General features: G+C 69.3%; 55 protein-coding genes (1 of these 55 cut by a window edge). 27 read left to right on the plus strand and 28 right to left on the minus strand.

Translation table 11 applies throughout. The features are described from left to right. The 5 genes from hisB to ggt form a co-directional block, all read left to right on the plus strand. Window positions 1–419, plus strand: the 3' portion of a protein-coding gene (gene hisB / locus CNO20_RS20410; RefSeq protein WP_101298057.1) for an imidazoleglycerol-phosphate dehydratase HisB. The gene continues 172 nt to the left of window position 1, outside the view; the window shows 419 of its 591 coding nt (coding positions 173–591); the start codon falls outside the window, past its left edge; its stop codon occupies window positions 417–419. Between the two features lie 83 nt (window positions 420–502). Further along, window positions 503–1,003 (plus strand): TrpY family transcription regulator, encoded by a 501-nt coding sequence (locus tag CNO20_RS20415; protein WP_101298058.1) that lies wholly within the window; start codon window positions 503–505, stop codon window positions 1,001–1,003. A 136-nt stretch (window positions 1,004–1,139) separates the two neighbouring features. Further along, complete coding sequence (locus CNO20_RS20420) at window positions 1,140–1,691, plus strand: hypothetical protein (RefSeq protein WP_101298059.1); 552 nt, start codon at window positions 1,140–1,142, stop codon at window positions 1,689–1,691. Between the two features lie 83 nt (window positions 1,692–1,774). After that, window positions 1,775–2,404: an IMPACT family protein gene (locus tag CNO20_RS20425; RefSeq protein WP_101298060.1), complete on the plus strand. Its 630-nt coding sequence runs from the start codon at window positions 1,775–1,777 to the stop codon at window positions 2,402–2,404. A gap of 128 nt (window positions 2,405–2,532) precedes the next feature. Next, window positions 2,533–4,491, plus strand: coding sequence for a gamma-glutamyltransferase (gene ggt / locus CNO20_RS20430; RefSeq protein WP_233204269.1), 1,959 nt, complete (start codon window positions 2,533–2,535; stop codon window positions 4,489–4,491). A 23-nt stretch (window positions 4,492–4,514) separates the two neighbouring features. Here ggt and CNO20_RS20435 read toward each other — a convergent pair whose 3' ends face one another. The 3 genes from CNO20_RS20435 to CNO20_RS20445 form a co-directional block, all read right to left on the minus strand. Then, window positions 4,515–7,214 (minus strand): TRAP transporter permease, encoded by a 2,700-nt coding sequence (locus CNO20_RS20435; protein WP_101298061.1) that lies wholly within the window; start codon window positions 7,212–7,214, stop codon window positions 4,515–4,517. Next, window positions 7,211–7,699, minus strand: a complete 489-nt coding sequence (locus CNO20_RS20440; protein WP_101298062.1) for a DUF1850 domain-containing protein — start codon at window positions 7,697–7,699, stop codon at window positions 7,211–7,213. Before CNO20_RS20440 ends, CNO20_RS20435 begins: the two co-directional genes overlap by 4 nt. Window positions 7,700–7,771: 72 nt before the next feature. Beyond that, window positions 7,772–8,839, minus strand: a complete 1,068-nt coding sequence (locus tag CNO20_RS20445; protein ID WP_101298063.1) for a TAXI family TRAP transporter solute-binding subunit — start codon at window positions 8,837–8,839, stop codon at window positions 7,772–7,774. A 148-nt stretch (window positions 8,840–8,987) separates the two neighbouring features. Here CNO20_RS20445 and CNO20_RS20450 point away from each other — a divergent pair, with 148 nt between their 5' ends. Then, entirely contained in the window at window positions 8,988–11,180 is a 2,193-nt protein-coding gene (locus CNO20_RS20450) for a S9 family peptidase (protein ID WP_101298064.1), read from the plus strand. Between the two features lie 173 nt (window positions 11,181–11,353). Next, the gene (locus CNO20_RS23550) at window positions 11,354–11,524 is read left to right on the plus strand and encodes a hypothetical protein (protein WP_199174947.1); all 171 of its coding nucleotides are present in this window, start codon (window positions 11,354–11,356) and stop codon (window positions 11,522–11,524) included. A gap of 43 nt (window positions 11,525–11,567) precedes the next feature. On the opposite strand, the gene upp is transcribed toward CNO20_RS23550, so the two are convergent. Then, a complete protein-coding gene (gene upp, locus CNO20_RS20455) occupies window positions 11,568–12,245 on the minus strand; it encodes a uracil phosphoribosyltransferase (protein WP_101298065.1) in 678 nt (225 codons plus the stop codon). Window positions 12,246–12,361: 116 nt separating this feature from the next. Further along, window positions 12,362–12,541, minus strand: a complete 180-nt coding sequence (locus CNO20_RS20460; RefSeq protein ID WP_101298066.1) for a DUF8107 family protein — start codon at window positions 12,539–12,541, stop codon at window positions 12,362–12,364. 58 nt (window positions 12,542–12,599) lie between these two features. Here CNO20_RS20460 and CNO20_RS20465 point away from each other — a divergent pair, with 58 nt between their 5' ends. The 4 genes from CNO20_RS20465 to CNO20_RS20480 all read left to right on the plus strand — a co-directional run bounded on the left by CNO20_RS20465 (window position 12,600) and on the right by CNO20_RS20480 (window position 15,909). Further along, the gene (locus CNO20_RS20465) at window positions 12,600–12,914 is read left to right on the plus strand and encodes a hypothetical protein (RefSeq protein ID WP_101298067.1); all 315 of its coding nucleotides are present in this window, start codon (window positions 12,600–12,602) and stop codon (window positions 12,912–12,914) included. A gap of 258 nt (window positions 12,915–13,172) precedes the next feature. Beyond that, window positions 13,173–14,315, plus strand: a complete 1,143-nt coding sequence (locus tag CNO20_RS20470) for a GNAT family N-acetyltransferase (protein ID WP_101298068.1) — start codon at window positions 13,173–13,175, stop codon at window positions 14,313–14,315. A 187-nt stretch (window positions 14,316–14,502) separates the two neighbouring features. After that, window positions 14,503–15,402, plus strand: a complete 900-nt coding sequence (locus CNO20_RS20475) for a TylF/MycF/NovP-related O-methyltransferase (RefSeq protein ID WP_101298069.1) — start codon at window positions 14,503–14,505, stop codon at window positions 15,400–15,402. A gap of 93 nt (window positions 15,403–15,495) precedes the next feature. Further along, the gene (locus CNO20_RS20480; RefSeq protein WP_101298070.1) at window positions 15,496–15,909 is read left to right on the plus strand and encodes an SRPBCC family protein; all 414 of its coding nucleotides are present in this window, start codon (window positions 15,496–15,498) and stop codon (window positions 15,907–15,909) included. 52 nt (window positions 15,910–15,961) lie between these two features. Here CNO20_RS20480 and CNO20_RS20485 read toward each other — a convergent pair whose 3' ends face one another. Next, on the minus strand, window positions 15,962–17,365 hold the full coding sequence (locus tag CNO20_RS20485) for a CobW family GTP-binding protein (RefSeq protein ID WP_101298071.1): 1,404 nt from the start codon (window positions 17,363–17,365) through the stop codon (window positions 15,962–15,964). A gap of 92 nt (window positions 17,366–17,457) precedes the next feature. Between CNO20_RS20485 and CNO20_RS20490 the strand changes: the two genes are divergently transcribed. The 4 genes from CNO20_RS20490 (at window position 17,458) to CNO20_RS20505 (ending at window position 21,101) form a co-directional block, all read left to right on the plus strand. Further along, window positions 17,458–17,754: a DUF7990 family protein gene (locus CNO20_RS20490; protein WP_101298072.1), complete on the plus strand. Its 297-nt coding sequence runs from the start codon at window positions 17,458–17,460 to the stop codon at window positions 17,752–17,754. 2 nt (window positions 17,755–17,756) lie between these two features. Then, entirely contained in the window at window positions 17,757–18,722 is a 966-nt protein-coding gene (locus CNO20_RS20495; RefSeq protein ID WP_101298073.1) for an ArsA family ATPase, read from the plus strand. A gap of 203 nt (window positions 18,723–18,925) precedes the next feature. Continuing rightward, window positions 18,926–20,749 (plus strand): carbon starvation CstA family protein, encoded by a 1,824-nt coding sequence (locus CNO20_RS20500; RefSeq protein WP_101298074.1) that lies wholly within the window; start codon window positions 18,926–18,928, stop codon window positions 20,747–20,749. 154 nt (window positions 20,750–20,903) lie between these two features. Beyond that, on the plus strand, window positions 20,904–21,101 hold the full coding sequence (locus CNO20_RS20505) for a hypothetical protein (RefSeq protein WP_101298075.1): 198 nt from the start codon (window positions 20,904–20,906) through the stop codon (window positions 21,099–21,101). 13 nt (window positions 21,102–21,114) lie between these two features. Here CNO20_RS20505 and CNO20_RS20510 read toward each other — a convergent pair whose 3' ends face one another. Continuing rightward, entirely contained in the window at window positions 21,115–21,708 is a 594-nt protein-coding gene (locus CNO20_RS20510) for a DUF8052 family protein (protein ID WP_101298076.1), read from the minus strand. Continuing rightward, on the minus strand, window positions 21,705–22,082 hold the full coding sequence (locus tag CNO20_RS20515) for a cupin domain-containing protein (protein WP_101298077.1): 378 nt from the start codon (window positions 22,080–22,082) through the stop codon (window positions 21,705–21,707). Before CNO20_RS20515 ends, CNO20_RS20510 begins: the two co-directional genes overlap by 4 nt. Window positions 22,083–22,178: 96 nt before the next feature. Here CNO20_RS20515 and CNO20_RS20520 point away from each other — a divergent pair, with 96 nt between their 5' ends. From CNO20_RS20520 to CNO20_RS20550, 7 genes are all read left to right on the plus strand, one after another. Continuing rightward, complete coding sequence (locus CNO20_RS20520; RefSeq protein ID WP_101298078.1) at window positions 22,179–22,403, plus strand: DUF8007 family protein; 225 nt, start codon at window positions 22,179–22,181, stop codon at window positions 22,401–22,403. 73 nt (window positions 22,404–22,476) lie between these two features. Then, a complete protein-coding gene (locus CNO20_RS20525; RefSeq protein ID WP_101298079.1) occupies window positions 22,477–23,163 on the plus strand; it encodes a DUF5828 family protein in 687 nt (228 codons plus the stop codon). Between the two features lie 79 nt (window positions 23,164–23,242). Beyond that, window positions 23,243–23,482, plus strand: coding sequence for a DUF8001 family protein (locus tag CNO20_RS20530; RefSeq protein ID WP_101298080.1), 240 nt, complete (start codon window positions 23,243–23,245; stop codon window positions 23,480–23,482). A 115-nt stretch (window positions 23,483–23,597) separates the two neighbouring features. After that, entirely contained in the window at window positions 23,598–23,951 is a 354-nt protein-coding gene (locus CNO20_RS20535) for a DUF7344 domain-containing protein (protein WP_101298081.1), read from the plus strand. Window positions 23,952–24,022: 71 nt separating this feature from the next. Further along, window positions 24,023–24,394, plus strand: a complete 372-nt coding sequence (locus CNO20_RS20540; protein ID WP_101298082.1) for a helix-turn-helix domain-containing protein — start codon at window positions 24,023–24,025, stop codon at window positions 24,392–24,394. A 102-nt stretch (window positions 24,395–24,496) separates the two neighbouring features. Beyond that, a complete protein-coding gene (thrC, locus tag CNO20_RS20545; RefSeq protein WP_101298083.1) occupies window positions 24,497–25,813 on the plus strand; it encodes a threonine synthase in 1,317 nt (438 codons plus the stop codon). A 151-nt stretch (window positions 25,814–25,964) separates the two neighbouring features. Next, window positions 25,965–26,300 carry a hypothetical protein gene (locus CNO20_RS20550; RefSeq protein ID WP_101298084.1) on the plus strand — a complete coding sequence of 112 codons (336 nt, stop codon included), beginning with the start codon at window positions 25,965–25,967 and terminating at the stop codon, window positions 26,298–26,300. A gap of 178 nt (window positions 26,301–26,478) precedes the next feature. Here CNO20_RS20550 and CNO20_RS20555 read toward each other — a convergent pair whose 3' ends face one another. From CNO20_RS20555 to CNO20_RS20565, 3 genes are all read right to left on the minus strand, one after another. Further along, a complete protein-coding gene (locus CNO20_RS20555) occupies window positions 26,479–27,099 on the minus strand; it encodes a hypothetical protein (RefSeq protein WP_143423308.1) in 621 nt (206 codons plus the stop codon). A 222-nt stretch (window positions 27,100–27,321) separates the two neighbouring features. Next, the gene (serA, locus tag CNO20_RS20560) at window positions 27,322–28,911 is read right to left on the minus strand and encodes a phosphoglycerate dehydrogenase (protein WP_101298086.1); all 1,590 of its coding nucleotides are present in this window, start codon (window positions 28,909–28,911) and stop codon (window positions 27,322–27,324) included. A 64-nt stretch (window positions 28,912–28,975) separates the two neighbouring features. Then, complete coding sequence (locus tag CNO20_RS20565; protein ID WP_101298087.1) at window positions 28,976–30,022, minus strand: sensor histidine kinase; 1,047 nt, start codon at window positions 30,020–30,022, stop codon at window positions 28,976–28,978. Window positions 30,023–30,156: 134 nt separating this feature from the next. Here CNO20_RS20565 and serB point away from each other — a divergent pair, with 134 nt between their 5' ends. Continuing rightward, entirely contained in the window at window positions 30,157–30,801 is a 645-nt protein-coding gene (gene serB / locus CNO20_RS20570) for a phosphoserine phosphatase SerB (protein ID WP_101298088.1), read from the plus strand. A gap of 94 nt (window positions 30,802–30,895) precedes the next feature. After that, window positions 30,896–32,260, plus strand: a complete 1,365-nt coding sequence (gene glmM / locus CNO20_RS20575) for a phosphoglucosamine mutase (RefSeq protein WP_101298089.1) — start codon at window positions 30,896–30,898, stop codon at window positions 32,258–32,260. A gap of 10 nt (window positions 32,261–32,270) precedes the next feature. On the opposite strand, the gene CNO20_RS20580 is transcribed toward glmM, so the two are convergent. The 16 genes from CNO20_RS20580 to CNO20_RS20655 form a co-directional block, all read right to left on the minus strand. Further along, window positions 32,271–33,431: a DUF7118 family protein gene (locus CNO20_RS20580; protein ID WP_101298090.1), complete on the minus strand. Its 1,161-nt coding sequence runs from the start codon at window positions 33,429–33,431 to the stop codon at window positions 32,271–32,273. 7 nt (window positions 33,432–33,438) lie between these two features. Further along, entirely contained in the window at window positions 33,439–33,801 is a 363-nt protein-coding gene (gene hisI, locus CNO20_RS20585; protein ID WP_101298091.1) for a phosphoribosyl-AMP cyclohydrolase, read from the minus strand. Window positions 33,802–33,860: 59 nt separating this feature from the next. After that, on the minus strand, window positions 33,861–34,916 hold the full coding sequence (locus CNO20_RS20590; protein WP_101298092.1) for an A24 family peptidase: 1,056 nt from the start codon (window positions 34,914–34,916) through the stop codon (window positions 33,861–33,863). Window positions 34,917–34,984: 68 nt separating this feature from the next. Next, entirely contained in the window at window positions 34,985–36,409 is a 1,425-nt protein-coding gene (locus CNO20_RS20595) for a GntP family permease (protein ID WP_101298093.1), read from the minus strand. 177 nt (window positions 36,410–36,586) lie between these two features. Beyond that, window positions 36,587–36,976, minus strand: coding sequence for a ferredoxin Fer (gene fer / locus CNO20_RS20600; RefSeq protein WP_101298094.1), 390 nt, complete (start codon window positions 36,974–36,976; stop codon window positions 36,587–36,589). 132 nt (window positions 36,977–37,108) lie between these two features. Further along, window positions 37,109–38,245: an inorganic phosphate transporter gene (locus CNO20_RS20605; protein ID WP_101298095.1), complete on the minus strand. Its 1,137-nt coding sequence runs from the start codon at window positions 38,243–38,245 to the stop codon at window positions 37,109–37,111. Window positions 38,246–38,418: 173 nt separating this feature from the next. Beyond that, window positions 38,419–39,549, minus strand: coding sequence for an inorganic phosphate transporter (locus CNO20_RS20610; protein WP_101298096.1), 1,131 nt, complete (start codon window positions 39,547–39,549; stop codon window positions 38,419–38,421). Window positions 39,550–39,697: 148 nt separating this feature from the next. Further along, a complete protein-coding gene (lpdA, locus tag CNO20_RS20615; RefSeq protein ID WP_101298097.1) occupies window positions 39,698–41,125 on the minus strand; it encodes a dihydrolipoyl dehydrogenase in 1,428 nt (475 codons plus the stop codon). Continuing rightward, entirely contained in the window at window positions 41,125–42,789 is a 1,665-nt protein-coding gene (locus CNO20_RS20620) for a 2-oxo acid dehydrogenase subunit E2 (protein WP_101298098.1), read from the minus strand. The genes lpdA and CNO20_RS20620 overlap by 1 nt, the downstream gene beginning before the upstream one ends. A gap of 3 nt (window positions 42,790–42,792) precedes the next feature. Next, entirely contained in the window at window positions 42,793–43,791 is a 999-nt protein-coding gene (locus CNO20_RS20625; RefSeq protein WP_101298099.1) for an alpha-ketoacid dehydrogenase subunit beta, read from the minus strand. 1 nt (window position 43,792) lies between these two features. Continuing rightward, window positions 43,793–44,896 carry a pyruvate dehydrogenase (acetyl-transferring) E1 component subunit alpha gene (gene pdhA / locus CNO20_RS20630; protein ID WP_101298100.1) on the minus strand — a complete coding sequence of 368 codons (1,104 nt, stop codon included), beginning with the start codon at window positions 44,894–44,896 and terminating at the stop codon, window positions 43,793–43,795. A 331-nt stretch (window positions 44,897–45,227) separates the two neighbouring features. Next, window positions 45,228–45,419, minus strand: coding sequence for a hypothetical protein (locus tag CNO20_RS20635; protein ID WP_101298101.1), 192 nt, complete (start codon window positions 45,417–45,419; stop codon window positions 45,228–45,230). A 73-nt stretch (window positions 45,420–45,492) separates the two neighbouring features. Further along, window positions 45,493–46,425, minus strand: a complete 933-nt coding sequence (gene lipA, locus CNO20_RS20640; RefSeq protein ID WP_101298102.1) for a lipoyl synthase — start codon at window positions 46,423–46,425, stop codon at window positions 45,493–45,495. 180 nt (window positions 46,426–46,605) lie between these two features. Continuing rightward, window positions 46,606–47,502, minus strand: coding sequence for a trehalose-phosphatase (gene otsB, locus CNO20_RS20645; RefSeq protein ID WP_101298103.1), 897 nt, complete (start codon window positions 47,500–47,502; stop codon window positions 46,606–46,608). Continuing rightward, window positions 47,492–49,102, minus strand: a complete 1,611-nt coding sequence (locus CNO20_RS20650; protein ID WP_101298104.1) for an alpha,alpha-trehalose-phosphate synthase (UDP-forming) — start codon at window positions 49,100–49,102, stop codon at window positions 47,492–47,494. The genes otsB and CNO20_RS20650 overlap by 11 nt, the downstream gene beginning before the upstream one ends. 2 nt (window positions 49,103–49,104) lie before the next feature. After that, window positions 49,105–49,518 carry a hypothetical protein gene (locus CNO20_RS20655; RefSeq protein WP_101298105.1) on the minus strand — a complete coding sequence of 138 codons (414 nt, stop codon included), beginning with the start codon at window positions 49,516–49,518 and terminating at the stop codon, window positions 49,105–49,107. A gap of 408 nt (window positions 49,519–49,926) precedes the next feature. On the opposite strand from CNO20_RS20655, the gene CNO20_RS20660 reads away from it, so the two are divergent. Together CNO20_RS20660 and CNO20_RS20665 are read left to right on the plus strand one after the other, a co-directional pair. Continuing rightward, a complete protein-coding gene (locus CNO20_RS20660; protein ID WP_101298119.1) occupies window positions 49,927–51,333 on the plus strand; it encodes an MATE family efflux transporter in 1,407 nt (468 codons plus the stop codon). Between the two features lie 132 nt (window positions 51,334–51,465). Further along, entirely contained in the window at window positions 51,466–53,799 is a 2,334-nt protein-coding gene (locus CNO20_RS20665; protein WP_101298106.1) for a DEAD/DEAH box helicase, read from the plus strand. A 4-nt stretch (window positions 53,800–53,803) separates the two neighbouring features. On the opposite strand, the gene CNO20_RS20670 is transcribed toward CNO20_RS20665, so the two are convergent. Beyond that, window positions 53,804–54,442: an HAD family hydrolase gene (locus tag CNO20_RS20670; protein WP_101298107.1), complete on the minus strand. Its 639-nt coding sequence runs from the start codon at window positions 54,440–54,442 to the stop codon at window positions 53,804–53,806. A gap of 378 nt (window positions 54,443–54,820) precedes the next feature. Between CNO20_RS20670 and CNO20_RS23555 the strand changes: the two genes are divergently transcribed. Next, a complete protein-coding gene (locus CNO20_RS23555) occupies window positions 54,821–55,654 on the plus strand; it encodes a hypothetical protein (RefSeq protein ID WP_199174948.1) in 834 nt (277 codons plus the stop codon). The last annotated feature ends 8 nt before the right edge of the window (window positions 55,655–55,662 follow it).

Genomic DNA, 55,662 nt, shown 5'->3' on the forward strand with positions numbered 1-55,662 from the left:
ACGGCGACCTCCACGTCGACAATCACCACACCGTCGAGGACGTGGCGATCGTCCTCGGGGAGGCGTTCGACGAGGCGCTCTCCGACAAGCGCGGCATCGTGCGCTACGCCGACCGACGGGTGCCGCTCGACGAGGCCGTCGCGGGCGTGGTCGTCGACGTGAGCGGCCGCCCCTTCTTCGACTTCTCCGGGGCGTTCTCCCAGGAGTCGATCGGCGAGTTCACGAGCGTCATGGCCGAGCACTTCGCCATGTCGCTCGCGATGAACGCCGGCCTGACGCTGCACGTCGACGTGACCGGCGAAAACGCCCACCACGAGGTCGAGGCGCTGTTCAAGGCGCTCGCGCGCGCGCTCGACGACGCGACGCGGATCGACGAGCGCCGGGCCGGCGAGACGCCGAGCACGAAGGGCGAGTTGTGAGGCGATTCGACGACCCTCGACCCCCGTCGATCTCCCGAGACCCGCACGATTAAACCCGCCCCGGAACAATCCCCGGGAAGGAAATGTTCGACGAGATCATGGGGAAGTTCGAGGGCAGCCCGAGCCAGCAGGCCGTCATCCGCCTGCTGCTCGAACGCGGCTTCTCCGTCAGCGACGAGGGGCGGGTCGTCTCCGGCGGCATCGAGATCCCGAACACGCAGATCGCCCGGGAGATCGGCGTCGACCGCCGAGTCGTCGACTCCACGACCGACGCCATCCTCGACGACCCCGAGCTCCGACGCATCTTCCAGAACATCTCGGCCATCCCCAGCCTGATGGACCTCGCGCCGGTGCTCGACCTCACGGTGCTGACGGTCGAGGTCGACGACGCCGACCAGCCGGGCATCGTCGCAACCGTCACCTCGCTCATCGCCGACGCCGACATCAGCATCCGACAGACGATAAGCGAGGACCCCGAGTTCACGGACGATCCGAAGCTGTACGTCATCACCGACGAGCCGGTCCCCGGCGATCTGCTCGTGGAGATCCGGAACCTCCCGTTCGTCCGCAAGGTCGAGTTCTAGGCCGGCGTCCGTTCCGAACTCGCTTCCCGGTCCCCACGGAGGTTGCTTCCTCCTCGCGACTCCGGTTCGACGCGCGCACCAGACGCTCTCGCGCCGAAATGGACACGCTCTTTTCCGTCCGCCGACGAGGTCGGTCATGGACGACACCACCGAGGCGGTACTGAAGTTCCTCGGCGTGCAGGGGACGCTCGTCGCCGCGCTCATCCACCTGTGGATCGGACTGCCGCTCCTCTTCGTCTATCTCCCGCTCGGCTCCTTCGCCGACCCCCGACCGTACCTGTTCGTCCCCTCGGCGCTCCTGCTCCTCGTCGTCCTCGTGGGCATCTACCTCGACCGCGCCGTCCGGCCGCTGTACGCCCTCGGCGCGCTGATCCTGCTCGGCTACGCCGCCGGCTACGCCTGGTGGCACCTGACTGACCACGGCGGCCTCCTGCCCGCGCACCCTGAGGGATCGCCGGTCGCGCTCGTGATCGAGCACCTGTTCGAGGACGCCGTCGCGTTCGTCTCGAAGGTCGCCGAACTCGTGGGCGCGGGTGCCTTCATCGCGCTCCTCGTCGGCGGCGGTTCGGAGTCGGACGCCGCATCCGGTTCAGATTCGGCCTCGAACTCGGGCTCGCCCTCGGATTCGGCCCCGAATTCGGAACGGGACGCCGAATCGCCTCCGGAGTCGACGACCGACGCGAACTGAGAGGGCGACGACGGAACCGACGAAACGCCTTCTCGGACCCGGAGAACGGCAGGACTTACGTCCGGCCGGCCGTACGTTCGGCCATGACTGACGCCTACCGGACCGTCGCCGGCAGGGGCGAGGCGCGGTTCGAGATCAGGGGCTCGGAGTTCATCGGCCACGTCGCGCCGGCGGACACCGTCGAGGAGGCCGAGGCGTTCGTCGAGGAGATCAGCGAGCGCCACCCCGACGCGACGCACAACGTCCCCGCCTACCGGGTCCCGGCGGGCGAGGCGTCGAGTTCGCGCCCCGGCGGGAGCGCGATGCTCCGCGAGTGGGCGAGCGACGACGGGGAACCGTCCGGATCGTCGGGCAAACCCGCGCTGAACGTGCTCGTCCAGCGGGACGTCCGGAACGTCGCCGCGGTGGTCACGCGCTACTACGGCGGCACGAACCTCGGCGTCGGGGGGCTGGCCCGCGCGTACTCCCGAGGGGTAAAAGAGGCGGTCGACGACGCCGGCGTGGTCGAGGCGGTGCCCCACGAGCGGTTCACCGTCGTCGCCGAGTACGACGACTCCGGCACCGTCCGCGGGATCGTAGAGAGCGCGGGGGTGGAGTTTGACGCCGAGTACGGCGCGGACGCGCGCTTTTCGGTCCGCGTCCCCGTCGACGAGGCGGAGGCGCTCCGGGACCGCCTCCTGAGCGCGACGAGCGGCCGCGTCTCGTTCGCGTGATCCTTGCCGTTGATGTGGCGCTCGCCCCGCCTTCCTGTGCCTCCCGCGGCGATCTCTAATTTTAATTCTTTGATCGTTTAATCGATTATCGTGTCTATATCTATTATCGATCGACACCGCCGTCTGGTATGCCATCTCACGACGAGAGTCGGCGAGGCCTCGACGACGGTGCATCGGCGGGAACCGACGGTGGAACGCGGGACGGGACTGCCGGCGAAATTCCGGACGAGGCTGGCGGCGAAATGGCTGACCGGACCGACGGCGAACCGCCGCGGACGAACCGTCGCGGGTTCCTGAAGAGTTCTGCGGCCGCGTTCGGGGCCGCGGCGGTCTCCGCCGGGAGCGCCGCCGGCGACCGCGGATCGCGCTACGGGATGGAGCGGTCCCCCGGCGACCCCGAGACGGCGACCGGCGAGCGGGGGATGGTGTCGACGGTCCACCCGCGGGCGACCGAGGCGGGCGCCGAGGTCCTGAGGGCCGGCGGCAACGCGGTCGACGCGGCCGTCGCGGTCCAGTTCGCGCTGAACGTGGTGCAGCCGCACAGCTCCGGCATCGGCGGCGGCGGGTTCATGCTTGTCTACTCGGCCGCCGAGGACGAACTGTACGCGATCGACAACCGCGAACGCGCCCCGCTCGGCGCGGAGCCCGACATGTTCCTCGGCGACGACGGCGAGCCGATCCCGTTCCGCGAGCGCCACACGAACGGCAAGGCGGTCGGCGTGCCGGGGACGCTGCGAGCGGCGGACGCGGCGCTCAAGCGCTTCGGATCGATGGAGCTGGCAGACCTCATCGACCCCGCGATCGACCTGGCGGACGGCTGCCGGCGGGTCACGGTCGACGAGGCGCTCGCGGAGGCCATCGCGGAGAACGTCGAGGCGGGCGAACTCGGCGAAACCGCACGGGAGGTGTTCGCCCCCGGCGGCGACCCCCTCGAAGCGGGCGACCCCCTCGTCCAGCCGGATCTCGCGGACACGTTCCGGCTCATCCGGGAGGAGGGCATCGAGCCGTTCTACAAGGGTGAGATCGCGGAAGACATCGCCGAGACCGTCCGGAGCGCCGAGGGCTACCTCGACGAGGGCGGCAGCATGACCGTCGAGGACCTCGCGCGCTACAACGTCGAGATCACCCTGCCCGAGCACGCCACCTACGAGGGTGCCGCGGAGGAGATCACGGTCAGGACGATGTCGCTGCCGAGTTCGGGCGGGCTCACGATCGGGCAGATCCTGCGGCTCCTCGAACCGTTCGACCTGGCCGACGCGGGCCGGCGGTCGGTCGAGACGTACCACCGGCTGATCGAGGCGTTCCGTCTCGCTTTCGCCGACCGCGGCAAGTACATGGGCGACGACGCGTTCGTCGACGTGCCGTGGCAGGGGCTGTTCGACGCCGAGTACCTCGACGGGCGGCGGGCGACGATCGACCCGAACCGCGCCGCGGAGACGCCGGTCGAACCCGGCGACCCCTGGTCGTACCAGCCCGGTGAGCCCTACCGTGTCAGCCCCTACGGGGCCGGGGCGGGCGAGAACGACCGGACGGTCCACAACCGCGGGCAGACGACCCACTTCACGGTCGCCGACGTGGAGGGGAACCTCGTCTCGTGGACGACCACCATCGAGCAGCTGTTCGGCTCCGGGATCATGGTGCCCGGGCGGGGGTTCATGCTGAACAACGAGCTCACCGACTTCGACGCCGTCCCGGGCGGCCCCAACGAGGTGCAGCCGGAGAAGCGACCGCTCAGCAGCACCAGCCCGACGATCGTCTTCCGCGACGGCGAGCCGTTCCTGACGGTCGGCTCCCCCGGCGGCCCGACGATCATCACGACCGTGACGCAGGTGCTCCTCGGCGTCGCCGAGTTCGGCATGCCGCTGGACGCCGCCGTCGCCGAACCGCGGCTCTACGCCGACGCCGAATCCGACGTGATCTACGAGGAGACGGTCCCCGAGGGAATCCGCCGCGCGCTTCGAGCGCGCGGTCACGCCCTGAGCGGTGAGCCGATGTCCCTCGGCAGCGTGCAGGCACTCGAAGTGACCGACGACGGCTACTTCGGCGTCGGCGACTTCAGGCGTGACAGCTCGGTGATCGGCCTGTAAAGATCGAGAGGGGCGCGCCGCGCTCAGGCGACGTCGGGCGTCACGTCCGCCTCGGCGTCCGTCTCGGCCGCGCGGCGGTTTTTGACCACGAGACCGGCGAAGAGGACGACGCCGGCGAAGCGGAGCGCGAGGTCGAGCAGCAGCGTCTCGACGCCCACGTTCACCCCGACGAGGGACAGGAGCCCGAACAGCGGGTCGGTCAGCATCCGCGGTGCCATGAGCAGTATGGACGAGAGGGCGAACAGCGCGCGCTCGGCGCGGCCGACCGTCGTGTAGAGGTAGCCGATGATCGTCGGTCCGAGCGCGACGACCCCCACGAACACCCCGGCGATGGGGACGAGCACCTCGGGGACGAAGTAGCCGAAGTCCATCACGTCCGAGAGTCCGATGATGTGGTACTGTTCGGTGCTCTCGCCGCGGATGAGCAGGATGCCCGGCGCGAGCACGAACGCGAACGGGACGATCGCCTTGTTCAGAGAGAGCGAGAACGCCTCGATCCCCGTCTGGAACGGATCGGACTTCGCCACCCCGGACGCCGCGTACGCCGCGACCGCCACCGGCGGCGTGATGTCGGCGATGACGCCGAAGTAGAGGATGAACAGGTGCGCGGCGAGCAGCGGAATGTTCGCGAGATCGGCGATCGCGCCGCCGAGGAGCGCGACGAGGATGATGTACGTCACCGTCGTCGGCATCCCCATCCCGAGGATGATCGAGGAGATGGCGGTAACGACGAGCAGGATCATGAGCGATCCGCCGGAGACTTCCCGCATGAGGTTGACGAGGTTCGGCCCGAGGCCGGTCACGCTGATGACGCCGGGGATGATCCCCGCGGCGGCCACGGCGATGACGACGACGGTCGCCGTTCGGGCCCCGGCGTCCATCGATCGCAGCACGAACGTGCCGAACCGGTACGCGCCGTTGTCCGCGAGCCGCGGGCGGCCGAGCGCGCTCGCGGTCCGCTCCGCCGCCTCGTCGACCGCCCCGTCGTAATCCAGAAGCGGCGTGCGGAGGAACGGGCGGGCGAGCAGAGTGGCGACGCTCACGAAGATGATGATAGTGCCGAGCTTCCCCGCGGCCGCGCTCAGGGCGGCCGAGAGCGGGACGCCGGCCCCGCTCGCGCCTGTCAGCGCCCCGACGATGCCCGCGCCGGTGGCGATGCGGGCGGCGACTTCGAGGGCGAACAGCCCGGCGATGGCCCCCAAGAGGGGGAGCCGCGTCCGCTCGTTGTACGCCGCGACGAGCGCGATGAGCGCCACGATGGCGACGATGGTGTACCACGCCGACCGCGCGACCGAGTAGCGCACTATGATGAGGTAGAACAGGAGCAGCGCGATCGGGGCGAGGTAGAACCACCCGCGCTTCAGGTGCGCCCCGGTCGGGACGAGCTCGGACGGATCGACGCCGCCGATCCCCTGCCGCGACGCTTCGAGGTGGACCATCACCCACACGCCGAAGAAGAAGACGACGGCCGGAACCGCGGCGGCGATGATGACGTCGCTGTACGGGACGCCGACGAACTCGACGATGAGGAACGCCGCCGCGCCCATGACCGGCGGGAGGATCTGCCCGCCGGAGGAGGCCGACGCCTCGACCGCGCCCGCGAACTCGGAGCGGTAGCCCGAGCGCTTCATCAGCGGGATGGTGAACGCCCCCGTCGTCACGGTGTTGGCGATCGAGGAGCCGCTGATGGTGCCCATGAAGCCGCTCGACAGGATGCTCGCCTTCGCGGGGCCGCCCTTCCGCGAGCCGGTCATCGAGTAGGCGAGGTCGATGAACCACCGGCCGGCCCCGCTCATCTCCAGGAACGCCCCGAAGAGGATGAAGATGTAGATGAACTGGACGCTCACTCCGACCGGGATGCCGAACACGCCGTTCGCGGTGTTGTACCAGAGGTTCTGGACGACCGAGTCCCACCCGGCCGAACTCGTAGAGAGGATCCGGAGGAACGGCACGTCGTTCGGGATCCGCGCCGCGTAACGGGCGTAGAGGATGAACATCGAGACGATCAGCATCAGCACGACGCCGAGCGTCCGCCGGGTCGCCTCCAGCACGAGCAGGACGCCGATGGCCCCGAGGACGAACGCGTAGGACACCTCGTCGAGCGGGATTCCGAGCGCCGAGACCAGATCGACTACCGGGGAGAGGAACGGGAACACTTCGCCGACGGTTCGGCCGGCGCTCAACCCGAGCGCCCGCAGCGTCTGGATCTCGTCGTAGTCGGTGATCATGTACGCCGCGGTGGCCACGGAGAGCCCGACGAGCGCGAGGTCGACCGGCGTGATCCGGTCGCGGTCCGGGTCGGCGACGGCCCAGCGGACGCCCGAGCGGACGCCGCGCCCGGCTCTCGTCGCCGGGTGTTCGGGCCCGAATCGCCGTTCGAGCTCGGGGACGATCCGCGCCAGCCGCCGCGAGAACAGCCCGTCCCCGCCGGTGGCGGGGTACAGGAGGAACGCGAGGACGAGCCCGAAGGTGACGTGGATAGCTCTGACCTGTAGCTGCTGGAGCGCAGCGAGCCTGACCGTGCCGATCGCCGGCAGCGTCACCTCGAAGATGAACCCCTCGGCGGCGAGCCACAGCTGGTACGCCGAAAAGAGGATTCCGACGATCGAGACGACGACCGCGCCGACGCCGCGGAGGCTCCGCTTCCGCTCCAGTTCGTCGAGCAGTTCCTGTTTCTCCTCCTCGGAGAGCTCCTCCTCTTCGGGTCTATCGTCGACTGTCATGGCGTGATCCTCTCGAGTATCGTTCGTCGTTCGAGGTGAATGCGGACCGACTCGGCGTTCGAACGTTCGATCAGGTCGTACGTCCGATCCCCGACGTGGAGACGGTGGCCGGCGATCCGGCCGGGCGAGACGTACAGCTCCTCCGTGGTCACGTCGGGGTCGTAGACGAAGCTCCCGTTCTCGCGCGTGACGTTCGCCCGCGCCGGGAAGCCCCAGCCGTACGATTTGAACTCCGTCCGCGTCATGTCCAGGCGGTCGCCGCGGACGGCGTACGCGTCGAGGACGCGGCTCCCCTCGACGCTGTGGGTGTACTCCAGCGCGACCGCTGTTCCGTTCTCGACCGGGACCGCGAGCAGCTCCTCGCCCGTGTCCGCGTCTTCGACGACCAGCACGCGCTCCGCGGGGACGGTCGCCGCCGCGACGCCGGCGACGACGAGTACGACCGCGAGGACACCGACCGCGACCCGCCCGAGACGGCCGCTCATGGCCGCGCGGAGCGACGCGTTACCGGTCGGGAACTCATCGATGCGGGTGGACGAATAGCGGTCGAGGACCGCCTAGTTGTCGCTCTGGTTGCCGCCGGACTCGTTTCCGGCGCTCTCGTTGCCGCCGGAACCGGACGAGCCGAAGTACGCCTCCGCGCCGGGGTGGAGCTGGATGGACATCCCGTCCCGGGCGGACTCCTTGGTGATGAACTCCTGTTTGATGCTGAGCTGGTCGGTGTTGTCGAAGATGGCCGCCGTGACCTCCTCGACGGTCTCCTCCGGCTGTTCGGCGTTCGTCGCGATCATCGCCTGCACGGCGACCGTCTGCACCGGCTGGTCGATGCCGCTGTACGTCCCCGCCGGGATCTCGTCGTCCGCGAAGTACGAACCGGCCTGCTTGACCTGCTCGCGCGCCTGGCCGGAGATCTCGACGAGGCGGATGTCGCTCGTGTTCGCCAGGTCCTCGATCGCGCCGACCGGCCACCCGCCGACGACGAACGCCGCGTCCACGTCGCCGTTCTGGATCTGCTCTGCGGCCTGCGAGAAGTCCGTGTTCTGCTCCGTGTAGTCCTCGATGCCGACCGCCTGGAGGATCTGCTTCGCGTCGACCTGCGTCCCGCTGCCGAGGTCGCCGGTGTTGATCGTCTTACCCTGGAGGTCCTGGATGGTCTCGATGCCCGAGTTCGCCTGCGTCACGACGTGGATGGTTTCCGGGTACAGCGTCGCCACGCCGCGGATGTTCGGGATGGCGTTCCCCTGGAACGCTTCGATGCCCTCGCCGTTGACGGCGAAGTAGGCGACGTCGTTCTGCAGGAGGGCGAAGTCGGCGTTGCCGTTGCCGAGGCTGCCGGCGTTCTCGACGCTCGCCCCCGTCGACTGCACCTGGAGCCTGTAGTCGGTGTTGTTCTCGACGATCTGCTTGAACTGGTTCGACAGCGGGTAGTACGTGCCGCCGGTCCCGCCCGCGTGCCACGTGAGCTGGTTTCCGCCGTTTCCACCGCCGCCGTTTCCGCCGTCGCCGCCGTCTCCTCCGTTTCCGTCCCCGCCGTTCCCGCCGCCGTCGGTGCACCCGGCGAGTCCGACGATGCCCGCCGCACCCGTCGCTGCGATAAAGTCACGGCGTTTGAGATTTCGAGCCATACGACCTTGTACTTTACAACCGGATATATATCTGTCCATAGGCGGTGGTCAGTACGCTTATCTTGCACGTCGGTAGGCAAGTGTGCACTTTTCATTCGCCGCCGTGACATCTAGAAAGCTATTCGTTATCGAGCCGCAGCGACGGTGTATGGAGCGGATAGCGGCCACCGACTACCACGGCATTGCGAAGCCGAGCGACCCCCAGCTTTCGCCCGACGGCGACGCCGTCGCCTTCGTCCGGAGCGTCCCGAAGGACGACGAGTCCTACGAGGCGACGATCTATCTCGTCCCCGCGGACGGCGGCGAGGCCCGTCGATTCACCGTCAGCGAAGGGGTTGACAGCAGCCCCAGATTCAGCTCCGACGGCGACCGCCTCGCGTTCGTCTCGACGCGCGGCGGCGGCGACGACCGGCCCCAGCTGTGGGTCGCGCCGACCGACGGCGGCGAGGCCCGGCGGGTGACGAATGTCCCCGGCGGCGTCGAAAACCCGGTGTGGGGCCCCGACGGGACGCGGATCGCGTTCGTCGGCGCGACGACCGAGCGCGAGCGCGAGGAGGGACTCGACCTCGATGTCGGCGCCGAGGAGTACGAGCGCGAGACGCCCGACCCGAGGGTCGTCGATCGGCTGATCTACCGACAGCTCGCCCGGTACAAGGACGGCGCTCGGAGCCACGTGTACGTGGTCGACCTCTCCGGCGACCGAGCCGGCTCGTCCTCCGATCTCCCCGGCGACCGTGCCGGTTCGTCCACCGATTCCGAGTCGGGGGCGGTCGAGCGGATCACCGACGGCGACTACGACTTCCACGCGCCCGAGTGGGGCGACGACGCGACCCTGTACTACGCCGTGAAGCGTACCGATGATTCGGACGGTCGTCCATCACCGTCCGATCCCGTGGACTCGGACGGCCGTCCATCACCGCCCGATCCCGTGGATCCGGACGATAGCGCCGTCATCGACGTCGTGGCCCACGATCTCGACGCGGACGAGGCGGAGACGCTCGTCCGGACGACGGCGTGGGCGGCCGCGCTCGCGGCGACCGACGACGGGCGGATCGCCTACCCCCGAACGCCCGAGGACCGCCTGTCGATGCGGCAGACCGACGTCGAGGTGTACGACCGGGGGACGGGCGAGACGACCGTCGTCACGGCGGACCTCGACCGCACCGTCGACTACGGGGCCGGCCTCGCGTGGGGACCGACCGGGGACGACGTGTACTTCGTGACGCCCGACGAGGGCGAGGTCGTGGTCCGGCGCGCCGCCGCGGACGGAAGCGGGGTCTCGGTCGTCGCCGGCGACGGCCACGCGACCGGGTTCGACGTGGTGACCGACCCCGACGGGAGCGGGGGCGCGGCCGTCGCGTTCGTCAAGAGCGAGTGGGACCACCCCGGCGACGTCTTCCTCGCCCGCGAGGGGGAGGTGACGCGGCTGACGGAGCTGAACGCCGACTACCTCGCCGACCGCCGCGTCGGCGAACCGGAGGAGGTCAGGTTCGAGTCCGACGGGCGCGAGATGCAGGGGTGGGTGCTCGCGCCGCCCGAGCTCGATCCGGACGGCTCGTACCCGCTCGCGGTCGAGATCCACGGCGGTCCGCACGCCATGTGGTCCCCGAGCGGGACGATGTGGCACGAGTTCCAGACGCTCGCGGCGCGCGGCTACGTCGTTTTCTGGTGCAACCCGCGCGGCTCGACCGGCTACGGCGAGGCGTTCGCCACCGCGATCGAGCGCGACTGGGGCGCGGTCACGATGCGGGACGTGATGGCCGGCGTCGATCTCGTGGCGGACCGCGAGTACGTCGACGAGTCGAACCTCTTCGTCACCGGCGGCTCCTTCGGCGGGTTCATGACCGGCTGGATCGTCGGCCACACGGACCGGTTCAGGGCGGCGGTCGCCCAGCGCGGCGTTTACGACCTCTCGTCGTTCTACGGCTCCACGGACGCGTTCAAACTCGTCGAGTGGGACTTCGGCGCGACGCCGTGGGAGGATCCGGCGTTCCTCTGGGAGCAATCGCCCGTCGCGCACGCGGCGAACGTCGAGACGCCCACGCTCGTGATTCACGCCGACGCCGACTTCCGCGTCCCGGTGAACAACGGCGAGATGTTCTACCTCTTCCTCAAGAAGAACGGCGTCGACACGAGGCTCGTCCGCTACCCGCGCGAGGGGCACGAACTCTCCCGGAGCGGCGAACCCGGCCACGTCGTCGACCGGATCGAGCGCATCGTCCGGTGGTTCGACGGCTACTCTGACCACCACGACGTCCCCCGCGCGCTCGACCGCGGCGACGACGGGCTCACGGCCGGCGAGGACGGGGGTCGTAGCGCTCACCCGGACGGCGGTTCGTAGCTCTCTCCCGGGGAACGGTCGGCTCCGGAGCGCTCCGTGGGTCGGTTTCGTTAGCGAACCGAACCGCGGAAATCCGCGTTCCCTGTGGCGTTTTTCGAGTCGAAAAGAGGGGGTTCGCGCCCGCGGCGCACGACCGCCGCGACCCTATCCGGATCCGCCCCCTATCGACGCGTATGTCGGACGAGTGCGTCTACTGCGGGTGCGACGTTTCGGTTCACGCCCCCGTTTACGTCGCCGAAGGGGGGGAGCGCGACCCCGTCGGGGGGTTCTGCAACTACGGGTGCCTGTGGGCGTACATCCGGGAGGAGGATCTCGCGGTCGGGACGGTCTGTCGGATCGACTGAGGGCGCGTCGGACCGACCGCAGACGCGGCGGATCGTTCGGCCGCTACGTCGTCCGGAACGCCCGGTCGCCGGCGTCGCCGAGGCCGGGGACGATGAAGCCGTTCTCGTCGAGTTCGTCGTCGATGGCGACGGTCAGGAGATCGGCCTCGGGGAACTCCCCGCCGACGCGGAGCAGTCCGGTCGGCGCGCTGACGGCCGAGAGGACGAACAGGTTCTCGTAGCCCTCCGCCTCTTCGAGGACGTGATCGAGCACCGCGCACATCGTGCTCCCGGTCGCGAGCATGGGGTCGGCGACGATGACGGTGTCCTTCTCGGTGATCTGCGGGAGCTTCACGTAGTCGATCGTGATGGGGAACTCGCCCGCCTCGTTCATCCCGGCCTCCTCGTCGCGGCCGGCGCTGATGACGCCCTGCTTGGCCCGGGGGAACGCCTTGAGAAGCCCTTCGACGAACGGCGTGGCCGCCCGGAGCACGTTGATGATCACGACGTCGTCGAGGCCCTTGACGCGCTCGCCCGTCGTCTCCGCGAGCGGCGTCGTGACGGGGACGTACTCGGTGTCCATCGCGCCGTCGATGATCTCGTAGCCGCAGATCCGCCCCAGCTTGACGAGGCCCTTGCGAAAGGCCACCTGTTCGGTCTCCACGTCGCGGAGCTTCGAGAGGGTGTCCTTCGCGAGCGCGTGGGTGATGAGATACGCGTCGTCTCGATCTTCGATGGTCATAGATGCTACCCGTAGGCGGAACGTCGAGCGACATAACGCCTGCCATCGCTCTCGGAAGCGGGCGAGGGCCCGAGTCGCTCGGTGACGACGAGGTATCGAGGGACGAAGCGCGCGGCTCACCGGGTGACGAAGTACGTGACGACGAAGAGGACGGCGGCGAGCGCGGCGACGTTCGCGGGCTCGAACGCGGCGATTCCGAGGAAGGAGAGCCCCCAGACGACGACCGCCGCGAAGGCGGTCGAGAGCGCGACGTTCATCGCGAACAGCACGCGGGGATCCCCCTTCGATCGGGCCATGGCTCCTCTGGGCCGCGGCGCGACTTAGCTTCATGTGGTTTCCCGCGATACTCGACGCATGAACCCCCGAAACCGCCGCGGGACGCCGGTTGACCCGGTGCCGTTTCTCGTCGTCACCGCGCTCGCCTTTCTGGTCTCGTTCGCGTTCGGGCCGATGTACGGGCGAGCGCTCGGGTTCCCGTTTTCGACGGCGTTCGGCGGGTCGGTCGCGGCGTTCGCGCTCCTGACGGCGGTCGCGTACTACCGCCTGATCTGGACGGCGAGGCCCGATCTCCGGGGTGAGGTGCCGGCCCAACAGCGCCTCCTCCGGCTGTTCTACGCGATGGCGCTCCTGGCGCTGCTGGTGCTCCTGCTCGCGCTCCCGCTCCTGTAATCTCTTCGCGTCCGAACTGTCCAGCCTCGAAACCGTTTCGGTGGCCGTAGGCGGCCGTTTCGGGCGAGACCCGCCGCCTGCGGGCGCTCCGTCAGAACGTCCCCCGATCGACGCCGGTCGTCGGTCAGCTTTCGCTAGACGTTCAATCGAGCTTTTACCGGGCGCGTCAGTGCCGGGACGGGGGAAACGTGGCGCTGTCCGCTGAAACGGACGCTACGCGAACGAATAACAAAACGCCGATGACCGCAAGGGTCGTCAATGACGCGCACGAAGGGCGGGTACGGCGAACGGGAGCGGAACGATTCGTACGTGATCCGGCGGTACGATCCCGGGGATCGAGACGGCGTTCTCGCCCTCGACCGGCTCGTCTGGGGTCGGCCGCGCGGCGCGGAGTGGTTCTCCTGGAAGTACGCCGAGAACCCCTACGTCGACCACGTGCCCGTCTTCGTCGCCGAGAGGGACGGGGAGATCGTCGGCGCGCGCCCGTTCCTCGCGCTGCCGATCCGCGCCGGCCGCCGGACCGCGCTCGCGTTTCAGCCCGCGGACACGATGGTCCACCCCGAGCACCGCCGCCGCGGTCTGTTCACCCGCATGACGACGAGCGCGATCGACCACTACGCCGACGGCGACCCGGACTTCTTCTTCAACTTCCCCAACGACCTTTCGCGGTCGGGGTACCTCAAGCTCGGCTGGCGCGAGGCCGGGCTCCGGACGACGTTCTACCGCATCCAGAACCCCCAAACGCTGGCCCCCGCCCGCATGGGTGCCGCCGGACGGGCGCTCGCCCGCCTCGCATCGCCCGTCTCGAACGGGTACTGTCGCGCCTGCGACCGGCTCTCGAACTCGTCCCGTCGATTTTCCGTCGAGCGCCACGTCGACGTGCCGGCAGACGTCCTCGCCTCGCTGTACGAGCGGCGGGTTCCGTACCAGCTGCACGCGCTGCGCGAACCGCGGTTCTACCGGTGGCGCTTCGCCAGCCCCGTCTGGCGGCGAACGACCTACGTCGCGAGGCGGAACGGTTCGCCCGTCGCCGCCGTCATCGCCCGGACGCGGACGACGAACGCCGGCGTCACCGTCACCCAGATCGCGGAGGTGACGCCGCTCGACGGGGATCGCGAGTGGCTGGACGCCCTCGCGCGGCTCTTCGACGTCGCACTCAAGGGCCACGCGGCGTCGGACCTGATCGCCGTCGCCGACTGCGGTCTCCCCCGCGAGTTCCTCCTGAAGCGGGGCTTTCTCGCCGACGACAGGCCGCCGCTGTCCTCGCTGAAGCGGAGCCGGTGTACGATCGTCGCGCGGCCCTTCCGCCCCGAAGACGAGTCCGCCTGGTCGGTGAACGGCCGGCAGCTCGCCGACGAGAACAGCTGGCTGGTGTCGTTCGCGGAGCGCGACACGACGTGAGCGCGGCGTCGACGGGGGGCTCTCCCGCGCGGACGACGGACGACGGACGAGGGGACGAAACGGGGGCGGGGAGAGATAACGCGAACGCGGAAACTCGGCCGTAAGCGAAAATTATTCCCCGGCAGGGCCGTCGATTTTCCGGATAATCCGCGTATAACAAAACGGAGCGGTGCCGACCCACTCCCGTATGGATTTGAGGGGACAGAAGCCGATTTCGATCCTCGCCCGACTGTACAGACTCTCCCTGCTGGCGTTGAGCGCGCCGATCGTGCTCGGCGAGTACTTCAGCGCCGACACCGGCTCCGAGTACGGCGTCGGGTTCGGCACCAAGTGCGCCCTGGCGGGCAAGATGCTCCTGAACAACATGCGGATCCCCACAGGGTCGTCGTTCGTCGAGCACCTGATCATCGCGACGAAGATCCTCAACGTCCCGAAGGAGACCGAGGGGAGCGTCGTCGAGTGCGGCTGTTACATGGGCGGGAGCACCGCGAACCTGTCGCTCGTCGCCGGGCGCTGCGACCGGCGGCTCGACGTGTTCGACTCGTTCGAGGGGATGCCGGAACCCGCGGAGGGCGACCGGTCCCACGTGCTCATCGGGTCCCGGGAGGTCCACACCTACGACGAGGGCTCCTGGCGGGGGTCGCTCGAAGCCGTCCGGCGGAACGTCGCCGCCTTCGGCGACATCTCCGCGTGCACCTTCCACGAGGGGTACTTCGAGGACACGATGGAGGACTTCGACGAGCCGGTCACGCTGGCGTTCCTCGACGTGGGCCTCCGGGCGTCGGCGGAGACGTGCCTCGAACACCTCTGGCCGCTCCTGTCGCGGGAGGGCTACCTGTTCACGCACGACGTGAAGCACATGGAGATCGCCAGCCTCTTTTTCGACAACGAGTGGTGGCGCGAGCACCTCGACCGCGACGCCCCCGGCGTGATCGGCGCGGGGAGCGGCATCGGCCTCCACCCGAAGTCGAACGGGTTCGGGAGTCTGCTCGGCTACACGGTGAAAGAGCCCCGGCTGCACGCCTTCAAGGAGGTCGCCGAGGAGGGCGCGGGGACGTACCGGCTGCGCGCCTCGACGGACGACTGAAGGTCGCTCTCCCCGCCTGGCGCCCGGGATCGCCGAACGATCGAGCGCGGCGGAACGCGAACGTTTTAGGCGGCCCGCGGAGACGGGCGAGCCGTGCGAGAGGTTCGCTCCTCGCGGTTCGTTCGGGCGACGCCGCCGGTCGTCGAGCGGGCGCTCACGCCCGCGGCGATGATCGAGTACGAGGGGAGCTTCGACGTTCGGGGGGTCGACGAGCGCGACGACGGAACCGCGCTCGTGACCGCCGGCGCCCGCGGCCTCGAACTGACGTTCCGGTTCGAGCGGCGCGACGGCGACCTCTACTACGTCCAGGAGGGGGACGGACCGTTCGACGCGATGGAGACGCGCGTGTCCGTCGAACCCGAAAACGAGGGATCGCGGGTGACGATGCGCTCGACCGTGAGCCTCGGGCTTCCCCTCCCCGCCGTATCGGACCGGCTCGCCGCCTGGAAGCGCCGGGGCGAACTGAACCGGGCGCTCGACGCGCTGGCCGACGATCTGAGCTCGTAGCTCCCGCGGCTCCCGCGCCCCGCCCGGCGATTCTCGACGACCCCGGCGCGGGCTACGGCTCCGCCAGGGCGACCTCCTCGCCCTGCTCGGCGGGGAAGGCGCTCTCGAAGTCGTCCCACCCGGCGTCCATCTCCTCGTCCGTCAGGAGACAGTCGTCGAGCGCCGCGACGAGGGCCTCCTCGTCCACGTCCCGTCCGATGAACACGAGCTCCGTCCGGCGGTCGCCCCACTCGTCGTCCCACTCCAAGTTCCGTCGGTTCGACCGGTAGAGCTGCTGGTCGAGTTCTGAGAGCGCCGCTATCCACGGCCCCGCCGCCCTGACGCGGACCGACGGGCCCGCCTGGCTGAACGACTGCTGCTGCTCGCTGCCGGCGACCCAGCAGATCCCCTTCGCCCGGATCACGGACTCCGGGAGGTCAGCCAGGAACGCTTCGAGCCGACGGGGGTGGAACGGCCGCCGTCGGCGGTAGACGAAGGACGAGACGCCGTACACCTCTTCGGGGTGTTTGTGGTCGTGGCCGTGGCGGTCGTCGTGGTCGTGGCCGTGGTGGTGATCGTGGTCGTGGTTGTGGTCGTCGTCGTCGGAATCGCGGCCGCGGTCGGAATCACGACTTTCCCCTTCCTCTTCGATCTCCGCCAGCGCCCGCTTCCAGCCGGCGGCCTCGGCGGCGGTCGCGGGATCGTACAGTCCGCGACCGAGCAGGCGGTCGGGGTCGACCTCGCTGAAGGTCGTGCGGACGATCTCGGCGTCGGGGCGGAGCGTCCGCACCAGCTCCTCGACCGCTTCGAGCTCGTCCGCGGAGACGAGATCGCACTTGTTCAGCAGGACGAGGTTCGAGAACTCGACTTGCTCGACCAGGAGATCCGAGAGGGGACGCGTCTGGTCGCTTTCGCCCGTCTCGTCGGTTCCCTCGCCGCCGCCGAGCGCGTCGGTTCCGCCGCCCGCCGCATCTCCCCCGGCGGCCTCGCCGCTCGCCGCCCCTCTCCCGGCGAGATCCGCCTCGACGCGGCGCTTCGCCGCCCCCCGCGCGCCGAACGTGTCGTAGAACAGGCGGGCGTCGACGACGGTCACGAGCGAGTCGACCTCGTACAGCGCAGCGGCCCGCGACCCGGTCGTGAACAGGCGGGCAACCGGATCCGGCTCGCTGATGCCGGACGACTCGACGACGAGGTGGTCGAAGTCGCGCTCGCGGGCGAGGTCGACGACCGCCGTTTCGAGGTCGTCCCGGAGCTCACAGCAGATACAGCCGTTCGAGAGCTCCGTGATGCCGTCGTCGACGGAGAGGTCCGACCCCTCGGCGACGAGTTCGGCGTCGACGTTGATCTCGCCCATGTCGTTGACGAGCACCGCGACGTCGAGTTCGCCGGCGTTGGCGAGCAGGTGGTTGAGGAGGGTCGTCTTGCCGGCTCCGAGGCTGCCGCTGAGAACGGTGACCGGAACGGACTCTCGGTTCATGTGGGTCGCGTCGTCGTTCCGCGGTAATGAATCTGTGCCGAGTGTAACCGAACGACACCCTTTTACCCGCGAGACGGGGAGGTTGTGAACGCATGACGCTCGAACGGCGGATCGCGGCCTACCGCGAGGTCGTAGAGGAGTGGCTGCGCGGGCTCTACCACGGGATGATCGCCCATCCGGCGTACGAGAAGATCGAAAAGGAGGCCGAGGACGTGGAGGACACGTTCATGCTCGCCTGCTTCCCGGACGCGTTCGGCATCCCGAGCCCCGTCTCCTACTACACGGCCGAACTGCTCCCCTACCTGGAGGACGAGTTCGAGGCGTGGGAGCGGCGGATGTGGGACCGCGGGTCGCTCCTCGAACGCAAGGGCCACCAGTACCACTTCTGACGATGCGCAAGTTCGTCTTCTTCGGCGGGAAGGGCGGCGTCGGCAAGACGACCGTCTCCAGCGCCTACGCGCTCAAGTGCGCCCGCGAGGGGCTCGCCACGCTCGTCGTCTCGACCGACCCGGCCCACAGCACCTCCGACGTGTTCGACCAGGCGTTCGACGACTCGCCCCGGCCCGTCGAGGGCGAGGAGAATCTGTACGCCATGGAGGTCGACCCCGACGACGAGGTCGAACGGCACCTCCTGGAGACGAAGCGCGCGCTCGGCGACCAGGTCAGCCCGGCGATGGTGAACGAGATCGACCGGCAGATCGAGATGGCCCACCAGACCCCCGGGGCGTACGAGGCGGCGCTCTTCGACCGCTTCGTCGACGTGATGCGCGACTCCGAGGAGTACGACCGGGTCGTCTTCGACACGTCGCCGACGGGCGGCACGCTCCGGCTCCTCGCGCTCCCCGACTTCCTGGAGGGGTGGATCGACCGCCTGGTCGCGAAGCGTCGACAGAGCATCCGGCTGTTCGAGCGGGCCGCCATCGGGAACAACCAGCCCCGCCGACTGATGGAGGGCGACCCGATACTCGAGCGCCTGCGGGAGCGAAAGGACTTTTTCGAGTTCGCCGGAGAGGCGCTCCGCGAGGAGGCCGCCTTCTTCCTCGTCGTCAACCCCGACGAGCTCTCGATCCGCGAGACGCGCCGGGCAGTCGACGGACTGCGGGAGCACGGCCTCGACGTGCAGGGACTCGCCGTCAACAAGCTGACTCCGGAGCCGGATCCCGACGAGAACGGCAGGGGCGCGCGGTTTCTCCGCGACCGGGTCGAAACCGAGCGCGAGCGCCTGCGGCAGATCCGCGAGAAGTTCGACGAGCCGCTCGTCGCCGCCGTCGAAACCCGCGTCTCGGAGGTCAAAGGGGGCCTCCTCGCGGACGTGGCCGCCGAACTGGAGATCGAGACGACCGTCGAGGCGGCGTGACCTCGCCGGACCGCTTTGGCGCCGTAAGCACCGCAAAGTATTCAAATCCGCCCTCTTCTACATTCTCTTACTAATTTGATGAAAATAATGACCTCGGTCCATTTTGCATACTATTTCGGACGTTAACGGAGTATCAGAACTCGCGTAGAAAGGCCGAAGCTTTAAGTCCTATTTTTTCATGGATTGTAGTGAGGTTCGCACACATGGTACAGGTTATCTGGCTGGTCGTCACGGTGTTGGCGCTGTTCAGCGTCGGGTACCTGGGATACTCCAGGTACCTCGCGCGGTTCGTCGAACTCGATGACGACCGGGAAACACCGGCACACAAGTACAGGGACGGGCAGGAGTACGTGCCCGCAAAGAAACCAGTTCTCCTCGGGCACCACTACTCGAGCATCGCGGGGGGCGCGCCGATCGTCGGTCCTATCACCGCCGGGGTGGTGTGGGGCTGGGTCCCGGCGCTCCTCTGGATCGCCATCGGTAATCCCCTGATGGGGGCGGTCCACGACTTCGTCTCCCTCTCCGGGAGCCTCCGGCACGAGGGGAAGTCGATCGGGTACATCATCGGCGAGTACGTGGGCGAGCGCGGGAAGAACATGCTCCTGTGGTTCGCGTTCCTGACGATCATCCTCGTCGTCGCGGTGTTCGCCCTCGTGGTCGGCATCGTCTTCAACGCGTACCCGCAGGCGGCGACCGCGAGCCTCGTCTACATCGCGCTCGCGTTCGTCTTCGGCGTGTACCTCTACCAGATGAACCTGCCGTTCATTCCGGGCACGGTCGTGTTCGTGCTCGCCGTGTTCGCCGGCGTGTTCATCGGCATCGAGTACCCGCTGGCGCTGTTCCAGCCGACGGCCGAGACCGCGCCCGCGAACACCATCGTGCTGTTCTCCGGCGCGGGGTCGTGGATTCCGGCGGCCGGGGAGCTCGGCGCCAACACCGCCGCGTGGGTGCCGGTCGTGATGGTCTACGGGGCGCTCGCCAGCGCGCTCCCGGTCTGGATGCTGCTCCAGCCGCGGGATTACCTGTCGTCGTTCCTGCTCTACACGGGCGTCGGCGGCGCGCTCCTGGCGATCATCGTCGGGACGATCCTCGGCAGCGCGTCCCAGCCGCTCACCATCTCGCTCGAACCCTACTACGGGTTCTGGGGCACCGCGAGCCTGCCGCTGTTCCCGCTCCTGTTCATCACGATCGCGTGCGGGACGATAAGCGGCTTCCACTCGCTCGTCTCCTCCGGGACGACCTCGAAACAGCTCAACAGGGAGTCGGACGCCCGCCTCATCGGCTACGGCGGCATGCTCGGCGAGGGGCTGCTGGCGACGACGGCGCTCGCCGCGGTCGCCATCGTCGGCTTCGCCGAGGGGAGCGGCATCGGCCTGGCGCTGCCGAACTTCGCCACCGGCGGCGGCATCATGCTCACCAGCTTCGGCATCCCGACGTCGTTCGGCGCGCCGTTCATGGCGCTCGTGCTGGTCAGCTTCCTGCTCACCAGCACCGACACCGCGGTGCGGCTCGGCCGCTACATGATGGACGAGATCGTCGGCACGCCGGAGACCACCGTCGAGAGCGCCGCCACCGACCGCTACGGTAACGCGGTCGTCCAGATCGGCGTCGCCTACGTCCTCGTGTCGAGCGGCACCTGGGCCGACCTCTGGCCGCTGTTCGGCGGTGCGAACCAGCTACTGGCGGCGCTCGCGCTCCTGACGGCGACGGTGTGGCTCGCCAACTGGGACGACAACAAACAGCTCGTCAGCACCGGCGTCCCGATGGCGCTCATGACGTTCATCACCGTCTGCGGGCTGCTGTACCTCGCGCTGTACCAGAACCTCTACGTGAAGTTCGTCCTGGGCCAGTGGGGCGGGGACGCGAGCCTCGCCACCCAGGCGTCCGTCGCGGTCCAGATCGTCCTGGCGCTGGTACTGATCGGCCTGGCGCTGTCGCTCGTGTGGCTGGGCTACAGCAATATCAGACGGGCCCGCGGCACCGCGAGGCAGGTCGCAGCCGACGGCGGCTCGGAGTCGGACGACTGATAGGGAGTAGCGTAGGAATCCATCGATTCCCTCACGTGGGAATCGATCACTCTGGTCGGTCGGGACTCGCTGTGTCCCCGATCGGCTACGCTACTCCCTATGAGCTATCCGCGAGGCAACACTTTTCTCATCCGAGATCGGACATGACTGCGTGATGAGGGTAAGCGTAGCGGTCGCGATCCCGGCGCTGACGTTCGGCGGCGCGGGACTGCTCGCGTTCGGCGGCCTCGGGGGCGTCGCGGGCGTCACGGTGGGAATCGCGCTCGGGGTGCTGGCGTACGAGCGGGGCCGACACACGCCCCGCTCGGAATCGGAGGAGGACGCCGAGCGGGGCGATCCGTCGAAGGGGTGACGACCGACGTCGCTCAGGACCGACCGAAGCGGCGGAGGACGCGCGCGAGGAGCCCCGGCGGTTCGGCGGGCACGTCGCGCCACAGCCGGAACGCGCGGACGACGTCGGCGTTGCGGCTGGCGACCGCGTCCTCGGCCTCGGGGGCGACGACGAGCAGGTTGATCTCGTAGTGGCCGTAGTAGCCGTACTTCAGGAGTGTCCGGTCGGAGAAGCCGGAGACGAACTCGCGCGCGTCCGGCGGGATCTCGGGCGCGACGAGCGCGAACGAGAAGTCCGTGCTGAAGTGTTCCTCGTCCGGTACGATCCACTCGTCGGCGAGCCGGTGGCCGAGGTCGACCAGCGCTTCGAGGTCCGCGCGGCCGACGCCGTCGACCCGGCGGGCGAACAGGTGCTCCTCGGAGCCGTGATTCGCGTAGTTCAGCGCGGGGTGGAACAGCCGTTTCTGGCTCTCGATTCGCATCCGCCCGTAGAGGTCGAACCGCTCGCCGGCGACCGCGTAATCGCGCTCCAGGTCGTAGTTGTACATCAGCCGATCGGAGACGCGATCGAGGTACGGATCGTCCCAGACCGGCACCTCCCGCTCTCCGCTCGCCCCCGCGTCGCTCATGGTTCGGGTTCGTAGGCGTGGACGTCGCCGCTCGCGGGCGGCGCACCGACCGCGATCACGTCGACCGGGGCGTCCGCCTCCTCCGGGTTGTACGCCCGCTGCGGGCTCCCGGGATCGACGGCGAACAGGTCGTTCGGCCCGAGTTCGTACGTTCCCTCCGGCGTCTCGACGTGGAGCGTCCCGGAGAGGACGTAGAACGCCTCCTCCTGGTCGTCGTGGTAGTGATACGCGAGCGGTAGCTGCTCGCCGGGCTCGGCGACGAAGCGGTTGATCGCCATCTGTTCGAGGCCGGCCGGCGCGGAGAGCCGGCGCAGCTCGCAGGGGCGGTCCGGCGCCGGTTCGACCCCGTCCGTCCGCACGACGCGGTATCCCATACGTGCTCAGACAGCAGTCCGCATAGAAAAGTCCGTCGGGGTTCCGAGGCAACGTTTAACTGTGCGGTTTCCCTACCGCCCGTGAGAGGGACACGCATGGGAAAAAAGACCGAGTACTGCGGACGGTGCGCGATGAGTTCGGTCGTGGACGCCGTCTCGTCGGAGCAGTCCGACGAGGAGCGCGAGCGTCGCGACCCGTTCCGCGGGTCGCGCATCGAGATCGACGAGGCCGAGCTGCGGGCCGTCTCGCCGGCCGCGTGGCTCGCGGGACTCAAGAGCCGGCTCGACACGCTCGCCACCAGACTCGCGTACGGCCGCTGACCGGCGGCTCCGTCGCGTGGTACCACGCGGCCGGAGACGTTTATATCGGTGCTCGGCGTACCACCGACAAGGGATGGAAGAGAGCATTTCGGGGTTCAAACAGCGCGGCTCGTGGGGCGACATCGTCGAGCACGGCGAACGCATCACCAGCGCGCTCCGGGAGGCCGGCGCCGACGGCGACGCCTTCGAAGACTGGGACGAGTGGCGACCGAAATCTCACGAGCGGCTCGGCGAGGACGTGAACGAGAAGACGGCAGAGAAGGCCAGCGTGGGCGAGGGCGAGGGCGAAAAGGCCGGGAAGGACCCGGACGACGACCTGAAGACCGCGGGCGAGAAACTGTCCGAGTCCTACGAGCGGGTCGAAGTCGGGGACAACGAGGGCGCGATCGAGAGCTGGCAGGACTCGATCGACTACGTCGCGCGGGCGGCCGACTCCGCCGGTCGGAAGGCCATCCGCGCCGTCGAGGGAACCGTCTACCGGAAGGTGATGACCCAGCTCGCGCCGTACTACTTCGACAACGAGCTGATCAGCGCCAACATCCAGAAGACGACCCGCGGCGAGGACGAGGAGACGTTCATCTTCGAGGTGAACGTCAACGACGACGACCTGAAGCGGGAAGTCAGCCGACGCCTCGGCGAGTACGAGGACGAGATCGACCGCTGGCACGTCGACACCGAAAAGGACACGGAGACCGTCGAGGCCGTCGAGGGCGTCGAACCGCCCAAGCCGCCGAGCGAGACGAGGAGCACGACGAACTGACAGGCCGTTTTCCGTCCCGGTTTCGGGCCGTCGATCCGTCGCCAAACAGTGATAACGACTGAGCGAGAGGTGACAGTCGATGCAGGAACCGCTCCGCGCGAAGTCCGGAGAACTGACCGCCGAGGAGATCCTGGCGGCGCTGCGCGAGGGCCGTCGAGTCGTCATCGAGACCGAAATGCTCGGCTCGACCCACGAGGTGACGCTGCGCAGCGACGGCGAGACGTACTACTGCGACACGCCGACGACGCTGCACAAACACGCGACCGAAGAGGAGATGCGGACGTGCATCCGCAAGATGGGGTACGGGAAGTCCCGCTGAATCGGCCGCCTGACCCGCGATCTCTGCCCCGTCGGCGTTCGTTTCACCCCGTTTCCGGATCGACCCAAATCCTTTTGGGAAATCGGCTTTACCGCGTCCGGTCGTGCCGGCGCGTATGAGCATCGACGAATCCAGACCCGTCACGACCGACGTCGAGACCGCCTCCGCGCCGTCGCTGTCCGCCGAGACGGTGAGCGGAATCTTCGCCGACGCGCGCTCGCGCACGCTCGTCCACTCGCTCGAGGCGGGCGACGCGCCGCTCGAACTCGACGAACTGGCCCGGCGAGTGGCGGCGGCCGAGTTCGGAACCGACGCAGACGCGGTCCCCGACGACCGCTACGAGCGGGTGCTCGTCTCGCTGTACGAGGAACACCTTCCGGGACTCGAATCGGCGGGGCTCGTCGACCTCTCCCGGCGGAACGGCGTTTTCGTCGCGCCGAACGAGGACGCGCTCGCGGCGCTGGTCTGAGCCGGTCTGACACCCTCCGAGCGCCCCGCGTCGAGCAGAAGCTTAATCGCCGTCATGGCCGAAGTGGGGGTATGGCCGACGCCCCCGACATGGAGGAGCTGATCGGGACGAGCGACCCGAGTTTTCAGCACGTCCTCGCCTGCGTCTTCGGCATCCAGAACCACGAGAGCCGGACGTACCTCGCGCTGCTCGACAACCCCGGAAGCACCGTCGCCGAGTTGGCGGACCGGCTCGACCGCGACCGCAGCAACGTCAACCGGTCGCTGACGACGCTCCTGGAGAAGGGGCTCGCCCGGCGCGAGCGGCGGCTGCTCGACCCCGGCGGCTACGTCTACCAGTACACCGCGACCCCGCTCCCGGAGGCGAAGGAGATGCTCCACGAGACGCTCGACGAGTGGGTCGAGAACGTCCACGAGCGCATCGACGAGTTCGGGACCGAGTAGCGAGCCTCCGGAGACGGTCGCCGCGAGCCGGTCGGGCGATCGGCTCGGCAGCATTCTCTCGGAACCGTCCAACTTTTCCCCGCGGGGGACGACCCCCGGGTGATGAGCTTAGACCTCTCCGCGTCCGCCCCGTCGGCACCCGACGCCGCCGAGGACGGCGTCTGGCTGGAGTGCATCGAGTGCGGCGAGACGTTCGCGCCCTTCGAGGCGGTTCGGTACACCTGCGACGAGTGCGAGGGCCTGCTCGAAGTCCGCTACGCCGACCTCCCGACCTGGGAGGACTTCGAGGGGCGGGGGCGCGGCGTCTGGCGCTACGCGGCCGCGCTCCCGTTCGACGAGGGGGTGAGCCTCCCCGAGGGCGACACGCCCCTCCACCGCGTCCCGCGGCTGGAGGAGTCGGTCGGCGTCCACCGCCTCCGGATCAAGCACGAGGGGATGAACCCGACGGGCAGCTTCAAGGACCGCGGGATGACCGTCGGCGTCACCGTCGCGGAACGCCTCGGCGCGGATCGCCTCGCGTGCGCGAGCACCGGCAACACGAGCGCCGCGCTCGCCGCCTACGGGTCACGGGCCGGCCTCGAAACGCTGGTGCTCCTCCCGTCGGGGAAGGTCGCGGCGGGGAAGGTCGCCCAGGCGGCGCTGCACGGCGCGCGCATCCTCGAGGTCGACGGCAACTTCGACGCCTGCCTCGACATCGTCCAGGAGCTCGCCGCCCGCGGCGAGGCGTACCTCCTCAACTCGCTCAACCCCTTCCGGCTGGAGGGGCAGAAGACGATCGGGCTCGAAATTCTGGAGGAGTTCTACGCCGACGAGGGGCGCTACCCCGACCGGATCGTCCTCCCGGTCGGCAACGCCGGCAACACCGCCGCGCTGTACAAGGCGTTCCGCGAACTCGTCCAAAGCGGCGCGCTGCACCCCCGGGACGTGCCGAAGCTGACCGGCGTGCAGGCCGAAGGGGCGGCCCCGATGGTCGAGGCGATCGAGGGCGGCGCGGACGAGGTTCGGCGCTGGGACGAGGTCGAGACGAAGGCGACGGCGATCCGCATCGGCAACCCCGTCAACGCCCCGAAGGCGCTGCCGGGCATCCGCGAGACGGGCGGCACCGCGGTCGCCGTCTCCGACGAGGCGATCACCTCGGCCCAGCGCGCGCTCGCGAGGGAGGGCGTGGGCGTCGAGCCCGCCTCCGCGGCGTCCGTGGCCGGCCTCCGGAAGCTCAGGGACGAGGGCGTCGTCGAGGCGGACGAGGACGTGGTCTGCCTCACGACCGGACACCTGCTGAAGGACCCCGACGCGGCCTTCGCGGCCGGCAACGAGCCCGAGTCCGTCCCGAACTCGACGGACGGGGTGCTCCGCCACCTCGAAGGGCGGTCGGACGGCCGGGGACGGCTCGGTAAGCTGATCGGGCTGTTCAGCCGCTGAGGCCGGTCGCCGTTCGGTCGCCGAAGTCGGCCGGGCCAGTCTGCCGCTGAAGCCGAACGGCGTTCGGCTTCGGCTCGACCCCCCGGCGCATGACGCGCGTGCGACCGGGGTCTGACGCACGTTTTTATCGCCCTCGTCCCTACGTCGACGCGTGCCACAGCAGGGCCTGTCGACCGAAGCCGCACCCGGCGGGCGCGAGCGCGGACGGCCCCTCGACTCGGCGGACTCCGCGCAGGAAGCCGCGCCCCGCGACGTCGCGACCGGCGGCACCGGTGCGCGCGAGGCGGCCGACCGAATCGCGGAGCTCGAAGCCGAGGTCCGATCGCTCGAACGCCGACTCGCCCGCAGCGAGGCCGCCCGCCGGGACGTCATCGACCAGTACGAACGCCTCATCTCCGACGCGAACCGGTCGTCGGCCCGGTCCGAACGGTCGACGGTCGGCGCGTCTCTTCTCGGCCGTCTCAAACGCCTTCTCGGGTCGATCTGATCCGTCTATCCGCCGTTTTTCTACGCTGACGAATCGGCGTGCGGGACCGTCCGATAGGAGGGTCTGGGTAGTCGATTTCGAAGGGATTCCGCCGTGGCCACGTGGCCAACACGTTTGGCCGCAATCACTCTACCAACACGTTTGGCCGCAATCACTCTACCAACACGTTTGGCCACAGTCACTCTAGCCGGAACTCGAACCCCCACGTCCCGACGTCTCCGAGTTCCTCCTCGATCCGATACGTGCTGGCCTTTGGACATCCCCCGGACAGTTCACCATCGACGCCGACCACTGCGTACTCCCGCTTGCGACGCTGGCCGGGGTCGAGGGTCGTATTTTTGATTCCGTCGGCGCCGACGAACTGGTCGACCCGGGCACACCCGCTGTCGGTCTCCATCAGTTGATTCCGGATTTCCTCGTCCAGACCGACCACGAGGGTTCCGGTTTCGGTGTGTACACCCTGTGGGAGCGGCAGGTCGCCGGTCTGTCCAGTGTACGACCAACTCACGCTCTCGTTGCCCGTGTTTTCGACCGCGATCTCAAGATTCGGTATCGCGGTGGCACCCAACCGACTGCCGGTGACGCTTACGTCGTAGTTCACTGGTCCCGGACCCGCGTCCGCGGAGACGATCGAGAACTCCATTTGTGTCGATTCGCCGGCTCCGCCCGTGCTTCCGTTTCCTCCGGCGTTGGTTCCTCCGCTATTCAGCTCCCGCTGTTTGTCGATGGTGCCGATGCAACCACCCGTACTGACAACGGCTGCGCTCCCGACGCCGAGCAGAAACGTACGGCGTTTCATACGCGACCCAATGTAGCCGAGTTAGTAGCCATTCCGTTTAAACAAAGAGCGATTTCACACATGATTGCGCCGGCTCTACGCGGTAGAACGTCGCTTTCATCCCTCGTGCGGGCCTACTCACTCGGCGATCGGAGTCGACAATTTTCCTGAAGTTGTGAACCGGGAGCGTTCACGCGCTACGAAAAGCTATCGCACGTTGAAACGAAAAAGACACAAACCGGGCTACTCGCCGGTGCCGTTCAGGACGATCGTCCGGACGCCGATGATGCGCTCGTCGGATTCGAGCGTGTCGATCACGTCCTCGGGCACCTCGGTGTCGAGGTTGTAGACGGTGAGCGCCTCGCCGCCGAAGGTCTCGCGGGCGTTGAACATCCCCGCGATGTTGATGTCGTGATCCCCGAGCACCGTCCCGATGAGGCCGATGACGCCGGGTCGGTCGTAGTTGCGCGCGACGAGCATGTGCCCGTGCGGGATGGCGTCGACGCGGTAGCCGTCGATGCGGACGATGCGGGGGTCGTCGCCGGCGAAGAGCGTCCCGCAGACCGACACCGAGTCCTCGCCGTCGCCGACCGTCACCGTGACGAGGCTCTGGAAGTCCTCGGCCTGCCTGGTCTTCGTCTCGGCCACCTCGATGCCGCGCTCCTCGGCCATCTGCGGGGCGTTGACCGCGTTGACCTGCCACTCCAGGGGGGTGAACACGCCCTTGAGCGCGCTCGCGGTCACGAGGTCGACCTCCTCCGCCGCGATATCGCCCTCGTAGCGCACGTCGATCTCCGAGATGCGGCCGTCGAACACCTGCACGGCGACCTTGCCGGCCGTCTCCGCGAGGTCGATGTACGGGCGGATGCGCGGGAAGGCGCTCTCGTCCACGGACGGGGCGTTGAGGGCGTTCATCACGGGCTCCTCGCGGAACGCCGCGACGACCTGCTCGGCGATGCTCGTGGCGACGTTCTCCTGGGCGGCCGACGTGCTCGCGCCGAGGTGCGGGGTGACGACGACGTCCTCGACCCCGAGCAGGGGGTTGTCCGTGCCGATCGGTTCCTCGGCGAACACGTCGACAGCGGCCCCGTCGAGCGTGCCGTCTTCGACGGCCGCCGCGAGCGCCCCCTCGTCGACGACGCCGCCGCGGGCGCAGTTGACGAGGTAGCCGCCGCCCATCAGTTCGAGCTCCTCGGTCGAGATGAGCCCCTCCGTCTCGGGGGTGAGCGGCGTGTGGACGGTGAGGAAGTCGGCGCGTTCGAGACACTCATCGAACCCGACGAGCTCCGCGCCGAGCTGTTCGGCGCGCTCCTCGCCGATGTAGGGGTCGTAGGCGACGAGGTCCATCCCGAGCGAGCCGAGGCGCTTTGCGACCTCCTGGCCGACGCGGCCGAGCCCGACGATGCCGAGCGTCTTGCCGTTGACCTCGGTGCCGAGGTAGTCCTTCTTCGCCCACTCGCCCGCCTTGAGCCGGACGTGCGCCTGCGGGATCGAGCGCGCGGCGGCGAACGCCATCGCGACCGTGTGCTCGGCGGCGGCGCGGACGTTCCCCTCGGGGGCGTTCGCGACGATCACGCCGTGGTCGGTGGCGGCGTCGATGTCGATGTTGTCGACGCCGATGCCCGCGCGGCCGACGATGACGAGCTCCGGCGCGGCCTCGAACACCTCCCGCGTGACCTGCGTTCCGGATCGAACGATCAACGCGTTCGCGTCGGAGACGGCGTTCAACAGCGCTTCACCCTCGGCGTCGTAGGCGGTTTCGACCTCGTGGCCCGCCTCGCGTAACGTGTCGAGGCCGGCTTCCGCGATCGGGTCCGTGACGAGTACCCGCATGTGCGTAGGGACCGTCGGCCCGCGGTTAAGGGTTTCTTCGACGGCGGATAGTGCATGCCCTTCGCTAGCGCGCTTCCCTTCGCTCGGCGGCGCGCGCCCGCGGCAGGCTGACCCTGAACACCGTGCCCGTCGGCTCGTTGTCCGAGACGCGAAGCGCCCCGCCGTACCGCCGCGCGAGCGTCGCGACGAGGTGCAGGCCGAACCCGAAGAGGTCCGAGTCCGACTCGCCGGCGTTGAGTGCGGCCGAAAGTTCCTCCGGGAGGCCGGGACCGTTGTCCGCGAGACACACCGTCGCGGTGTCGTCTGTCGTCTCGGTCCACACGTCGACGCTCGGCTCGTCGACGGCGTGCTCCGCGGCGTTCAAGAGCAGCGTCTCGAAGAGCACGCCGACGCCGTCGTCGGCCACGACGGTCAGTCGCTCCGGGAGGTCGGCCGTCACCTCGACGCCGTCCCTGTCGCCAGCCTTCGACGCCTCCTCGCGGAGCACTCCGGCGAGATCGATCGGCCGCGCGCGCTCCGTCTCCCCGGTGAGGAGTCGCATCCGGCGGACCTGCCGGGCGACGGTCCGCGCCCACCGGAGGATCGTGGCCGCGTCGTCGGGGTCCGGCCGCTCGCGCAGGCGCTCGGCCCGACCGATCACCACCTGCATCGCGTTGAGCACGTTGTGTCGGAGGATTTCGTTGAGAAAGTCGAGCCGGTCCCGCTCCTCGGCGAGCGCCCGCTCGTGCTGTTTGCGGCGGGCGTCGGTCGTCCCGAGGTAGAGTCCGGCCATCGCGCCCGCCGCGAGGTACATCCCCGTCAGGCCGGCCGGGTGAACGGCGGCACCGCCCTCCGCCACGGTGACCGTGAGCACCCACAGGTTCAGAAGCTGGACGCCGGCGACGACGGCGATCGTCCGGGACGTGACCGCGACGACGAATCCGGGGGACTCCCGTCGCGCGTACTCGTACCCGGCGTACGCCACGCCGGAGAGCAGTATCAAGGGGAGCACCGCCTCCAGAAGCAGCGACAGCAGCGCGTGCGGTTCGAGGAGGAGGTGCGCGAGCGGGACGAACGAGAGGCCGACGGCCACGATCGACAGCGACCATCGCTTCAACGCCCCGGCGATCATCGATATCGACGACTGAGTCAAGTCTTTAATAATTTCCCTTCTCTGATGAAAGCCCGGAACACCACCCGCTTCTTCCCGGCCGTAAAACGGCCGATTCAGGTGGTTTCAAACCGGCGCCCGTCTACGGTACGCGCATGAAACTGGTCGCGTTCGATTTCGACGGGACGCTGTCGGACTCGGAGATGACGGTGCTGCTCGGAAAGCGCAGGGAAGCGGCGGCCGAGATGGCCGAGATCACGGAGCGGGCGATGAACGACGAGATCGGCTACGCGGAGAGCCTCCGCGAGCGCGCGCGCCTGCTCGCCGGGCTGGAGGTGGAAGCGGCCGAGGAGGCCTACGACGAGGTCGAACTCCGCCCCGGCGCCGCCGATCTCATCGCCCGGCTGAACGACTACGGCCACCACACCGCGATCCTGACGGGCGGATTCGAGCGCGGCGTCCGGCGCGCGCTGGAGAAGGAGGGCGCGTCGGTCGACACGATCGTCGCGAACCGCCTGCCCGTCGAGGGGGGTCGACTCACCGGCGAGGTCGAGGGGCCGCTCGTCGAGGGGACGAAGGACCGCGAGCTGGAGCGACTCGCGGCCGACCTCGGCGTGAAGATGGAGCGCACGATCGCCGTCGGCGACGGCGCGAACGACCTGCCGATGCTCGAAGTCGCCGGGTTCGCCGTCGGCTTCGTCCCGAAGGACGCGGTTCGGCCGGTCTGCGACGCCGTCGTCGAGTCGATGCGCGGGCTCGGCGAACTGTTCGAGGAACGCGGCGTGCTCCGACCGAAATAATCCGCGACGGGGACGAACCGGGTACCCCTCGTACCCCTCCGATTTCGTCCCTCGTTCGGAACGGCTTTGTCGACAGAACGATCACATTCCCTCAATGAAACTATTCGGGTCAAGCGGCACTCGCGGGGTGGCGGGCGAGCAGCTCACCCCGGAGTTCGTCCTCCGCGTCGCGAAAGCCGCGGGGACGGTCTGGGACGCGGACCGGGCTGTCGTCGCGCGCGACACCCGGACCACCGGAGAGATGTTCACGAACGCGGCGGCGAGCGGGCTCGCGAGCGTCGGCGTGGACGTCGAACGGCTGGGAGTCGTCCCCACTCCCGGCGTCGTCCGGTACTGCGAGGTCGAGGGCGTTCCCGCGGTCCACATCACCGCCTCGCACAACCCTCCGGAGTACAACGGCGTCAAGCTCGTCGGCGCCGACGGCATCGAACTGCCGGTCCACAGGCTCGAACGCATCGAGGAGCGCATCCTCGCGGAGGACTTCGACATCGCGCCGTGGGACGCGGTCGGCTCGACGACCCGGATCGACTCGGCGAACCGGGACTACCTCGACGGGATGCTCGCGGCGGTCGACCGCGGGCGGATCGCCGACGCGGACCTGACCGTCGCGCTCGACCCCGGCCACGGCGCCGGCGCGCTCACGAGCCCGACGTTCTTCCGCGAACTCGGCTGCAAGGTCGTGACGATCAACGCCCAGCCCGACGGCCACTTCCCCGGCCGCGAGCCGGAGCCCGTTCCGAAGAACCTCGACGACCTCGGCCGACTCGTCCGCGCGGCCGACGCGGACGTGGGAATCGCCCACGACGGCGACGCCGACCGGGCCATCTTCTTCGACGAGCGCGGCGAGTACGTCGAGGGAGACACCTCGCTGGCCGCGCTGGCCGCGGCGGAACTCGACGCGGGCGACACGACCGTCGCGGCGGTGAACGTCTCCCAGCGGCTCGTCGACGTCGTCGACGCGGTCGGCGCCGACCTCGAACTGACGCCGATCGGCGCGACCAACATCATCACGCGGATCAAGGAGCTGTGGGCCGACGGCGCGTCCGTCCCGATCGCCGGCGAGGGCAACGGGGGCGTCTTCTTCCCGAACTACCGGCTCGTCCGTGACGGGGCGTTCATCGGCGCGAAGTTCCTCGAACTGGTCGCAGAGCGCCCCGTGAGCGAGATCGTCGCCCCGTACGCCGACTACCACAACGTCCGCGTGAACCTCACCTACCGGACGGAGCGGGAACTCGACGCGATGCTCGACGCCGCCGAGGAGTACGCCCGCTCGGCCGACGCCGAGCCGAACACGACCGACGGGTACCGGCTCGATTACGGCGACGCGTGGGTCCTCGTCCGACCCAGCGGCACCGAACCGAAGGTCCGCATCTACGCCGAGGCTCGGGAGGCCGACCGGGCGCGGGAGCTCGCGGACGCGGTTCGGGGGGCGCTCGAAGCCGGACTCGGAGGCGTCTGACCGTCGGAAGCTACCGCCCGACCGCCCGACCGCCCTCCTTCTCCAGCGCCTCGCGGAGCGCCGCCCGCTCCTCGCGGAGCACCTCCGCCTCCCGCTCGATCTCGCCCGCGGCGAGCCGCCGCCGCTCGCTCTCGTCCAGTTCCTCGCGGGCGACGGCCGTCCGACGGAGGCGGTCGTACCGGGCCGCGTCGGCGGCCAGATCCCGCACGGAGCGCGCCTTCGCGACCGTCTCGGCCCCCGCGAACCGACCGCAGACGGCGATCAGCTCCCGCGCCCGGTAGCGGAGTTCCGCCGCCGGGGGCGGCGGCCACGACACCGAGAGCGGATCAGCGTCGAGGCGTTCGAGGTACGTCCGGTTGACCGAGACGCACCGCTTGAGCGCGGCCGGGTCGTCGACGTAGTGGTCGAGCTTCGAGTTCGAGTAGTCCGCGTACGAGAGCAGCGTCGGCACCGGCCGCTCGCCCGCGGGGTTCGAGGCGACGTACTCGAGGAGGTCGGCCGGCGGCCGGTCGTACCCGACGAGCGGGTAGTCGCCGGTCGATTCGACGAATCCGAGCAGGTCGCGGGCGCTCGCCTCGCGCTTGAACGCCTCGAACTCGTCCCGGACCGCGCGGTTGTACGCTCGGATCGGCTCGCAGAGCTCCTCGACGGGCGCGTCGAAGTCGGCGTCGCCGAGCCGCCGGACCCGCTTCAGCCGGGACAGTCGGTCGTTCAGCGCGTCGACGCGCTCCTCGACGGCGTGCCGGGCTCGGTCGCGCCGATCGCGAGCCTCCGCGCGGTCGTCGAGCAGCGCCGCAATCTCGGCGGCGTCGGAGAGCGCCTCCCTCGCCCGGTCGAAGTCGCGCTCGCGCAGTCGGCGGCGGTCCACCGCCTCTGTCGCCCCCTCGAAGGCGTCCCGCGCCGGCAGCTCGTCCGGAAGCCCCTCGACGAGCTCGACGAACGACTCCTGAAACTCGAGGTACGCCCCGAAGTCGCCGGTTCCGGTCGCGGGCCCCTCGTACCGCCGGAGCAGACCGAGCGCCTCCTCGTGAGCCTCGGCGACCGCCTCCACGCGCCGCTCGCCGATCTCCTCGATCTCGCTCCGGATCGCTCGGAGGTCCTCGCGGGCGGCCGCGAGGTCGTCGATCTCGGGCGCCGTCTCGCTCTCCGCGCCGCCGATCGCCCCGGTCATCGGTCGGCTACTCGTACACCTCGTCCGGGTCGAACACGCGCTCGCCCACGTCCTCGCCGTCGATCGTTCTGTAAAAACAGGAGCGCCGGCCGGTGTGGCAGGCCCCGCCCTCCTGGTCGACGACGTACAGCAGCGCGTCGGCGTCGCAGTCGACCCTGATCTCCCGGACGGCCTGGACGTGGCCGCTCGTCGCCCCCTTCTCCCAGAGCTCGTCGCGGCTGCGGGAGTAGTAGTGCGCGCGGCCCGTTTCGCGCGTCCGCTCCAACGCCTCGGGGGAGACGTACGCGAGCATCAGCACCTCGCCGGAGTCGGCGTCCTGTGCGACGGCGGGGACCAGTCCGTCGTCGCCGAAATCGACGTCCACTGTCATGCGTGTGCGAAAGCGACTCGCCCGGATATGCTTTGTGACCGTCGCGCGACGTTCGCCTCTCACACCATCCCGAGCGCCGAGAGCGCCCCGAACAGCAGGTCGCCGTAAGTGAACGCGAGCAGGAGGCCGAGGAACATCGGGACGACGAACGGCAGCCCCGGCGAGACCCAGATCTCGCGCCGCGCCGCGACGACTTCGAGCCCCTCGCGGAGCGTCTCGGGGGTCGTGCCGTAGGCCGTCCCGTCGATCGACGCGAGGAACGCCTCCGCGCCCCAGGGGTCGTCGGCGTCGGCGATCGGATCTCCGCCGGCCGCCTCGCCTTCGTCGCCCGGCCCGCTCCCGCCGCCGGTTTCGATCCTCCCGTCCCCGTCGTCGGCCGTCCGGACGCGCGCCTCGCCCCCGTCGGACCGCGCGGCGTGAACGGCCCCGTCGGTCGGATCGTACGTCCGGGTGATGCTCCCCGGGTCGCGGTGGCCGGTCGGATCGGCTCGCACCGCCGCGAGCGTCGAGCCGCGCCAGCGGAGGTACATCCGCAGGGCGTCGAGGTCGAGTCCGCGGCGGGTGAACCCCTCGCGCGTCTCGAACAGGCGACCGTGGGCCGTCGGGAGCGCCGCCGCCGGCAGGCGGCGGGCGAGAAACATCGCCGGGCCGACGTCGCGGGAGAGCGCGTTGCGGAGCGTGAGCGCGACCGGATACGCCAGCCCGACGAGCACGGTGTTCGAGAGGACGGTCAGCGAAAAGACGCCGAGGGTCGTTTCGACGAGCGGCAGCGCCGTCGTTTCCAGGTAGTACGTGGGGTACGTCGGGAGCAGGACGGCGAGGGTCATGAGCGCTTTCGCGTCCGCGCCGCCGAAGCCGCCGAGCCGCCAGAAGGCGTAGCTGAGCGGGACGACGAGGCCGACGCTGACGACGACCCGGATCAGAAACAGCCGGTCCGCGACCGCCGCGAACGGCGCGCGGAGCCACAGCTCCCAGCCGAGGAGTGCGACGCCGAGGCCGACGAGCGGGTACCACAGCCGGTTCGGGAGCCGCCGCGTCCGGTGGTCGCGCCAGGCGGCCCACGCGAACGCCGGCACGACGACCAGCCGGAGCAGGTCGGGGACGGAACCGAGCACGACTCACCGCCCGGCGCGAGAGAAATTAGGTGTTTTGTTCTCCTTCCGATACGTTCTGCGGATCCGGACTATCCGACGATGGCGTTGGGGAAGACGGTCGAAAGCGCGAGGACCGTGAGCAGTCCCATCACCGAGATGATAGTCGTGAGCGCCGTCCACGTCTTGAGCGTCTCGACCTGCGTCAGGCCGCCGATCTCCTTGACGAGCCAGAAGCCGCTGTCGTTGTACCACGAGCAGATGTTGCCGCCCGCGCCGATCGCCATCACGAGGTAGGCGGGGTGCACCGAGAGCGAGGCGACGAGGCCCGACCCCGCCATGATACCCGCCGTCGTCAGCATGGCGACCGTCGCCGATCCCTGCGCGATGCGAACCGCGGCGGCGATGAGCCACGCGGTGACGAGCAGCCCGATGCCGAGGCCTTCGAGCGCGCCGGCGATGTAGTCGCCGATGCCCGCCTCGGCGAGCATCGCGCCGAACGCGCCGCCCGCGGCGGTGATCGCGGCGATGTTGCCGCCGGACTTCAGCGCCTCGGTGAGTTCGTCGGCCCACGCCTCGTCCGAGAGCGCCCGCATCCGCCGGTAGGTGAGGGCGGCCGCCATGGCGGCCGCCGTGAGCGCGACGTTGGGGTCGCCGATGAACGACGTGACGGTGCCGATCGCCGCGCCCTCGGGGAGGAACGTGTCGACGGCCGTGTTCGACGCGACGAGGGCGACCGCGAGCAGGATGGGGAGCGACGCCTCGAACATCCCCGGAAGCTCGGAGGTCGACTTCTCGGAGATCTCTTCGAGCTCCTCGCCGCTCGTGTCCATCGAGTCGCGCAGCGGGATGTCGAGCCGGCTGTTGATCCAGTGGCCGTAGGCGAGCCCGGCCACCGCCGCCGAGGGGATGGCGACGACCAACCCGACGAGAATCGTCATCCCGAGCCCGACGCCGATCTCGCTGGCGACGGCCAGCGGACCCGGTGTCGGCGGGACGAACACGTGCGTGGTGGCCGCGCCCGCGCCGACCGCGACGATGAACAGGGTGTAATCCCGTCCGACCCGCGCGCGCATCGACCGCGCGAGCGGCGCGAGGAGGTAAAACACGTTGTCGAAGAATACCGGAATCGCCAGGAACGAACTGCTCCCCCACAGGGCGATTTCGGAGTTGTCGCGCCCGAGGACGGACCTGAAGCCGCGGACGATCCGCTCTGCGGCTCCACTCGACATCATCGACTTCCCGATCACCGCGGCCATCAGGATGGGGATACCGATGCCGGCCATCCCTTCGCCGAACGCCTCGGCGAGCGTGGACGCGACCTCCGGCGGCGCGAGCTGCGGCGCGACGAGGCCGACGACGAGCGCCGCGATGACCAGTCCGATGAACGCTGGTAGATCCCAGTACACCAGGAGCAGTATGACCGCGACGAGTCCCACGACGAACGCGAGCAGCGGACTGTGCGTATCGAGCAGTCCGCCCTGGAGGATCGCCGTCGGTGCGTGCACGTCTGTCATTGTCATCCTACGTGGATCTACTAACGCCGACACTTATAATTTGGTAAATCGTTATATAGAATATAACAAAAGTATATTAAAATTTTGTAAACGGCGAACGAGTGACTCCGATCCCGCGGGTTCGGCGGTGGACAGTCGGAATCCGATAAAAACCGGGACGAGGCGAAGCTTCGGAGCTTAGATGACGCGGTTCTGCAGGTAGTCGAGGTGCTTCGCGTTGTAGACGATCTTGACCTCGTCGGCCGCCGGGCTGCCGATGCAGGTGAGACGGACGTTCTTCTCGTTGACCTCCTCGTCGGAGAGGATCTGCTGCATGTCCATCTCGATCTCGCCCTCCTTCAGGATGGCCGCGCAGTTCGCGCAGGCGCCGGCCCGGCAAGAAAAGGGCCAGTCGTAGCCCTGCGCCTCCGCTGCTTCGAGGATGTACTCGCCCTCGTTCACGTCGAGCGAACCGTAATCCTCGTCGTCCAGACCCGCGTCGGCAGCCTGATCGAAGAGGTCGTCGTCGTCGAGATCCCAACCCTGGTCGTCGAGTACTTCGTAATTGAGGTATTCTACCGTGGGCATCAGCATGCGGTTCGGGGGCCACCCCATTAGACTTTGCTGTTCACGCGGGACGACGCGTCCCGTCGACACCGTCTATCGCCGCGCCGCTCGCGCGCGAGCGGGGTTCGATGTTCGCCGCGCGGACTGGTCCGATTAGATCGGGGTCAGGCTGAACAGGAGATACGAGGTGATCGCCGACAGCGAGGGCGTCAGGATCCAGAAGAAGATGACCCGCCCGGTCGTCCCCGGATCGAACAGGTCGTTCGCGAGGAGGTCCCGCTCTTCCTCCCCCACGGGCCTCACCTCGTCCGTCTCCGCCGTCAGCGCGTTCACCGAGACCTCGGGCTCCTTCCCCCGCACCGCGTCGCCGAGGGTGACGGTTCTCGTCGCCCGGCCCCAGCCGAGGCCGACGATGCACATGGTCGCGCTAACCGCGAGGCTGGCGGGGATGCCGATGTACGAGAGGAAGGTGATGAGGCTCGCGCTCACCACCTCGACGATGAGCGCCGCGAGGATCGGCAGGTCCGTGAGGTCGTTGCCGACGGTGTCGAGCGTGCGCCGGGCGATGGTGAACGCGCCGACCCCGATGGCGGCCGCCGCGAGCAGCACCCCCGCCTCCACGCTGAGCGCGCCGTTGCCGACGAGCGGCGCGACCGCGTTCGCCACGTTCGACGCGCCCGCAGAAAACGCCATGTAACACCCGATTCCCACCACCAGGAGCGTCCCGCCGAACTCCCGCGGCGTCGTCTCCGGTCCCAGCCGGGGGTGGGGGTTGAACTGGACGAGCGGGCCCCGCGTGCGGTCGATGGCGAACCGCGCGTCGAGGTACGGGTAGACGTACCGACCGATCACCGCGCAGATCCAGAACGCGAGGATGGGGGCAACGATCCACCACGAGACGATCCTGAGCATGACGCCCTCGTCGAGCGTCCCGGTCGCGACGCCGAGGCCGGCGATGGCGCCGACGGCGGTCATCGACGTGGAGGCTGGCACCCCGAACACGTTCGAGACGAGGAGTGCGAGGCCGACGAAAAAGAGCACGCCGACGCTCGCCGCGAGCGTGAACTGGTCCTTCGGGACGATCTCGCCCCCCATCGTTCGGATGACGTTCCGGCCGACGGTCCACCCGCCGAGCAGGGCGAATCCAGTCATCAGCGCCGCCGCGGCGAGCTTCGAGAGGGTGTCGCTGCCGACGGCGGGGCCGAACGCGACGCCGGTCGACGAGCCGCCGATGTTGAACCCGACGAAGATAGCGACGAGCAACCCGAGCGCGAGCAGAATCGAAAACACGTCCGTTACTCGCGGTCGGCGGCCCTTATTTTGTTCCATCTTCACCGACGTATTCCCCCCGTCGTCGCGGGTGTCCCGTCTCGAACGCCCTCACTCTGAGGACGTCCGCCTCGCCCGCCAGTTCGAGGGGCGGCCGAATCGGCGCTTCGACCTGGATCGCACCTTCGGTCGGATCACGCGGGGGGAGTGTACCGGAACACGAGGTACGCTACGACGGTCGCGATGACTGGGACGAGGTTCTGGAGCACGATCACGCGGGCGGTCGTCGCCGGACGGTAGAGCTCGGCCGCCGTCTGCGGTTCGGCCTCGTCCGTTCCGGTTTCCTCGATGGGCGTCGCGGCGATCTCCGCGTCCGCCGCCGAGTCGGCGTCGAGCGGGTCGAACGGGTCCTCGGCGATCGTCGCCCGGCCCCAGCCGAGGCCGACGATGCTCATCGTCGCGATGACGACGAAGCTCGCCGGGATGCCGAGCGCCGACAGGACCGTCACCAGGGAGGCGCTCACCGTGGCGATCACGAGCGCGGCGACGAGGGGAAGCTCGGTCAGGTCGTTGCCCATCGTCTCCAGCGTGCGGCGGGCGATGGTGAACGCCCCGAGGCCCATCGCGCCGGCGGCGAGCAGAATGCCCTGGTTCATCGTGACCGCGCCGTTGCCGACGAGCGGCGCGACCGCGTTCGCCACGTTCGACGCGCCGGCGCTGAATCCCATGTAACAGGCGATCCCGATCACCAGGAGCGTCCCGCCGAACTCCCGCGGCGTCGTCTCCGGCCCCAGCCGCGGGAGGGGATCGAACTCGACGAGCGGCCCCTCGCTCCGGCTGACGGCGATGCGCTCGGCCAGCCAGTCGTAGCCGTACCGGCCGACCACCGCGCTGACCCAGAAGCCGATCACGGGCGAGACGAGCCACCACGAGACGATCTCCATGATGACGCCCGTGTTCAGCCGCCCCGTCGCCAGCCCGAGGCCGGCGATGGCGCCGACGGCGGTCATCGACGTGGAGGCTGGCACCCCGAACACGTTCGAGACGAACAGCGCGGCCCCGATGAAGAACAGGACCGCGATGGTGGCGGCGAGCGTGAACGGATCGCCGCTCACGAGCTCCGAACCGAGCGTGTCGACGACCCGCCGCCCGACCGTCCAGCCGCCGAGCAGGGCGAAGCCCGACATCAGGACGCCCGCTCCGAGCTTCGAGACGGCGCCGCTACCGACGGCGGGGCCGAACGCGACGCCCGTGTTGGAGCCGCCGATGTTGAACCCGACGAAGACGGCGACGCCGAGGCCGACGGCGAGGAGGATTTCGTTCACTGTCTGTGAGTGTTCGCGCCTTCGTATAAGAGAATTCGGCCGTCGGGCTGCCGATGCAGGTGAGACTGCCGGACACGATGAGACTGCCGGACACGAGCGCGGGCGGCCGCCCCTCGCCGAGTTCGCCGGGCCGCGGTGGCCATCGGATTCAGCGATTCAGGGTGTGAATCGCCTCTCCCCGCGCGTTCTCGGCGGCCTCCATCACCGCCTCCGCGAGCGTCGGGTGGGTGTGGATCGTCGCGGCCACGTCTTCGAGCGTCGCGCCCATCTCGATGGCGAGCGCGACCTCGGCGACGAGTTCGGAGGCCTCGGGGCCGACGATCTGCGCGCCGAGCAGGAACCCGGCGTCGTCGTCCGCGACGACGCGGACGAATCCCTCCGTGTGGTTCGTCGTCAGCGCGCGCCCGCTGGCGTTGAACGGCATCTGGCCGACGACCGGGTTGAAGCCCGCCTCCTCGGCCTCCGCCTCGGTCATGCCGACGGTGCCGATCTCGGGATCCGTGAACACCGCCGCGGGGACGGCCTGGTAGTCCAGCGCCGCCGGTTCGCCCGCGATGACCTCCGCGGCGACGATGCCCTCCTTCGAGGCTTTGTGCGCCAGCATCGGCTCGCCCGCCACGTCCCCGACGGCGAAGATGTGCTCCTTCTCCGTCCGGGCGCGGTCGTCCGTTTCGAGGAACCCGCCCTCGTTCGGCTCCAGCCCCGCGTTCTCCAGTTCGAGCGTGTCGGTGACCGGCTGCCGGCCGACGGCGACGAGCACCCTGTCCGCCGGGTAGACCGACTCCTCGCCGTCCTCGTCCTCGGTGACGACCTGCACGCCGCCGTCGCCCGCCTCGCGCCACTCCTTCGCCGCCTCGCCGAAGTTGAACTCGATGCCGAGGTTCTTCGCCTTCCGCTTCACGACGCGGGTGACGTCGTCCTCGTAGCCCGGCAGCGCGTCGTCGAGCATCTCGACGACCGTCACGTCCGCGCCGAGCTTCGCGAAGACGGTCGACAGTTCCATCCCGATGTAGCCCGCGCCGACGACGACGAGGCGGTCGGGGATCGCGTCCAGCTCCAGCGCCTCCTTCGAGCCGATGATCGGCTCGTCCGCGTAGTCGAAGTTGGGGATCTGGACCGTCCGGCTCCCGGTCGCGATGATGCAGTGTTCGAACTCGATCGTCTCCGACCCCTGCCCGTCGCCGCCGTGGGCGACGCGGACGCGATTTTCGTCCGCGAACGTCGCGGTCCCCTCGACGAGGTTCACGCCGTTAGCCTTGCAGAGCTTCTCGACGCCGCCCGTCAGCCGGTCGACGACGCCGTTTTTCCACTCCAGCATCCCCGACATGTCGACGGCGGGGTCGGCGTGGATCCCCATCTCCTCGGCGTGGCCCGCCTCGTAGGCGAGGTTCGCGGCCGTGATGTACGCCTTCGACGGGATGCACCCGCGGTTCAGACAGACGCCGCCGTAGGCGTCCTTCTCGACGAGCGTGGTGTCCAGCCCGCGCTGTGCGGCGCGGATGGCGGCGACGTAGCCGCCCGGCCCCGCGCCGATGACCAGTACCTCCGTTCCGGTTGAGATGTCTCCGACGACCATTATTCGAGCAGCAGCAGCTTCGGGTTCCGCAGATGTTCCATCACGCGGTTCGTGAACGCGGCGGCGTTCGCGCCGTCGATGACGCGGTGGTCGATCGACAGCGACATCGGTAGCGTCTCGCGGGCGACGACGACGTCGCTCACGGTTTCACCGTTCGCGTCACGAGATTCCTCCGAAATCTCGCGTTCTTCCACGACGGGACGCTTCTCGATCGCGCCGAGACCCATGATCGCCGTCTCGGGGTAGTTGATGATCGGCGTGGCGTACTCGCCGCCGATCGCGCCGAAGTTCGTGATCGTGAACGTCCCGCCCTGCATCTCCTCGCGGGTGACCTTCCGCTCGCGGGCGCGGGAGGCGAGGTCGTTCACCTCGCGGGCCAGCTGGAGGACGGACTTCTTGTCCACGTCCCGCACGACCGGCACCATCAGCCCGGCGTCGGTCGCCACGGCGATGCCGATGTTGTAGTACTTCTTGAGCACGACCGCCGCCTCGTCCCCGCTCTCCTCGTCGAGCGTCGAGTTGAGCTCCGGGAACTCCTTCAGCGCCGCGACGAGCGCCTTCATCACGAACGGCATGTACGTGAGCTTCACGCCGCGCTCAGCGGCGAGCTCCTTGAACTCGTCGCGCAGCTCGACCAGCTCGTCGATGACGACCGTGTCGTGGTGCGTGACGTGCGGCGCGGTGTACTTCGACCGCTCCATCTGCTGTCCGATGGTGCGCCGGACCCCGCGGTAGGGGACGCGCTCGACCTCGCCTTCGGCCGCGGGTTCCGGCTCCGGCGCTTCGACGGCTTCGGCTGTCTCGGCCGCCGCACCCGCCTCGGCCTCGGCTTCGACCTCCGCCTCGCGGGCCGCCCGCTGGGCCTCGGCGTACTCCGCCACGGCCTCCGGCGTGACGAACGGCTGTCCGTCGCGCTCCTCGGTCGCCGGCACGTCGTTGATGTCGATGCCGCGCTCCTCGGCGAGCCGCCGGGTCGCGGGCGCGGCGAGCGTCCGATCGCGGCCGGCGGCCTCGGGCGCGGGACCGGTCGTCCCCTCGCCGTCGCGCGACTGGGCGCGCTCCGTGACGGCCGACTGGCCGCCGACGTCGACGGCCCGCGGCCCCGCAGTTTCCCCCTCGGCTCCGGCTGCGCCGCCTTCCTCCGCGGCCGCGCGGACGTCGGCGTCGGTCACCCTGCCGCCGGGGCCGCTGCCCTCGACGCCGGCGATGTCGATGCCCAGCTCCCGGGCGAGTCGCCGGGCGCTCGGAGCCGCGAAGACGCGGCCGCCGGGCGTCTCGACCTCCTCGGTCTCGGCCGTGGCGGTCTCCTCTTCGGTCTCGGCTCCTCCGCCCTCTGCGGCCCCGCCCTCTTCGGCGTCGGCCAACTCGGCCGGCTCCTCGGCTCGCTCCTGCGACTCGGCGCTCGCCGCTTCGTCCTCCTCGCCCTCCACTTCGAAGGTGATGATGACCTCGCCGACGGGAACCATCTCGCCCTCCTCGGCGCGCAACTCCTTCACCGTCCCGTTGTACGGCGAGGGGACCTCGACGAGCGCCTTGTCCGTCTCGACCTCGGCGACCGCTTGGTCTTCGGTGACCGCGTCGCCGGGCTCGACGAGCCACGAGACGAGCTCGCCCTCCGCGACGCCCTCGCCGACGTCCGGCAGTTTGAATTCCTTCGTCGCCATCGTCTAGAACTCCACCGCGTTCCGGATACCTTCTTCGACCCGCGCGACCGACGGGAGGTAGTAGTCTTCGAGCGCGTACAGCGGGAAAGGGGTGTCGAAGCCCGCGATCCGTTCGACCGGCGCTTCCTGGTACAGGAGCGCCTCCTCCTGGATGATCGAGGCGATCTCGCCGCCGAGCCCGCCGGTCTTCGGCGCTTCGTGCACGACGGCCGCCCGTCCCGTCTTCTTGAACGACTCCACGATCGTCTCGCGGTCGAGCGGCGACATCGTCCGCAGGTCGACCACCTCGCAGTCGACGCCCGCCTCCGCCAGGTTCTCCGCGGCTTCGAGCGTCGGTCGGGTCATCGCGCCCCACGTGAACACGGAGATGTCCGTCCCCTCGCGGCGAACCGCGGCCTCGCCGATCGGGACCGTGTAGTCGTCCTCGGGGACGTCGCCGCGGAAGGCGCGGTAGATCAGCTTGGGTTCGAGGAAGACGACCGGGTCGGGGTCGCGAATGGCCGAAATGAGCAGCCCCTTGGTGTCGTGGGGCGTGCTGGGGATGACGACCTTCAGCCCCGGCTCGTGGGCGAAGAACGCCTCCTTGGACTCGGAGTGGTGCTCCGGGGCCCGAATCCCGCCGCCGTAGGGCGCGCGGACGACCAGCGGGCAGGTGAACCGGCCGCGGCTCCTCGTCCGGAGGCGGGCGGCGTGGCTGACGATCTGGTCGAACGCGGGGTAGATGAACCCCATGAACTGGATCTCGGGGACCGGCTTGAGCCCGTAGGCGGCCATCCCGATCGCGGTGCCGACGATGCCCGACTCGGCCAGCGGCGTGTCGATGACGCGGTCGGGTCCGAACTCGTCGTACAGCCCCTCGGTGGCGCGGAAGACGCCGCCGTTCTTGCCGACGTCCTCGCCGAGGACGAGCACGTCCGAGTCGCGACTCATCTCGGTGTAGAGGCCGTCGCGGACCGCCTGTACCAGCGTCAGGTTCTGCGTCGTCGTCTGTTGCGTCGCCATTTTACTCCCTCAGGAATGCTTCGTCGCCGTACTGTTCTCTGAGCGCTTCGAGGGAGGCCCGCTGTTCCCGGAGGTCCTCGGGCAGCGACTCGTAGACGTGCTCGAACATCTCGCTCGGCTCGGGCCGCTCGACCGCCTCCGCCTCCCGGATCGCCTCCGCGACCTCGTCCTCGACGGACTGGCGGATGCCGTCGACGGCTTCGTCGTCGAGCCTGCCGGTGTTCCGGAGGAACTTCTCCAGCCGGGGGATCGGGTCCTTCGCCTTCCAGCGCTCGACCTCCTCGGCGTCGCGGTACACGGTCGGGTCGTCGGCGGTCGTGTGCGCGCCGAAGCGGTACTGCACGGCCTCGACGAGCGTCGGCCGGCGCTGCCCCTCCTCGGGGTTCTTCGCCTTCTCGACGGCCGCGCGGGTCACCGCGTAGACGGCCAGCGGATCCATGCCGTCGACCTGGACGCCGTCGAACCCGTACGCGATCGCCTTCTGGGCGATCGTCTCGCTCGCGGTCTGGCGCTCGCGGGGCACCGAGATCGCCCACTGGTTGTTGTTGCAGAAGAAGACGTTCGGCGTGTCGAACACCCCCGCGAAGTTCAACCCCTCGTGGAAGTCGCCCTCGCTCGTGCCGCCGTCGCCGAAGTAGCAGATGAAGGCCCTGTTCTCGCCCTTGAGCTTCGACGCCCACGCGGCCCCCGTGGCGTGGAGGATCTGCGTCGAAATCGGCACGGCGACGGGGAAGATGTTCACCCCCTCGTCCATCTTGTTCCCGTCTTCGTGTCCCATCCAGTAGAGGAGCGTCTGCTTCAGCGGCAGGCCGCGGACGACGCCCGCGCCGTGTTCGCGGTAGCTGGGGAACAGCCAGTCGTCCTCGTCGAGCGCGTAGGCGCTGCCGATCTGCGCCCCCTCCTGCCCCGACAGCGGCGGGTACGTCCCCATCCGCCCCTGCCGCTGGAGGCTCACGGCCCGCTTGTCGAAGTGGCGGGCCAGCCGCATCTGTCTGTACATCTCGACCAGCTCCCCGTCGGACAGGTCGGGGATCTCGCCGACGACCTCGCCGTCCTCGTCGAGTACCCGGACCTGGTCCCGGGGGTCGTGCTGTAGCGTGCTCACGGTCGAACCCACCTGTACATGCACAAAACGTCTCCCGCCCGAGTTATAGGGTTTTCGTAAATAATTTACTATAGTTGGAAATCTTGCCAAGGATTCGCACGAGTACGTGGCCTATCCGAACTAAATTCACGAATTTCAAAAAATAACGCGAGAAATAGGGGGATCCCCCCGACAATCCCCGAGTAGGGGGTTCATACTGAACGAATGTGAACAACTTTCGTCCCGATCGGGTCCGCGCGGCCGTCGTCTCCGGCGGCCCTGACGCCCGTCCCAGGCACGCTCGCGGCGGGCTCGGATAACGGCTCGCGCGGTCGGCGTCGCGGCCGCGCCGCTACAGCCCGGTTCGCCGGCCGCGCGTCGCGAGCCAGTACGCGCCGTACAGGAGTGCGGCCAGCACGAGCAGGCTGACGACCGCCCTGACGATCGCGGTGACGAGCCCGAGCAGGAACCCCAGGACGCTCAGGACGACGAGCAGCGCGACGAGGGCCAGGCCTCCTTTCAGGAGGGAGGTTCCGGTTGCCATGCGAGAGTATCGGGGCGGACGGACCAAGAGTGTTCGCGCGGAACGCTCTATTCGCGGCTCCTGCCGTCACCACTCACCGAGCGGTCGCTCTTGCGACCGCTCTCGCCTCCTCTACGGTTTTTCCCTCCCGAAGGAGCGCGTCGACGAACAGCTCGCCCGCCTTGTACGACGAGCGGACCATCGGTCCGGAGGCGCAGTAGAGGAAGCCCAGTTCGTCCTCGGCGACCCGCCGCCACGTCTCGAAGGCGTCCGGGTGGACGTACTCGAACACGTCCAGGTGCGACAGGGACGGCTGGAGGTACTGCCCGAGGGTGACGATGTCCACGTCCGCCTCCCGGAGGTCCGAGAGGGTCTGGTAGATCTCGTGTTCGTACTCGCCCAGGCCGAGCATCAGGCTCGTCTTCGTGTGGATGTCGGACTCGCGCTCGACCTGTTCGAGCACGCCGATCGACTGCTCGTAACCCGCCCGGCGGTCGCGCACGGGCCACTGGAGGCGCTCGACGGTTTCGACGTTGTGCGCGATCACGTCCGGCTCGGCCTCGATGATCTCCCGCACGAGGTCCTCCTCGCCCCGGAAGTCGGGGATGAGTACCTCGACGAGAACGCCGGGGTCCCGCTCTTTGATCTCCCGAATCGTCCGCGCGAAGTGGTCCGCCCCCTGGTCGGGGAGGTCGTCGCGGTCGACGGACGTGAGCACGACGTAGTCCAGGCCGATCTCCGCGACGGCCTCCGCGACGTTCGCCGGCTCCTCGGGGTCGAGCGGCTCCATCCCGCCGGTCCGCACGTCGCAGAAGTTACACCCGCGGGAGCACCGGTCGCCCATCAGCATGAACGTCGCGGTCCCCGGTCCGTTCCGCCCGCTCCAGCACTCGCCCAGGTTCGGGCAGTTGGCCTCCTCGCAGACGGTGTGGAGGTCGCGGTCGCGGAGCGTCCGCTTTATCTCCGTGAACCGCTGGCCCGACGGCGGCCGCATCTTCAGCCAGTCCGGCTTCCGCCTGGTCTGCATACGTCCACCTTCGGCCCCGGAGGCAAAAACGTGAGGATTAGTCGCGTCGGCGTCGCGTCGGCGGCAGGTCGACTCGGATCCTGTGACCGCGCAGCGTGACGGTCGGCGGGAACGCCGCGACACGCGTCGCGCGGCGGTCAGTGAGGACGCCGCGCGATTCCGCCGATCCACCGTCGACCGTCACGCCGCGTTTTCGTTCTCGACGTCCGCGTCGCGGTCCGGTCCGCCGGCGACGCTCGCATCGCCGCCGAGCTTCTCCGTCCCGGTCGTCGCGAGCCACCGGAGGACGGCCGCCACCTCGGTCGGGTCGGCGACGCTCTCGGCGGCGTCGGTCTCGCCGTCGGTGCCGACGTAGACCCCGACGCCGCCCCGCCGCTCGACCGCCCGGAAGCCCGCCTCGTCGGTCCGGTCGTCGCCGAGGAACACCGGCAGACAGCGGTCGCAGCGCTCCTCGAACAGGGCCGCGATCCGCTCGCCCTTGTCCCACTCGATCTCCGGGTGGATCTCTATCGCGTCCTTCGCCGACTCCGTGTGGAGACGCCCGTCGCTGAGCCAGTCGACGATCGTGTCCATCGTCTCCCTGAGCGCGTCGGTCCGACGCTCGTCGCCGCCCTGGAAGTGGACCGTCGCCGACAGTCCCTTGTTCTCGACGAGCAGGTCGTTCTCCGCCGCGAACGCCCCGTCGAACGTGGCGCAGACGCGCTCGACGTCGTCCGCGTACTCCTCGGCGCGCGGGTGGACGGTCCGCTCCCCCCGCCGGAGCTGTTCCAGGCCGTGGTTACCGGCGTAGGTCAGGCCGTCCACGCCGACCCGCTCCGCCACGTCGGTCAGCTCCCGTCCGCTTATCACCGCGACCGTGACGCGGTCGTCGTCGGCGAGCCGTCGGAGCAGTCCGCGGATCTCGTCGGTCGTCTCCGCGGCGTCGGGATCCTCGACGATCGGCGCGAGGGTCCCGTCGAAGTCGGTGCAGAGGAGCAGTTCGTCGTGACGGGGCAGCCGCTCGGCGAGCGCGGCGAGCGCGCTGGGGAGGGATCTGTCCCCCTCTGTCCCTTCGGCGCTCTCGCTCTCAGTACCCATCCGCGCCCCCCTCGCCGCTGCTGGCGCTCTCCGAGGCCCCTGAACCGCCGGCTCCCACCGACTGCGCGCGGTTCAGGACGGTCCTGATCCAGTCGTCGAGGTCGTTCGCGGCGACGCTCTCCCGCAGCGTCTGCATTCGCCGCCGCCGCTCCTCGACGGGCATCTCCAGCGCCGTCTCTATCGCGTCGGCGAACGACTCGGTGTCGTACGGTTCGACCGTCATCGCGTCCTCGCCGAGCTCCTCGTCCGCGCCGGCGAGGGTGCTCAGGAGCAGCACGCCGTCCTCGTCGATCTGCGCCGCGACGTACTCCTTGGCGACGAGGTTCATCCCGTCGCGGATGGGGCTGACGAGGGCGAGGTCGCTGTGCCGGTACATGCCGTACAGCTCCTCGTCGTCGAGGTGTTCGTCGATGTAGACGACCGGTCGCCAGTCGTCCGTCCCGAACCGGTCGTTGATCTCGGCGACCCGCGCCTCGACCTCCCGTCCGAGTTGCTGGTACGCCGGGATCGCCGACCGGCTTTCGCTCGCCCGCTGGACGTAGGTGAACGTCCCGCGCCGCTCGGGGTGCGTCTCCCAGAACTGGGCGAGCGCGTCGAGCCGCTCCGGGATCCCCTTCGTGTAGTCGAGCCGATCGACGCCGACCGCGACCTGCGCGTCGGACGGGATGCCGAACCGCTCTTTGAACGACGACCAGAACGCCTCGTCGGCCTCGGCGCTCAGCCGCGCGATGCGGTCGGCGTCGACGCCCATCGGGAACGCCTCGACGACCGTCGTGTGACCGTCGTAGGTGACCTCTCCGGCGTCGAAATCGACCGTCGCGCCGTCGAGACAGGCGTCGACGCTCTGGAGGAAGTTCTCGCGGTACCGCTCGATGTGGAACCCGAGGAGATCGTTCGCCAGCAATCCCTCGATCAGCTCGCGCCGCCGCGGGCAGACGCGGAACGTGTCCCACGCCGGCCACGGGATGTGCCAGAACTGCATCAGCGTGGTGCTCTCGGGCAGCGCCGACCGGGCGATCCGCGGGGCGAGCGCGAGGTGATAATCCTGAAACCAGACGAGCGAGGAGTCGCCCGCGGCGTCGACCACGACGTCGGCGAACGTCTCGTTGACGTCGCGGTACCGCTCCCAGTACGCCTCCTCGTACTCCATCTTGTCGACCAGGTCGTGGCACAGCGGCCAGAGCACCTGGTTGCTGAAGCCGTAGTAGTAGTCCTGGATCGCCCGCTCGTCGAGCCACACGCGTTCGAGCGTGTAGCTGGGGTCGTCCGGCGGTACCCGGACCCGGTTCTCCGCGTCGACGACGACCGGGTCGGCGTCCGCGTCGCCCCAGGCGATCCAGAGGCCGTCGATCTGCTGCATGACGCGGTCGAGCCCCGCCGTCAGACCGCCGACCGGCCGGTCGACCGTGATGTCGTTGCTCTCGTCGACGTAGTTGTGCCTGTACGGCTGCCGGTTCGAGACGACGACGAGGTCGCCCAATTCCTCCGACTCCGCGCCGGTTTCGCTGTCGCTTTCCGCACCCCTCCCCTCGTCGGCTTCGACGGGGAGCGAAACGTCGTGCTCCGCCGTCGAAGGTTGATTTGACCGTGTTGGTAACATAATCAGTTACACGTCCGTCGCTCGGGTGTCTGTTCCACCGCCGGCCGGGCGGGATCGTCGGACCGCTCGAGGATCTCAACGAGTTCCCCGAACGGCACGCCCCCGCCCGGCTCGCCGCGCCGGAACGCCGCGTTGATTCGCTCCATCCAGCTGTACAGCGCGCGAACCGCCTCCTCTCTCGTCGCCACCCGTCGGAGCGGCTTGACGCTTCTCGCCTCCCCGGCGGACTGCCGGCACTGGAGCTTCCATCGGCAAACGCATCCCGAGCTGGGTGCCTCAGTCCCGTCGTCCGCCTTCACCGCTTCGACGGCGAACCCGCTGTCGCCGTGGCGGAACCGGACCCCCTCATCGTCGGCCGGTGCCTCGACCCAGCCGGTCGGCACCTGACCGCGATTGAACTGCGTGATTGCGTTCATCCGCTATCGTTTACCACAGCCCAAGCGGGCATCCTGGTTGTGCTTGTATATACTACCTCTTTGTAACCTGGAACCCGGGATATCACCGGGTAGAAGAACTTTCGGGCCGATATGACGTTGCGGCCGTGAGGAGAGTTGCCCCGACAGACCGTACGCGGTCGGTAACTCGCGGAGCCTCGCCCTCCTCGGCGAGCCGTGACTCGATCTCCGTGCCTTGTCGGTACCTGTCCGAAATCGCACACGCCCTGTCGCGCCGTCGGGCGTCGCGGGCCCGGGATCCGGCTTCGAAATCGGCGACGGACGGCGAACCTGACGGTCGACGCGGACGGTTCTCCGTCCACGACGCTTCGCTGTGTGATATACATCGACAAACATTTATTGTATTACACGATTATGGAGATCATATCGATGCTCGACCTTTCGAAAGAAGACATCACCGAAGGTCCCATCCCCCGCGCCCTCGTCCTCCTTGCGGCTCCACTCCTCGTGCAGAATCTGACGCAGGTGGTCCAGCAGGTCGTCGACGTTTTCTGGCTCGGTCGGCTCACGGGAACCGCGGCTCCGATCGCGGCGGTCGGGCTGAACTACCCGATCGTGAGCGTGCTCCTCGTCCTCGCAACCCTCGCCCCGTTCGTCGGCACGCAGGTGCTCGTCGCACAGCGGGTCGGCGGGAACGATCCCGACGGGGCCCGATCGATCGCCGTCCACGGCGCGACCATGGGGCTCGTCTTCGGCGTCGCCGTCGGGATCGTCGCCTTCCTCGGGGCCGGTTCCATCGTCCGGGCGGTCGGTGCCGGCCCCGACATCGCCGACATGGCGACGGTGTACCTCGCGACCTTCGCGATCATGCTCCCGTTCGCCGGGGTCAGCGACGCTCTCGAAGCCGGGTTCATCGGCTGGGGCGACTCCCGCGCCGCCCTCTACGTCACGGTCGTCGCCGTCGCCGTCAACGTCGCGCTCGATCCGATTCTCATCTTCGGCTACGGCCCGATCGAACCGATGGGGGTGCGGGGCGCGGCGCTCGCGACGGTGCTCGGGACGGCCGCCGGGGCCCTCCTCGCGGTCGGCATGGCGGTCGGCCCGCGCGACAGCCTCTCCGTCTCGGCCGCCGACCTCGACTTCGACGTCGAGACGCACCGCGCTATTCTCGACGTCGGCGGTCCGATCGTGGGCCAGCGCGTCGCGCAGGACGGCGTCCGCGTGCTCATGGTCGGCATCGTCGCCGCCGTCGGCGGCGCGGCGGGCCTCGCCGCCTACACGATCGGGGCCCGCGTCGCGAGCGTCGCGTTCATCCCCGCGACCGGCCTCCAGCAGGCCGCCCAGAGCGTCGTCGGTCAGAACCTCGGTGCGGCCAAACCCGACCGGGCGAGCGCCGCCACGTGGACCGGCGTCGCGCTCGCGGCCGGCGCGCTCACCGTCGTCGGCGGGGTACAGTGGTTGGTCCCCGAGGCGCTCGCGCGGCTGTTCGTCCCCGACGTCGGGTCGGCGGCCCTCTCGCTCACCGTCTCGTACCTGCAGATCCTCGCGTACGGCTACTGGGCCATCGGCGCGACCTACCTCTTTCTCGCCGGGTTCAACGGCGCGAGCAGGACGAAGACGAGCATGGCCGTCTCGCTCGTCCAGTACTGGGTGGTCCGACTGCCGATCGCCGCCGTCGGGGCGTACGCGCTCGAACTCGGCGTCGTCGCGGTGTTCTGGGCGGTGACGCTCTCGAACGTCGCGGCGGCGCTCGGTGCCGGGGCGTACTACTACTACACGACGCGCGACGGCATGCTCGAACGCGCCGCCGAGCGGGCCGGCCCGGTCGCCGACTGATCGTCGAGATCGGTCGGATCGACGCTCCACTCGAACCGGCCGTCCGCGAAGGAAACGCCTTTGGCGCCGTAGGTCCCGGTTGCTCCTGATGACCGCGTCCCCCCCGCATCCGGTTCGGACGGTGATACCCGAATGAAGGTGGCAGAGGCCGTCCCCGAGTTCGCTGACGCCTTCGGCTTCGACGAGTTCAACCGGATGCAGCGGGAGGCGCTGCCGGCGGTCCTCGACGGCGGGGAGAACATCGTCGCCAGCGCCCCGACCGCGAGCGGGAAGACCGCGCTCGCGGAGCTGGCGATCTGCCGCTGTCTCCGGGACGGCGGCACGGCGCTCTTCGTCGCGCCGATGCGGGCGCTGACGAACGAGAAGGAAAGCGAGTGGGAGCGGTTCGAGAGTCTCGGCTACTCCGTCTACGTCGTCACCGGCGAGCGCGATCTCAACCCGCGCCGCGCCGAGCGCGCGGACATCCTCGTGATGACCCCCGAGAAGACCGACTCCGCGACGCGCAAGCACGACTCGGGCCGCTACTCGTTCATCGCGGACGTCGACTGCTGCGTCATCGACGAGGTCCACCTCCTCGACTCCGAAAAGCGCGGGGGCGTCCTCGAAGCCACCGTCTCGCGCCTGCGGCGGATCTGCGACCCCCGGATCGTCGCGCTCTCCGCGACGATGCCGAACATCGACGACGTCGCGGAGTGGCTCGACGCGCCGCCGGAGGCCACGTTCGCCTTCGGCGACGAGTACCGCCCCGTCGACCTCCACGCGGGCGTCAAGACGTACAGCCACGGGGAGAACTCCTTCGCGGACAAGTACCGCCGCCTCTACCGGGCGCTGGACCTCGCGGAGCCGCACATCCGCGACGGCGGTCAGGCGCTCGTGTTCGTCTCCTCGCGGCAGGACGCCGTCATGGCCGCCGCGAAGGCCCGCGACGAGCTGGCCGAGCGCGACGTGCCGATCGGCGCCCGCGGCGACTACGACTTCCACACCGAGGCGAAGGAGCTGGCGAACGACAGCCTCCGGAAGGCCGTCCTCGACGGGGTCGCGTTCCACCACGCCGGGCTCTCGAAAGCCGACCGCGACAGGGTCGAGGCGTGGTTCCGCGAGGGCAAGGTGCAGCTCCTCTTTTCCACGTCGACGCTCGCGTGGGGCGTGAACCTCCCGGCCCGCTGCGTCGTCATCCGGGACACGAAGTACCACGATCCGCTGGAGGGCGACGTCGACATCAGCCCGCTCGACGTGCTGCAGATGCTCGGGCGCGCCGGGCGGCCGGGCTACGACGACGTCGGCTACGGCTGGGTCGTCTGCGACCGCGCGGACGCCGACAAGTACCGGCGGCTCCTCCGGGAGGGCACGGAGATCGAGTCGCGGCTCGCCGAGGACCTCGACTCGCACCTGAACGCCGAGATCGCGATGGGGACCATCCGCGACCTCGACGACGTGATGTCGTGGCTGGAGACGACGTTCTACTACGTCCGGGCGAAGAGCGAACCGGACGCCTACGACTTCGACGGCCTCCGCGACCGGGTGCGCGAGACGCTCGAAACGCTCGTCGACCGCGGGTTCGTCGAGACGGACGCGGACCTCGGGGTCGACGCCACCGGGCTCGGCCGCCTCGCCTCGAAGTACTACCTCCGGCTGGAGACGGCGGCCCGGTTCCACGCGCTGGCGGAGCGCAAACGGATCGCCGTCGGGGACGTGCTCGAAGCGGTCGCGGGCGCGGCGGAGTTCGACAGCGTCTCCGCCCGCCAGTCCGAGCAGGACGCCGTCGAGTCGGTGCTCGGGAGGGAGACCGACCTCGAGAACGGCCACCGGAAGGTGCTCGCCATCCTCCGGGCGAGCATGACGGGATCGACCCCGGCGGACCTCCGGAGCGACGCGTGGGTCATCCGGCAGAACGCGCTGCGGCTCCTCGCGGCGCTCCGGGAGTTCCTCGACCGCTTCGCCGGCCCGCGCGCGGCGAACCTCGCCCGCCGCGTCGAAGCCCGCGTCGAGCACGGCGTCAGCCGCGACGCGGTCGGGCTGACCGCGATCGACGGCATCGGGGCCGGCCGCGCGAGCACGCTCTCGACCGGCGGACTCGCCACCCCGGCGGACGTGATCGACGCCGGGGCCGACGAACTGGTCCGGGCGGGGATGTCCCGCGGCGTCGCCGAACGCGTCGTCGAGCGGGCGCGCGAACTCCCCCGGATCGCCGTCGAGTGGGGGTCGTTCCCCGACCGGATCGCCCGCGGCGAGAGCGAGATGCGCGAGGTGACGGTGCGGAACGTCGGCGGCGGCGCGCGGGCCGGCGTTCGCGTGACGGTCAACGGCGTGGAGATGAGCGAGAAGACGACGTACCTCTCGGACGCGACGACGGTCCCGGTCGGGGTGTTCGGCGCGCAGGACGAACTGGAGTTCGCCGTCGAGGTCGCGTTCCCCGACCTGCCGCTCCTGCCGTTCGTCGAGTCGAGGACGGTCGCCGTGACGTGACGACTCAGCCCAGAAGCTCCGCTCGCAGCTCCTCCGGTCCGTTCACCACGACGTCCGCGGCCGAGAGGTCCGTCCCGGCGTTCGTCTCCGTCCGGTAGCCGACGACGTAAGCACCGGCGCGCGCCGCCGACAGCGCGCCGTTGGTCGAGTCCTCCACGACGGTGCAGTCCTCGGGTTCGCGGCCGAGTTCCGCGGCCGCGTGCTCGTAGACGTGCGGCTGCGGCTTGCCGGGTTCGTCGATGTCCTCGGCGCTGAGCACGAGATCGAGCGGCCCGAGGTCGAAGCGGTCGACGACCGTCGCGATCCAGTCCGGCGGCGCGGAGGAGACGATCGCGATCGCGCGCCCCCGGTCGCGGAGGTCCTCGCAGAGGTCGGGGAACCCGTCCATGAGCGTCACCTTCTCGCCGTAGATCTCCGTCGCGGTCCGGTCGTAGAGGTCGATGAACTCGGCGCGCTCGACGACGAGTTCGTAGTTCTCGTCGAGGTAGTCGTGGATCTCGCGGTAGTTCATCCCGGTTATCTCGTCGTTGTCGGGGCGGGCGTCGGCGAGCGTTTCGGGAAAGAGCGTCGCCTCCTCGAACTCGTGCCAGTAGTCCTCGGAGTTGACGATGACGCCGTCCATGTCGAAGAGCACTGCGTCCATGTGGCTGGCCGCCTCTTGGAGGATGAACGGTAAAGGTGTTCAGGCCGTTTCGGCCGGTCCGACGCCGGATCCGGTCGAACCCCACACCCGATCGGAGCGCTTCCGACGTCGCGTCCGGCGGCTAATCGACGCCTACCGCGCGACCGACGGTTCCGGCCGCGAGCCGCGGCCGAAACGCGGTCGTCTCGGGCCGCGACGACGTCACTCGTTCATACTTTACAGAGTTATATCATATTCATCACACCATAACAATAAGTCAAGAGCGAAGAGAACAACGTGGACTCTCGACCGACCGTCGAGCACGCTCGACCGCCGAGGCCGGCCCCTCGACGGTGGCCTTCGCCGCCCCCGGCGATGCGGTCACACCGCCTCACAGCAATGACACCCACACGCTCCCCCACGGTCCTTTCGATCGCACTGCTCTGCGTCGCGCTGGCGGTCGCTCCCGCGGCCGTCGCGGCCGATTCCCACGGAGACGACGGTCTCGACGGGCGCTCGACTCCGGCCGAGCCCGTCGACCCGTCCGTCGAGGTCGACGGGCCGCCGTCGGACGCCGCGGCGTTCCAGCAGTCGCAGCCGAACGCCTCGAACGCGACCCGGGGCGCGAACGCGAACCCTTCCCAGCAGGCGCAACCGGCGAGGCAACAGCAGCAGCCGACGCAGCAACCGCAGCAGCCCCAGCAGCCGCAACGGACTCAACGACCCCAGCAACCGCAGCAACCGCAATCGCCAGAACAACCGCAGCAGCCGACGCAGCAACCGCAACCACAGCAACCGACCCAGCCGCCGCAGCAACCGACGCAGCAGCCGCAACCAACGCCGACTCCGTCCCCGACGCAGCAACCCCAGCAACCTCAGCAACCGCAGCAACCTCAGCAACCCCAGCAACCCCAGCAACCCCAGCAGCCGACACAGCAACCGCAACCACAGCAACCCCAGCAACCGCAACAAACGCCGACACCGACTTCGACGCCGACCCCCACGCCCACTCCGACACCCACACCGACGCCGACCCCCTCACCGACTCCCACGCCGACGGCGACGGACGCGCCGCAGTCGGGCGCGGTCGGCGGTGAGGACTCGGTCGGGTCGGACACGGTCACGCCCACGGGCGCCGAACGGAACGACCTCGGCGTCGCCGCGCTGATCCTGCCGCTGCTGTTCGGCGGTCTCCTGGCGGCGCTCATCGCCGTCGGGACGCGGCGACCCTGACCTCGCGG

The organism is Halegenticoccus soli, assembly GCF_002844195.1.
Lineage (GTDB): Archaea > Halobacteriota > Halobacteria > Halobacteriales > Haloferacaceae > Halegenticoccus > Halegenticoccus soli.

What these genes read in the sequence shown, in the direction of transcription:
- CNO20_RS20635 (WP_101298101.1), bottom strand. Translation starts at nt 45,419, where the DNA reads ATGGCAACCGGAACCTCCCTCCTGAAAGGAGGCCTGGCCCTCGTCGCG.
- CNO20_RS20540 (WP_101298082.1), top strand. Translation starts at nt 24,023, where the DNA reads ATGGCCGACGCCCCCGACATGGAGGAGCTGATCGGGACGAGCGACCCG.
- CNO20_RS20450 (WP_101298064.1), top strand. Translation starts at nt 8,988, where the DNA reads ATGGAGCGGATAGCGGCCACCGACTACCACGGCATTGCGAAGCCGAGC.
- CNO20_RS20425 (WP_101298060.1), top strand. Translation starts at nt 1,775, where the DNA reads ATGACTGACGCCTACCGGACCGTCGCCGGCAGGGGCGAGGCGCGGTTC.
- ggt (WP_233204269.1), top strand. Translation starts at nt 2,533, where the DNA reads ATGCCATCTCACGACGAGAGTCGGCGAGGCCTCGACGACGGTGCATCG.
- CNO20_RS20465 (WP_101298067.1), top strand. Translation starts at nt 12,600, where the DNA reads ATGAACCCCCGAAACCGCCGCGGGACGCCGGTTGACCCGGTGCCGTTT.
- CNO20_RS20475 (WP_101298069.1), top strand. Translation starts at nt 14,503, where the DNA reads ATGGATTTGAGGGGACAGAAGCCGATTTCGATCCTCGCCCGACTGTAC.
- CNO20_RS20515 (WP_101298077.1), bottom strand. Translation starts at nt 22,082, where the DNA reads ATGGGATACCGCGTCGTGCGGACGGACGGGGTCGAACCGGCGCCGGAC.
- CNO20_RS20505 (WP_101298075.1), top strand. Translation starts at nt 20,904, where the DNA reads ATGAGGGTAAGCGTAGCGGTCGCGATCCCGGCGCTGACGTTCGGCGGC.
- CNO20_RS20440 (WP_101298062.1), bottom strand. Translation starts at nt 7,699, where the DNA reads ATGAGCGGCCGTCTCGGGCGGGTCGCGGTCGGTGTCCTCGCGGTCGTA.
- CNO20_RS20625 (WP_101298099.1), bottom strand. Translation starts at nt 43,791, where the DNA reads ATGGCGACGCAACAGACGACGACGCAGAACCTGACGCTGGTACAGGCG.
- CNO20_RS20530 (WP_101298080.1), top strand. Translation starts at nt 23,243, where the DNA reads ATGCAGGAACCGCTCCGCGCGAAGTCCGGAGAACTGACCGCCGAGGAG.
- CNO20_RS20665 (WP_101298106.1), top strand. Translation starts at nt 51,466, where the DNA reads ATGAAGGTGGCAGAGGCCGTCCCCGAGTTCGCTGACGCCTTCGGCTTC.
- CNO20_RS20580 (WP_101298090.1), bottom strand. Translation starts at nt 33,431, where the DNA reads ATGACCGGGGCGATCGGCGGCGCGGAGAGCGAGACGGCGCCCGAGATC.
- CNO20_RS20650 (WP_101298104.1), bottom strand. Translation starts at nt 49,102, where the DNA reads ATGTTACCAACACGGTCAAATCAACCTTCGACGGCGGAGCACGACGTT.
- CNO20_RS20470 (WP_101298068.1), top strand. Translation starts at nt 13,173, where the DNA reads ATGACGCGCACGAAGGGCGGGTACGGCGAACGGGAGCGGAACGATTCG.
- lipA (WP_101298102.1), bottom strand. Translation starts at nt 46,425, where the DNA reads ATGCAGACCAGGCGGAAGCCGGACTGGCTGAAGATGCGGCCGCCGTCG.
- CNO20_RS20490 (WP_101298072.1), top strand. Translation starts at nt 17,458, where the DNA reads ATGACGCTCGAACGGCGGATCGCGGCCTACCGCGAGGTCGTAGAGGAG.
- glmM (WP_101298089.1), top strand. Translation starts at nt 30,896, where the DNA reads ATGAAACTATTCGGGTCAAGCGGCACTCGCGGGGTGGCGGGCGAGCAG.
- CNO20_RS23555 (WP_199174948.1), top strand. Translation starts at nt 54,821, where the DNA reads ATGACACCCACACGCTCCCCCACGGTCCTTTCGATCGCACTGCTCTGC.
- CNO20_RS20670 (WP_101298107.1), bottom strand. Translation starts at nt 54,442, where the DNA reads ATGGACGCAGTGCTCTTCGACATGGACGGCGTCATCGTCAACTCCGAG.
- hisI (WP_101298091.1), bottom strand. Translation starts at nt 33,801, where the DNA reads ATGACAGTGGACGTCGATTTCGGCGACGACGGACTGGTCCCCGCCGTC.
- CNO20_RS20485 (WP_101298071.1), bottom strand. Translation starts at nt 17,365, where the DNA reads ATGAACCGAGAGTCCGTTCCGGTCACCGTTCTCAGCGGCAGCCTCGGA.
- fer (WP_101298094.1), bottom strand. Translation starts at nt 36,976, where the DNA reads ATGCCCACGGTAGAATACCTCAATTACGAAGTACTCGACGACCAGGGT.
- CNO20_RS20655 (WP_101298105.1), bottom strand. Translation starts at nt 49,518, where the DNA reads ATGAACGCAATCACGCAGTTCAATCGCGGTCAGGTGCCGACCGGCTGG.
- CNO20_RS20525 (WP_101298079.1), top strand. Translation starts at nt 22,477, where the DNA reads ATGGAAGAGAGCATTTCGGGGTTCAAACAGCGCGGCTCGTGGGGCGAC.
- CNO20_RS20495 (WP_101298073.1), top strand. Translation starts at nt 17,757, where the DNA reads ATGCGCAAGTTCGTCTTCTTCGGCGGGAAGGGCGGCGTCGGCAAGACG.
- CNO20_RS20620 (WP_101298098.1), bottom strand. Translation starts at nt 42,789, where the DNA reads ATGGCGACGAAGGAATTCAAACTGCCGGACGTCGGCGAGGGCGTCGCG.
- CNO20_RS20420 (WP_101298059.1), top strand. Translation starts at nt 1,140, where the DNA reads ATGGACGACACCACCGAGGCGGTACTGAAGTTCCTCGGCGTGCAGGGG.
- serB (WP_101298088.1), top strand. Translation starts at nt 30,157, where the DNA reads ATGAAACTGGTCGCGTTCGATTTCGACGGGACGCTGTCGGACTCGGAG.
- CNO20_RS20460 (WP_101298066.1), bottom strand. Translation starts at nt 12,541, where the DNA reads ATGGCCCGATCGAAGGGGGATCCCCGCGTGCTGTTCGCGATGAACGTC.
- CNO20_RS20660 (WP_101298119.1), top strand. Translation starts at nt 49,927, where the DNA reads ATGCTCGACCTTTCGAAAGAAGACATCACCGAAGGTCCCATCCCCCGC.
- CNO20_RS20510 (WP_101298076.1), bottom strand. Translation starts at nt 21,708, where the DNA reads ATGAGCGACGCGGGGGCGAGCGGAGAGCGGGAGGTGCCGGTCTGGGAC.
- CNO20_RS20595 (WP_101298093.1), bottom strand. Translation starts at nt 36,409, where the DNA reads ATGACAGACGTGCACGCACCGACGGCGATCCTCCAGGGCGGACTGCTC.
- CNO20_RS23550 (WP_199174947.1), top strand. Translation starts at nt 11,354, where the DNA reads ATGTCGGACGAGTGCGTCTACTGCGGGTGCGACGTTTCGGTTCACGCC.
- CNO20_RS20555 (WP_143423308.1), bottom strand. Translation starts at nt 27,099, where the DNA reads ATGAAACGCCGTACGTTTCTGCTCGGCGTCGGGAGCGCAGCCGTTGTC.
- serA (WP_101298086.1), bottom strand. Translation starts at nt 28,911, where the DNA reads ATGCGGGTACTCGTCACGGACCCGATCGCGGAAGCCGGCCTCGACACG.
- CNO20_RS20415 (WP_101298058.1), top strand. Translation starts at nt 503, where the DNA reads ATGTTCGACGAGATCATGGGGAAGTTCGAGGGCAGCCCGAGCCAGCAG.
- CNO20_RS20535 (WP_101298081.1), top strand. Translation starts at nt 23,598, where the DNA reads ATGAGCATCGACGAATCCAGACCCGTCACGACCGACGTCGAGACCGCC.
- otsB (WP_101298103.1), bottom strand. Translation starts at nt 47,502, where the DNA reads ATGGGTACTGAGAGCGAGAGCGCCGAAGGGACAGAGGGGGACAGATCC.
- upp (WP_101298065.1), bottom strand. Translation starts at nt 12,245, where the DNA reads ATGACCATCGAAGATCGAGACGACGCGTATCTCATCACCCACGCGCTC.
- CNO20_RS20445 (WP_101298063.1), bottom strand. Translation starts at nt 8,839, where the DNA reads ATGGCTCGAAATCTCAAACGCCGTGACTTTATCGCAGCGACGGGTGCG.
- CNO20_RS20435 (WP_101298061.1), bottom strand. Translation starts at nt 7,214, where the DNA reads ATGACAGTCGACGATAGACCCGAAGAGGAGGAGCTCTCCGAGGAGGAG.
- CNO20_RS20500 (WP_101298074.1), top strand. Translation starts at nt 18,926, where the DNA reads ATGGTACAGGTTATCTGGCTGGTCGTCACGGTGTTGGCGCTGTTCAGC.
- thrC (WP_101298083.1), top strand. Translation starts at nt 24,497, where the DNA reads ATGAGCTTAGACCTCTCCGCGTCCGCCCCGTCGGCACCCGACGCCGCC.
- lpdA (WP_101298097.1), bottom strand. Translation starts at nt 41,125, where the DNA reads ATGGTCGTCGGAGACATCTCAACCGGAACGGAGGTACTGGTCATCGGC.
- CNO20_RS20520 (WP_101298078.1), top strand. Translation starts at nt 22,179, where the DNA reads ATGGGAAAAAAGACCGAGTACTGCGGACGGTGCGCGATGAGTTCGGTC.
- CNO20_RS20565 (WP_101298087.1), bottom strand. Translation starts at nt 30,022, where the DNA reads ATGATCGCCGGGGCGTTGAAGCGATGGTCGCTGTCGATCGTGGCCGTC.